At 73.6% G+C, this 56892-nt stretch carries 49 protein-coding genes (2 of these 49 running past the window's edge); 23 read left to right on the top strand and 26 right to left on the bottom strand.

Going from position 1 to position 56892, the window contains the following annotated elements:
• Positions 1–266, bottom strand: the 5' portion of a protein-coding gene (locus RIU97_RS31325; RefSeq protein ID WP_404960926.1) for an acyl-CoA dehydrogenase family protein. It extends 886 nt beyond the left edge of the window; 266 of the gene's 1152 nt are visible here — the first part of the coding sequence; the start codon lies at positions 264–266; the stop codon falls past the left edge of the window.
• A 79-nt stretch (positions 267–345) separates the two neighbouring features.
• On the opposite strand from RIU97_RS31325, the gene RIU97_RS31320 reads away from it, so the two are divergent.
• Together RIU97_RS31320 and RIU97_RS31315 are read left to right on the top strand one after the other, a co-directional pair.
• A complete protein-coding gene (locus RIU97_RS31320; protein WP_404960925.1) occupies positions 346–987 on the top strand; it encodes a TetR/AcrR family transcriptional regulator in 642 nt (213 codons plus the stop codon).
• A complete protein-coding gene (locus RIU97_RS31315; protein ID WP_404960924.1) occupies positions 984–2279 on the top strand; it encodes an ankyrin repeat domain-containing protein in 1296 nt (431 codons plus the stop codon). The genes RIU97_RS31320 and RIU97_RS31315 overlap by 4 nt, the downstream gene beginning before the upstream one ends.
• Positions 2280–2370: 91 nt before the next feature.
• Here the strand turns inward: RIU97_RS31315 and RIU97_RS31310 are convergent, their stop codons facing one another.
• The 8 genes from RIU97_RS31310 to RIU97_RS31275 form a co-directional block, all read right to left on the bottom strand.
• Complete coding sequence (locus RIU97_RS31310) at positions 2371–3450, bottom strand: Zn-dependent alcohol dehydrogenase (RefSeq protein WP_404960923.1); 1080 nt, start codon at positions 3448–3450, stop codon at positions 2371–2373.
• Between the two features lie 110 nt (positions 3451–3560).
• The gene (locus RIU97_RS31305; protein WP_404960922.1) at positions 3561–4973 is read right to left on the bottom strand and encodes an aldehyde dehydrogenase family protein; all 1413 of its coding nucleotides are present in this window, start codon (positions 4971–4973) and stop codon (positions 3561–3563) included.
• A gap of 98 nt (positions 4974–5071) precedes the next feature.
• Positions 5072–6604, bottom strand: a complete 1533-nt coding sequence (locus RIU97_RS31300) for a CitMHS family transporter (protein WP_404960921.1) — start codon at positions 6602–6604, stop codon at positions 5072–5074.
• Positions 6605–6677: 73 nt separating this feature from the next.
• The gene (locus RIU97_RS31295) at positions 6678–8909 is read right to left on the bottom strand and encodes a molybdopterin-dependent oxidoreductase (protein ID WP_404960920.1); all 2232 of its coding nucleotides are present in this window, start codon (positions 8907–8909) and stop codon (positions 6678–6680) included.
• A gap of 127 nt (positions 8910–9036) precedes the next feature.
• On the bottom strand, positions 9037–9657 hold the full coding sequence (locus tag RIU97_RS31290; RefSeq protein WP_404963017.1) for a TetR family transcriptional regulator: 621 nt from the start codon (positions 9655–9657) through the stop codon (positions 9037–9039).
• Positions 9658–9692: 35 nt separating this feature from the next.
• On the bottom strand, positions 9693–10994 hold the full coding sequence (locus RIU97_RS31285; protein ID WP_404960919.1) for a hypothetical protein: 1302 nt from the start codon (positions 10992–10994) through the stop codon (positions 9693–9695).
• 427 nt (positions 10995–11421) lie between these two features.
• Positions 11422–12237, bottom strand: a complete 816-nt coding sequence (locus RIU97_RS31280; protein WP_404963016.1) for a hypothetical protein — start codon at positions 12235–12237, stop codon at positions 11422–11424.
• Positions 12238–12583: 346 nt separating this feature from the next.
• Complete coding sequence (locus RIU97_RS31275) at positions 12584–14722, bottom strand: right-handed parallel beta-helix repeat-containing protein (RefSeq protein ID WP_404960918.1); 2139 nt, start codon at positions 14720–14722, stop codon at positions 12584–12586.
• A gap of 218 nt (positions 14723–14940) precedes the next feature.
• Here RIU97_RS31275 and hmgA point away from each other — a divergent pair, with 218 nt between their 5' ends.
• Positions 14941–16266 (top strand): homogentisate 1,2-dioxygenase, encoded by a 1326-nt coding sequence (gene hmgA, locus RIU97_RS31270; RefSeq protein WP_404960917.1) that lies wholly within the window; start codon positions 14941–14943, stop codon positions 16264–16266.
• A gap of 64 nt (positions 16267–16330) precedes the next feature.
• Positions 16331–17080: a GntR family transcriptional regulator gene (locus RIU97_RS31265; protein ID WP_404960916.1), complete on the top strand. Its 750-nt coding sequence runs from the start codon at positions 16331–16333 to the stop codon at positions 17078–17080.
• A gap of 95 nt (positions 17081–17175) precedes the next feature.
• Here the strand turns inward: RIU97_RS31265 and RIU97_RS31260 are convergent, their stop codons facing one another.
• Positions 17176–17340 (bottom strand): hypothetical protein, encoded by a 165-nt coding sequence (locus RIU97_RS31260; protein WP_404960915.1) that lies wholly within the window; start codon positions 17338–17340, stop codon positions 17176–17178.
• A 147-nt stretch (positions 17341–17487) separates the two neighbouring features.
• Between RIU97_RS31260 and RIU97_RS31255 the strand changes: the two genes are divergently transcribed.
• Positions 17488–18612: a type ISP restriction/modification enzyme gene (locus RIU97_RS31255; protein ID WP_404963015.1), complete on the top strand. Its 1125-nt coding sequence runs from the start codon at positions 17488–17490 to the stop codon at positions 18610–18612.
• 99 nt (positions 18613–18711) lie between these two features.
• Here RIU97_RS31255 and RIU97_RS31250 read toward each other — a convergent pair whose 3' ends face one another.
• On the bottom strand, positions 18712–19437 hold the full coding sequence (locus tag RIU97_RS31250) for a TetR/AcrR family transcriptional regulator (RefSeq protein WP_404960914.1): 726 nt from the start codon (positions 19435–19437) through the stop codon (positions 18712–18714).
• A gap of 74 nt (positions 19438–19511) precedes the next feature.
• Between RIU97_RS31250 and RIU97_RS31245 the strand changes: the two genes are divergently transcribed.
• From RIU97_RS31245 to RIU97_RS31235, 3 genes are read left to right on the top strand one after another with little or no spacing between them, the layout of a single operon-like run.
• Entirely contained in the window at positions 19512–20474 is a 963-nt protein-coding gene (locus tag RIU97_RS31245) for an ATP-binding cassette domain-containing protein (RefSeq protein ID WP_404960913.1), read from the top strand.
• Positions 20471–21268, top strand: a complete 798-nt coding sequence (locus tag RIU97_RS31240) for an ABC transporter permease (RefSeq protein ID WP_404960912.1) — start codon at positions 20471–20473, stop codon at positions 21266–21268. Before RIU97_RS31245 ends, RIU97_RS31240 begins: the two co-directional genes overlap by 4 nt.
• Before the next feature lie 56 nt (positions 21269–21324).
• Positions 21325–22545, top strand: coding sequence for a CaiB/BaiF CoA transferase family protein (locus RIU97_RS31235; protein WP_404960911.1), 1221 nt, complete (start codon positions 21325–21327; stop codon positions 22543–22545).
• A gap of 49 nt (positions 22546–22594) precedes the next feature.
• On the opposite strand, the gene RIU97_RS31230 is transcribed toward RIU97_RS31235, so the two are convergent.
• The gene (locus RIU97_RS31230) at positions 22595–22864 is read right to left on the bottom strand and encodes a hypothetical protein (protein WP_383573354.1); all 270 of its coding nucleotides are present in this window, start codon (positions 22862–22864) and stop codon (positions 22595–22597) included.
• 279 nt (positions 22865–23143) lie between these two features.
• Here RIU97_RS31230 and RIU97_RS31225 point away from each other — a divergent pair, with 279 nt between their 5' ends.
• Entirely contained in the window at positions 23144–24853 is a 1710-nt protein-coding gene (locus RIU97_RS31225) for a serine/threonine-protein kinase (protein WP_404960910.1), read from the top strand.
• Here RIU97_RS31225 and RIU97_RS31220 read toward each other — a convergent pair.
• Entirely contained in the window at positions 24823–25623 is an 801-nt protein-coding gene (locus RIU97_RS31220; protein ID WP_404963014.1) for an SGNH/GDSL hydrolase family protein, read from the bottom strand. The two genes, RIU97_RS31225 and RIU97_RS31220, sit on opposite strands and share 31 nt — an antisense overlap.
• Before the next feature lie 206 nt (positions 25624–25829).
• Between RIU97_RS31220 and RIU97_RS31215 the strand changes: the two genes are divergently transcribed.
• Positions 25830–26927, top strand: a complete 1098-nt coding sequence (locus RIU97_RS31215) for a DUF5925 domain-containing protein (protein WP_404960909.1) — start codon at positions 25830–25832, stop codon at positions 26925–26927.
• 95 nt (positions 26928–27022) lie between these two features.
• Here the strand turns inward: RIU97_RS31215 and RIU97_RS31210 are convergent, their stop codons facing one another.
• The gene (locus RIU97_RS31210) at positions 27023–27412 is read right to left on the bottom strand and encodes a GntR family transcriptional regulator (protein ID WP_404960908.1); all 390 of its coding nucleotides are present in this window, start codon (positions 27410–27412) and stop codon (positions 27023–27025) included.
• Between the two features lie 71 nt (positions 27413–27483).
• Between RIU97_RS31210 and RIU97_RS31205 the strand changes: the two genes are divergently transcribed.
• A complete protein-coding gene (locus RIU97_RS31205) occupies positions 27484–28449 on the top strand; it encodes a GNAT family N-acetyltransferase (protein ID WP_404960907.1) in 966 nt (321 codons plus the stop codon).
• Positions 28446–28928: a DUF402 domain-containing protein gene (locus tag RIU97_RS31200; protein WP_404960906.1), complete on the top strand. Its 483-nt coding sequence runs from the start codon at positions 28446–28448 to the stop codon at positions 28926–28928. The genes RIU97_RS31205 and RIU97_RS31200 overlap by 4 nt, the downstream gene beginning before the upstream one ends.
• Before the next feature lie 80 nt (positions 28929–29008).
• Here the strand turns inward: RIU97_RS31200 and RIU97_RS31195 are convergent, their stop codons facing one another.
• Complete coding sequence (locus tag RIU97_RS31195; protein WP_404960905.1) at positions 29009–29371, bottom strand: hypothetical protein; 363 nt, start codon at positions 29369–29371, stop codon at positions 29009–29011.
• Positions 29372–29627: 256 nt separating this feature from the next.
• Here RIU97_RS31195 and RIU97_RS31190 point away from each other — a divergent pair, with 256 nt between their 5' ends.
• Complete coding sequence (locus RIU97_RS31190) at positions 29628–30689, top strand: lytic polysaccharide monooxygenase (protein ID WP_404960904.1); 1062 nt, start codon at positions 29628–29630, stop codon at positions 30687–30689.
• 29 nt (positions 30690–30718) lie between these two features.
• On the opposite strand, the gene RIU97_RS31185 is transcribed toward RIU97_RS31190, so the two are convergent.
• The 3 genes from RIU97_RS31185 to RIU97_RS31175 form a co-directional block, all read right to left on the bottom strand.
• Positions 30719–31579: an esterase/lipase family protein gene (locus tag RIU97_RS31185; RefSeq protein WP_404960903.1), complete on the bottom strand. Its 861-nt coding sequence runs from the start codon at positions 31577–31579 to the stop codon at positions 30719–30721.
• Between the two features lie 157 nt (positions 31580–31736).
• Entirely contained in the window at positions 31737–32795 is a 1059-nt protein-coding gene (locus tag RIU97_RS31180) for a hypothetical protein (protein ID WP_404960902.1), read from the bottom strand.
• A complete protein-coding gene (locus RIU97_RS31175) occupies positions 32792–36385 on the bottom strand; it encodes a DNA polymerase III subunit alpha (RefSeq protein ID WP_404960901.1) in 3594 nt (1197 codons plus the stop codon). The genes RIU97_RS31180 and RIU97_RS31175 overlap by 4 nt, the downstream gene beginning before the upstream one ends.
• Before the next feature lie 165 nt (positions 36386–36550).
• Between RIU97_RS31175 and RIU97_RS31170 the strand changes: the two genes are divergently transcribed.
• Both RIU97_RS31170 and RIU97_RS31165 read left to right on the top strand, forming a co-directional pair.
• Positions 36551–37606, top strand: coding sequence for a DUF3533 domain-containing protein (locus tag RIU97_RS31170; RefSeq protein ID WP_404960900.1), 1056 nt, complete (start codon positions 36551–36553; stop codon positions 37604–37606).
• Between the two features lie 421 nt (positions 37607–38027).
• A complete protein-coding gene (locus tag RIU97_RS31165; RefSeq protein WP_404960899.1) occupies positions 38028–39212 on the top strand; it encodes an AAA family ATPase in 1185 nt (394 codons plus the stop codon).
• Between the two features lie 175 nt (positions 39213–39387).
• Here the strand turns inward: RIU97_RS31165 and RIU97_RS31160 are convergent, their stop codons facing one another.
• Positions 39388–41046: an amidohydrolase gene (locus RIU97_RS31160; RefSeq protein WP_404960898.1), complete on the bottom strand. Its 1659-nt coding sequence runs from the start codon at positions 41044–41046 to the stop codon at positions 39388–39390.
• A gap of 152 nt (positions 41047–41198) precedes the next feature.
• Complete coding sequence (locus RIU97_RS31155; protein WP_404960897.1) at positions 41199–41747, bottom strand: cytosine permease; 549 nt, start codon at positions 41745–41747, stop codon at positions 41199–41201.
• Between RIU97_RS31155 and RIU97_RS31150 the strand changes: the two genes are divergently transcribed.
• Together RIU97_RS31150 and RIU97_RS31145 are read left to right on the top strand one after the other, a co-directional pair.
• Entirely contained in the window at positions 41722–41994 is a 273-nt protein-coding gene (locus tag RIU97_RS31150; RefSeq protein WP_404960896.1) for a TetR family transcriptional regulator C-terminal domain-containing protein, read from the top strand. The genes RIU97_RS31155 and RIU97_RS31150 overlap by 26 nt on opposite strands.
• A 331-nt stretch (positions 41995–42325) precedes the next feature.
• Positions 42326–43228 carry an alpha/beta fold hydrolase gene (locus tag RIU97_RS31145; RefSeq protein WP_404960895.1) on the top strand — a complete coding sequence of 301 codons (903 nt, stop codon included), beginning with the start codon at positions 42326–42328 and terminating at the stop codon, positions 43226–43228.
• Here the strand turns inward: RIU97_RS31145 and RIU97_RS31140 are convergent.
• Positions 43225–43803 carry an NADPH-dependent FMN reductase gene (locus RIU97_RS31140; protein ID WP_404960894.1) on the bottom strand — a complete coding sequence of 193 codons (579 nt, stop codon included), beginning with the start codon at positions 43801–43803 and terminating at the stop codon, positions 43225–43227. The two genes, RIU97_RS31145 and RIU97_RS31140, sit on opposite strands and share 4 nt — an antisense overlap.
• A 314-nt stretch (positions 43804–44117) precedes the next feature.
• Here RIU97_RS31140 and fxsA point away from each other — a divergent pair, with 314 nt between their 5' ends.
• The 6 genes from fxsA to RIU97_RS31110 all read left to right on the top strand — a co-directional run bounded on the left by fxsA (position 44118) and on the right by RIU97_RS31110 (position 53829).
• The gene (fxsA, locus tag RIU97_RS31135) at positions 44118–44282 is read left to right on the top strand and encodes an FxSxx-COOH cyclophane-containing RiPP peptide (RefSeq protein ID WP_404960893.1); all 165 of its coding nucleotides are present in this window, start codon (positions 44118–44120) and stop codon (positions 44280–44282) included.
• Positions 44283–44311: 29 nt separating this feature from the next.
• Positions 44312–46564, top strand: a complete 2253-nt coding sequence (fxsBH, locus tag RIU97_RS31130; protein WP_404960892.1) for a radical SAM/SPASM protein FxsBH, inactivated beta-hydroxylase extension form — start codon at positions 44312–44314, stop codon at positions 46562–46564.
• Complete coding sequence (locus RIU97_RS31125) at positions 46561–47403, top strand: aminoglycoside N(3)-acetyltransferase (protein WP_404960891.1); 843 nt, start codon at positions 46561–46563, stop codon at positions 47401–47403. The genes fxsBH and RIU97_RS31125 overlap by 4 nt, the downstream gene beginning before the upstream one ends.
• Before the next feature lie 77 nt (positions 47404–47480).
• Positions 47481–48872, top strand: coding sequence for a TIR-like protein FxsC (locus tag RIU97_RS31120; protein WP_404960890.1), 1392 nt, complete (start codon positions 47481–47483; stop codon positions 48870–48872).
• Positions 48856–52848, top strand: a complete 3993-nt coding sequence (gene fxsT / locus RIU97_RS31115) for an FxSxx-COOH system tetratricopeptide repeat protein (RefSeq protein ID WP_404960889.1) — start codon at positions 48856–48858, stop codon at positions 52846–52848. Before RIU97_RS31120 ends, fxsT begins: the two co-directional genes overlap by 17 nt.
• Before the next feature lie 84 nt (positions 52849–52932).
• Positions 52933–53829, top strand: a complete 897-nt coding sequence (locus tag RIU97_RS31110) for a DUF4231 domain-containing protein (RefSeq protein WP_404960888.1) — start codon at positions 52933–52935, stop codon at positions 53827–53829.
• A 19-nt stretch (positions 53830–53848) separates the two neighbouring features.
• Here RIU97_RS31110 and RIU97_RS31105 read toward each other — a convergent pair whose 3' ends face one another.
• From RIU97_RS31105 to RIU97_RS31085, 5 genes are all read right to left on the bottom strand, one after another.
• Entirely contained in the window at positions 53849–54328 is a 480-nt protein-coding gene (locus tag RIU97_RS31105) for a hypothetical protein (RefSeq protein WP_404960887.1), read from the bottom strand.
• Between the two features lie 97 nt (positions 54329–54425).
• Positions 54426–55313: a S1 family peptidase gene (locus tag RIU97_RS31100; RefSeq protein ID WP_404960886.1), complete on the bottom strand. Its 888-nt coding sequence runs from the start codon at positions 55311–55313 to the stop codon at positions 54426–54428.
• A 135-nt stretch (positions 55314–55448) separates the two neighbouring features.
• A complete protein-coding gene (locus RIU97_RS31095) occupies positions 55449–55979 on the bottom strand; it encodes a DUF1684 domain-containing protein (RefSeq protein WP_404960885.1) in 531 nt (176 codons plus the stop codon).
• Positions 55973–56311 (bottom strand): hypothetical protein, encoded by a 339-nt coding sequence (locus RIU97_RS31090; RefSeq protein ID WP_404960884.1) that lies wholly within the window; start codon positions 56309–56311, stop codon positions 55973–55975. Before RIU97_RS31090 ends, RIU97_RS31095 begins: the two co-directional genes overlap by 7 nt.
• A gap of 77 nt (positions 56312–56388) precedes the next feature.
• Positions 56389–56892: the final stretch of a DUF5685 family protein gene (locus tag RIU97_RS31085; RefSeq protein ID WP_404960883.1), read on the bottom strand. Its footprint extends 798 nt past the window's final position; the window shows 504 of its 1302 coding nt (coding positions 799–1302); the start codon falls outside the window, past its right edge; it ends in the stop codon at positions 56389–56391.

The following is a 56892-nucleotide window of genomic DNA, read 5'->3' as shown; positions in this document are numbered from 1 at the left end:
ACGGAGACGATCCCGCGCACGGCGGAGTCGCCGCGTCCGAGCTCCTCGGTGACCAGGACGTAGGCGAGGTGGTCTCCGCCGGAGCCGCCGTACTCCTCGGGGACGGTCAGGCCGAGGAAGCCGAGCGCGCCCAGCTTCTTCACGATGGCCCGGTCCACGCTCTCGGCCCGGTCCCACGCGGCGGCGTACGGGACGACCTCGCGCTCGGTGAACTCGCGGGCGAGCCGGCGTACGGCGCTCTGTTCCTCGCTCAGCTCCAGATTCACCGGGCACCTCGGGGCGTCTCGTCCGGAGCCTTTAACTAGCACCGGTAGTTTATGGCGGCCAGGCCCTACTATGTGGCGCATGGCCAGACCGCGCAAGCCCCTCCTCAGCCGGGACCGCATCGTCGAGGCGGCCGGCGCGCTGGTGGACGCGGAGGGGCTGGAGGCGGTGTCGACGCGGCGGCTCGCGGCCGCGCTCGGCGTCAGCGGACCCTCGCTCTACAACCACTTCCGCACCAAGGACGAGATCCTGGACGCGGTGGCGGACTCGGTCAGCGCACGGGTCGACTTGTCGATGTTCGATGGCGGCCGGGACTGGCGGGCGGCCCTGCACGCGTGGGCGCACTCGTACCGTGACGCCCTGGCGGACCACCCGAACATCGTGCCGGTGCTGGCCCGCGGGCCGGGGCGCCGCCCGGCCGGACTGCGGCTGGCGGACGCGGTGTTCGGTGCGATGACGGCGGAGGGCTGGCCGCCGGCGCAGGCGACCCGGATCGGCGCGCTGATGCGGTACTTCATCCTGGGCTCGGCGGTGGCCTCCTTCGCCCGGGGTTTCGTGGACGACCGCGCGGCATACGACCCGGCGGACTATCCCCACCTGGGCCAGGCCCACCTGCTGGCGGAGCGGGGGCGCGAGGTGGACGAGGGCGCCTTCGAGACCGGTTTGACGGCGCTGCTGGACGGGCTGGCCGTCCAGTACGAGGCGTTGAAGGAGACCGCGTGACGCACGGGGACACCCCCTTGATCGCCGCGGCGCGGGCCGACGACGCGGTGCGCGTGCGGGCCCTGCTGGAGGCGGATCCCGACCTGGAGGCCCTCGGCGCGGACGGCCTGACGGCGTTGGAGATCGCCGCCGCCCGTGGTGCGTACCCGGTGGTCGACGCCCTGCGCGGCCACGGGGCGAGGCTCGACCGCCAGGGCCCCGACGGGCGGACCCCGCTGCTGCGCGCGGTCGACGCCGGGGCCTGCGCGGTCGCCTCGCTGCTCCTGAACTCCTCGGTGCCGACCTGGCCGGCGGGCCCCGATGGGCGGACGGCCCTGGAACTGGCCCGCCACTGGCACGAGACGGGCGCCGAGCAGGAGCTGCGCCGCCGGACGGGGGCCACGGGACCGGCGGAGCTCAGCCGCATCCCGGACGAGGAGTACCTCTTCACCGGCCTGCTGCGGCTGGGCGGCGCTGACGCGCAGGTGCGCACCGGGCACACGGCGATCCTGTGCGAGCTGGAGGCGGCCTACGGGATACGGACCCCCTTCGCGGAGCTCCTCGCACGCGCCGAAGCGGAGGCCGATCTCGAGGGCGTGACGCGCTGGGCCGCCGTGTCCGTGCTGTACGGCCGGGCCGACCGCGAGACCTGGGAGGAGGCGGCGGCGCTGCGCGGCCATCCGCTGTCCTCCGTACGGCACTTCGGCGCCGAGGTGGCGCGCTGCATGGCCCTCTTCGACGAGTGCAACGAGGGCGGGACCTGTGTCGAGGGGCCCGCGTGCGTGCAGGTGCTGACGTGGGACCTCTTCCTCGCGTGGGCGGCCGACGAGCCGGCGCCCGATGTTCTCGCCGTGCTGCTCAACGGCCTCCCGGACTGCTCCCCCGTGGGGTCGGGCGCTGCTGTCGCCGACGCCCTGCTCCCCCACGCGCGCCATCCGTCCGCTGCGGTCCGGCGGGCGGTCGCCGGGGCGTTCATCGGCTGCGCGGGCGAGGAGCGGGTGCGCCCGGCGCTGCTCGGATTTCTCCGGGACGCCGACGCCGTGGTGCGCAGCCAGGGCTGCCGCGCGGTGGCGGAACGCGGGGACCGGTCCGCCGACCTGCGCAAAGCGCTGCTGCCGCTGCTGGGCGATCCGTCGGTCGAGATCCAGGTCGAGGCGGTACGGGCGCTCGTGCTGCTCGACGACCCGCGGGGCGAGGAGGTGTTGGACTGGGTCGGCTCCGGGTTCCAGGAGGACTGGCCCGGGTACTGGTCGCTGTTCGACGCACACCGGCACCTGCGGCGGCGGGAGGCTGCGGCCGGCGCGGCCGACTGAGATCGCCCCGCGCCGGTGGGCGCGGGGCGACGGGGCCGGGCGGGGCGACGGGGCCGGGCGGGGCCGGGGCGGGGCCGGGGCGGCGCTGCGGCTAGAAGACGACCAGGGAGCGGCCGCCCTTGCCCGCCAGCATGGCGTCGAACGCGGCCGGGATGCCGTCGAGGGTGATGCGGTCGGTGACCAGGGCGCCGAGGTCGAGGCGGCCCGCGCGGACGTGATCGGCGATCACCGGGAGGTCACGGGCGGGGTCGCTGTTGCCGTAGACGCAGCCGGTGAGGGTGCGGGCGAAGTGGAAGATCTCCAGGGAGTGGAAGGTGACCTGCTGCTCCTTGCCGCCGATGCCGACGACCGTGGTGCGGCCGCCCCGGCGGGTGGACTCCCAGGCACCGCGGATGGTCTGCGCCCGGCCGACGCATTCGACGGCGACGTCCGCTCCCTGGCCTGCGGTGAGCTCGCGGATCTGCTGGGCGGTGGTGTCGGAGGCGAGCACGAACTCGGTGGCCCCGGCCGCACGGGCCAGCTCCTCCTTGGCCGGGGACACGTCGACGGCGATGATCGGGCCCGCCTGCGCGATCCGGGCGGCCTGCAGCGCGGCCAGTCCGACCCCGCCGACGCCGAAGACGGCCACCGACTCGCCCGGGCGGACCTGGGCGCTGTGGTGGACGGCCCCGTAGCCGGTGAGGACGGCGCAGCCGAGCAGGGCGGCCTCGGCCAGCGGGATCCCGGCGGGCGCGGGCAGCACGCAGTTGGCCGCGACGACGGTCTCCTCGGCGAAGGCGGCCACGTTCAGCCCGGGGTGCAGCTCGGTGCCCTGCGCGTCGTGCGCGTAGACCGCCCCGACCCCGGTGAGCGCCTTGGCGCAGAGCCAGACCTCGCCGATCGTGCAGTGGTGACATTCCCCGCAGGACGGAGCCCAGTTGAGCACCACGCCGTCGCCGGGCGCGACGTGCGTGACGCCCTCCCCGACGGCGAGGACCGTGCCCGCGCCCTCGTGGCCGAGGACGGCGGGTACGGGGATCCGCATGGTGCCGTTGGTGAGGGAGAGGTCGGAGTGGCAGACCCCGGCTGCGGCGAGCCGCACCCGGACCTGCCCGGGGCCGGGATCGGGCAGCACGATCTCCCGTATCTCCAGCGGGGCTCCGACGGCGGGCAGGATGGCGGCGCGGACCATGGTCGTCGTCTCGTCTTTCCGGTGCTGGGGAGGGCGGAGGGAGCTGTGGGTGCGGAGCTGCGGGTGCGGAGGTGCGGGTGCGGAGCTGCGGGTGCGGAGGTGTCGCGGGATCAGAACTGCAGGGACTTGGTCTGGAGGTACTCCGCCAGGCCGTGGGGGCCCAGCTCGCGGCCGACGCCCGACTGCTTGTAGCCGCCGAAGGGCGCGAGGATGTTGTAGCGGCCGCCGTTGATGTCCACCTGCCCGGTGTCCATGCGGCGGGCGAACGCCGCGGCCGTCTCCTCGTCCGCGGCCCAGACGGCGCCGCCGAGGCCGTAGACGGTGCCGTTGGCGATGCGCAGAGCCTCCTCCTCGTCCTCGTAGGCGAGGATCGACAGCACGGGGCCGAAGATCTCCTCCTGGGCGATGGTCATGTCGGGCGTGACGTCGGCGAACACGGTGGGGGCCACGAAGTAGCCCTGCTCGTGCGGTGCGTCGGGCCCGCCCGCGACGAGGCGCGCGCCTTCCTCCACGCCCTTGGCGATGAAGCCGCGGACGCGTTCGTGCTGCTTCGCGTTGACGACCGGGCCGATGCGGGTGCCCGTCTCGCGGGGGTCGCCGGTGGGGTATTCGGCGACGGCGGCGGCCGCGAGCGAGACGGCCTCCTCGTACTGGTCCCGGTGCACGAGCATCCGGGTGAGCGCGTTGCAGCTCTGGCCGGTGTTGTTCATGACGTGGCCGACGCCTGCCGCGACAGCCGTGGCCAGGTCAGCCCCGGGCAGGATGACATTGGCCGATTTGCCGCCGAGTTCGAGGGCGACGCGCTTGACGGCCGCGCCGGCCGTGGCGCCGATCTTCCTGCCGACAGCGGTCGAGCCGGTGAAGGAGACGAAGTCGACTCCTTCGTGCGCGGCCAGCGCCTGCCCGGCGACCGGACCGGTACCGGTCACCAGGTTGAAGACTCCGGCCGGGATCCCCGCGTCGTGCACGGCCTCGGCGAAGAGCTGTGCGGTCAGCGGGGTGTCCTCGGCCGGCTTGAGGACGAGGGTGCAGCCGGCGGCGAGAGCGGGTGCCACCTTTGCAACGACTTGGTACAGCGGATAGTTCCAGGGCGTGATGGCCCCGACCACGCCGACCGGCTCCAGCAGGACGGTGGAGTTCCCGATGCGCTCCTCGAAGGCGTACGAGGCGGCCATCTCGGCGAAGGAGGAGGTGACGGCGATCGACCCTCCGACGTGGACCGCCTTCGCGAAGGGGAGCGGGGCGCCGAGTTCGGCGGTGACGGTCTCGGTCAACTCGCCCTTGCGGGCCTGCAGTGCGTCACGGAGCGCGCCGATCAGGGCGGCCCGCTCGGCCGGAGGCGTGGCCGCCCAGCCGGGCAGGGCCGCACGGGCCGCGCGTACGGCCGCGTCCACGTCCTCTTCGGTGCCGGCCGGGACCTCGGCGATGACCTGGCCGTCGGCCGGATTGACGACCTCGATCCGGTCGGCTCCGACGGCGGGCCGCCACGCGCCGTCGATGTACATCCCGTCGTGGGCCTTCATGACATTCCTCCCGATTACGCATCTGCGCGTGGATCCGACCTCTCCGACACCCTACAAACTAGCGCCGGTAGTTTTTATCGGCCAGGGGTCGCCCGGGTTCAGATGATGCCGAAAAGCATCCCTGCCGCGAGGACGACGAGAGAGGTCAGAGCCGCCCATTTCACGGTGAAACGGGTGTGGTCGCCGAACTCGACCTTGGCCATGCCGACGAGGACGTAGACGGCCGGAACCAGCGGGCTGGACATGTGCAGCGCCTGCCCGACGAGGGAGGCGCGGGCGATCTCCAGCGGGGAGACCCCGTGGGCGGCGCCGGCCTCGGCGAGGACGGGCAGGACGCCGAAGTAGAAGCCGTCGTTGGACATGAAGTAGGTGAGCGGCAGGCTGAGCAGCCCGGTGACCAGCGCCATGTGCGGGCCCATGCCCTCGGGGATGGCGCCGACGAGCCAGTCGGCCATGTGCTTGACCATGCCGGTGCCGGTGAGGACCCCGGTGAAGACTGCGGCGGCGAAGACCATGCCGGCGACGTTCAGGACGTTGTCGGCGTGGGCGGCGATCCGGGCCTTCTGGTCGGGCATGTGCGGGAAGTTGACGGTGAGGGCGAGGGCGGCGCCGAGCAGGAACAGCACCGGGATGGGCAGCAGCTCCATGATCATGGCGGTGAGCAGCGCGACGGTGAGGCCGGCGTTGAACCAGTAGAGGCGGGGGCGCAGGGTGGAGCGCTGCGGGTCGAGGCCCTGGAAGCCGTCCCCCTCGCCGGGCGGGGTGGCGCAGGCGTGGCCGCCGGCGGCCACGGCGGACCCGGGGACAGCCGCGGACCCGGAACCGGACTCCGAACCGGCACCGGCACCGGACTCCGGGCCGGAGCCGGGGACGCCGCCGGTGCGCAGGCCCGAGCCGGCCACGACGAGGGAGGCGGACTCCGGCTCCGGCTCCGGCTCCGGCTCCAGATCCAGCTCCGACTGCAGCTGCGACTTCGACTCCGACTTCGGCTCCGCCTCCTCGCCGGGAAGGGCGAGGAGGCCGACCCGGCGGCGCTCCTTGACGCCGAGGACGTACGCCAGGACGAACACGAAGAGCAGGCCCGCCGCGAGGGCCGGGATCATCGGGACGAAGATGTCGGCGGCGTCGAGCTTGAGGGCGGTGGCGGCACGCGCCGTGGGGCCGCCCCACGGCAGGGTGTTCATGACGCCGTTGGCGGTGGCCGCGACGCCCGTCATGACCACCAGGCTCATGCCGAGTCGCTTGTAGAGCGGGTACATGGCCGAAACGGTGATCATGAAGGTGGTCGATCCGTCGCCGTCGAGCGAGACGATCGCGGCGAGGACGGCGGTGCCGACCACCACCCGCATCGGGTCCGCCTTGCAGAAGCGGAGGATGCCGCGAACGATCGGATCGAAGAGGCCGACGTCGATCATCACGCCGAAGTAGACGATGGCGAACATCAGCATGGCGGCGGTCGGCGCGAGCTTGCCGACGCCATCGATGACGTAGTCGCCGAGGTGCGCGCCCTTGCCTGCGAACACGCAGAAGAGTGCGGGGATGAGGACGAGCGCCGCGATGGGCGACATTTTCTTCATCATGATCAGGACCAGGAAGGTCGCGATCATGGCGAAGCCGAGGAAGGTCAGCATGGGGGGAAGGTAGGTGCCGCCTCCTGGGGCCAACAAGACGTCTGCGCGTGAGCAATACGAGCAAAACCCCAGCTCAGGGCAGGGGTGTGAGCTCGACGGGGAAGCCGTTGAGCACGGCCGTGCCGGACAGCCGGTCGAGTCGGGTGCCGTTGAGCAGCTGGTTGACGTTGGCACCGGGCGCGGCGGAGGCCACCGCGAGCCGGGCGCCCGCACGGTCGTGGCCCCAGCCGTGCGGGAGGCTCACCACGCCGGTGCGGACGGCATCGGTGACCTCCACCGGCACCTCCAGGCTCCCGCCTTCAGCGGTGATCCTGGCCCGGCCGCCGTCGGTGAGGCCCAGGCGGCCGGCGTCCTGCGGGTGGATCTGCAGGGTGCAGCGGTTGGAACCTCCGGTGAGGGCCGGAACGTTGTGCAACCAGCTGTTGTTGGACCGCAGGTGGCGGCGGCCCACGAGCACCAGGGTGGCGGGGCGGTCGGCGAGCGCCGCCGCCAGCCTGGGGAGCTCGGCCGCGATCGGGTCCGGGAGCAGCTCGATCCTGCCGCTGCGGGTCCTCAGCACGCCCGGGAGCCTGGGCCGCAGCGGGCCCAGGTCAATGCCGTGCGGGTGCGCGAGCAGCCGCTCCAGGCTGAGCTCTCCCTCGGCCGCCGCGCCGAACCTGTCTCCGTACGGCCCGAGTCGGAGCATCAGGTCGAGCCGGCGCTCGGGGCCGCTCTCGCCGGTGAGGAGGCCGGCGAGGCGAGCCGGGTCCTCCCCGTGGAGGGGAGAGAGCGGGTCGGCGGTCTCCTTGGCGAGGGCGCTTTGGACGGCGAGCTCGTCGACGGCCTCGGGGCGGGCCGAGCCGTGCATGCCGGAGACGGCCAGGACGAGGCGTGCGTGGATCTCGCACTCGTCGAGGCGGCCCGCTTCGAGGGGGACGGCGGCGCGCGTGTATCGGACCTGGTTGCGGACGGCGAAGCCGTTGAAGGCGAAGTCGTGGTGTGCGCTTTGCGAGGGCGGCGGCGGGGGCAGGACGACGTGGGCGTGGCGTGAGGTCTCGTTCAGGTACGGGTCGACCGAGACCATGAAGTCGAGGCCGGCCAGCGCCCGGTCGAGCCGGTCGCCGTCGGGTGCGGACAGGACGGGGTTCGCGGCGATGGCGATCAGGGCACGGATCCGCCCCTCCCCCGGCGTCTCGATCTCCTCGGCCAGAGCGGCGGTGGGCAGTTCGCTCTTGACCTCGGGGTGACCGCTGACCCGGCTGTGCCAGCGGCCGACCACGAACCCCTTGCCGGGCCCGGCGGGGCGGGGCCGCGGGCCGGCGGCCGGAAGCGGGAAGAGGGCTCCGCCCGGCCGGTCGAGGTTGCCGGTGAGGATGTTCAGTACGTCGACCAGCCAGCTGGCCGGCGTGCCGTGCTCGACGGTGCAGCTGCCGATCCGTCCGTAGACGGCGGCGGTGGGCGCGGCCGCGAGCTCGCGGGCGAGGGTGCGGATCTCGTCGGCCGGGAGGTCGCAGGCGGGGGCCACGGCCTCAGGAGTGAAACTCCGGAGCGCGGCGGGGAGTTCCCCGAGGCCCTCGGTCCACTCTTCGAGCGCGCCGGGGGCGGCGAGCTTCTCGGCGAGCAGCGTGTGCGCGAGGGCGGCGAGCAGCAGTGCGTCGCTGCCGGGGCGCGGCGCGAGGTGGCGGTCGGCGAGCGCGGCGGTACGCGTGCGGCGCGGGTCGACGACGACCAGGGTGCCGCCGCGGGCGCGCAGCGCCTTGAGCTTGCCGGGGAAGTCGGGGGCGGTGCACAGGGAGCCGTTGGACTCGACCGGGTTGGCGCCCAGGAGCAGCAGGAAGTCGGTCCGGTCGAGGTCGGGCACCGGGATGGCGAAGGGGTCGCCGAAGAGCAGCCCGCTGGAGACGTGCTTGGGCATCTGGTCGAGGGTGCTGGCGGTGAAGAGGTTGCGGGTGCCCAGGGCCTTGAGGAGCAGCGGCGGGTAAAGGGCGCCCGCCATGGTGTGGACGTTCGGGTTGCCGAGGACCACGCCGACCGACTGGGGCCCGTGCTCCCGGACGAGTGCGGGAACGGCGGCGGCGATGGCGTCGTAGGCCTCCTCCCAGGTGGCCTCCTGCAGTCGGCCGTCGCGGCGGACGAGAGGAGTGCGCAGCCGGTCGGGGTCGGCGTCGAGCTGTCCGAAGGCGGCGCCCTTGGGGCAGATGAACCCCTTGCTGAACACGTCGTCGCGGTCACCGCGGGCGCCGGTGACGGAGGCGCCTTCGATCGTCAGGGTGAGGCCGCAGGTGGCTTCGCAGAGGGGGCAGATGCGTAGGGCGGTGCGGGGCATGGGCCCTCCAGGGGCGGCAGGCTGCGGCACGGGCGCGCGGGAAGACCGAGCATACCGACCGGTAGGGACGGAGGGGAGGGGCCTGCGGGACCGAGTGCGGGGCGGGGAGGGGTCGGAGGGGGAGGGATCAGTCCAGTACGCGCGCCAGGTAGGCGTGCATCATCGCGCGGGTCTCGGCGACGATGCCGGGATCCCCGGCCGGGTCGGTCCGGAAGGCCAGCTGGATGAGGGCGTCAGTGGCCTCGACGGCGACGAGGACCGACCGTTCCAGGGTGGCGTCGGGGGTCAGGCCGAGGTGCGTGGAGAGCAGTTCGGTCAGGCGGACGGCGACCTGGTGGTTGGGGTCGGCCTCCGGGCCCTCGGGCGGCGGCGCGGGGACTCCGAAGTCGACGAGCGCGAATCCGGGGACGCTGCGCTTCATCGACAGGTACTCGTCGAGTACGGCGTCCACGACCGGCCGCCAGTCGGTGGCCGGGAGGCCGGCGAGCCGGTCCGCGATGCCGTCGGCGTAGCGGTCCAGGTTGCGGTGGGCGAGGGCGATCGCCATGGCCCGCTTGTTGCCGAAGAAGCGGTAGACGGAGCCGATCGGCACTCCGGCGCGCAGGGCTACGGTGCGGGTGCTGAGGTTCTCGTACCCGGTCTCGTCCAGCAGCTCGGCGCAGGCGTCGAGGATCCGGGCGAGCCGGTCGGCGCTGCGTTGCTGGACGGGCGTGCGGCGCAGTGAGTGGGCGGGAGACACGGGGTCCATCATGCCGCTCCTCGCTTCCGGGGTCGGCGCGGGCCTCAGTTCAGCAGGAGGCTGAGGCCGCCGACGGTGTACGTGATCATCAGGGCGAGCAGTGGCAGTTGTCCAGCCACCGCCTTGGCGGGCGGGAAGAGACGTACGGAGCGGTCGTGGGCGGCGACCACGCCGAGCACGTGGCCGGTGACGACGGCGATGACCTGGAGGGCGGCGAGGGCCCCGGGACCCAGTGGTGGGGCGGGTTCGGAGGCGTTGTCAGTGCCCAGTGCCATGCTTACTGTGCGTGGTCCTTCGACTACCAGGAGGGAGAAGTAATGGGCGATGAGATAGCCGAGTGCGATCGGCACGAGTGAGTGGGCGAAGGCGGTCAGCGGGCCTGGGTGCGGGCCGCTGACGAGGCGGGTGGCCGCCGCGCACAGGCAGTACAGGGTGGCGACCAGGGCGATGGAGGCGAGCAGTCCGAGCGTGGCCGCGGGGGTGCGGCCGAGGGGGGAGGTCTGTAGGGCGTTGATCCAGGAGGGGTTGTCGGAGAAGCCGTCGTAGGCGGTGGAGCCGAGCAGAACGCAGACGGTGGCGACGAGTCCGGGCCGCTCGGGCGTCGCGTCGAGTCCGTGGAAGGGGTTGCGGAGGACGAGGCGGCCGTCGCCGCGACGGCCGAGGGGGGAGAGCCGGGCCAGGAGGGCGGAGTACACCTCGAAGGCGTCTCCGTCGTCGAACCAGCGCTCGCCGAAGCGGGCGGCGAGCAGTAGCTGGGCGGATGCGTAGGTGGCGAGGGCGATCAGGAGGGTGGTGGTGGATGCGGGATCGGGAGCGACGAGTTCGAGCCAGGTGAAGCCGAACAGGCCGACCGCGGCCGGCCATTGCCCCAGCCGGGCGGGGAGCGGATGGCCGGGGCCGGGGCGGCGCAGGGCGCGGGAGAGCACGCGGTGCAGGGTGCGGAGCGGATTGAGCAGCCGCCAGACGGGGCCGAGGAGGAGGGAGGCGGGCACGAGTCCGACCCAGAGAAGGACGTAGACGGCGCCGGGAGCGGGGTTGTGCGCGGGGTCGTCGGGACCGAGGAGGAGGTGGAGCAGGACGGCGAGTGCGGCGGCGAGTCCCAGTCCGCGCAGGGTGGTTCGGGTGGCCGGCGCGTCGGCCACCCGCTGGAGGGCGGCGGGCAGGGCGAGGCCTGAGCGTGCGCCGCGGAAGCGGGAGGTGGACCAGAGGAGGCCGAGCGCGAGGAAGGAGACGAACAGTGCGGCGAAGGCACCGGCGAAGGCGTAGAAGGGAGAGATCGGCAGATCGTGCTGGGAGCCGATCCCGTGCGCGAGTGCGGTGAGCGGATCGGTCGGGTGAAGGACCACGCCCTGACCGGCCCCGCCACCGACGGCGCCCGGGGCGGGGCCCGGCCCGACGGGGCTCACCACCGGCCGGCCAGGGGCGGCGTCCCGCCGCGGGCATGCCCTGAGTTGCCCGGCGTCCCGGACTCGGGCCCGAGTCCGGGGAGGTGGGCGAGGCTGCCGCGGGGTGGATCCGGTCGGACCGCTCCCCCGCCGGGGGCGGCCGGAGCGACGGCGGGCTCGCGGTCGGCGCCTCGGCCGCGCCGGGCGCGGGGACGGGCTCCGGCTCCCTGGGCGAAGTGGGCGAAGTGGGCGGGAGGCTCGGCGCTTCGGCCCCGGTGGCCCTGGCTCTGGCTCTGGTAACCCTGGCCCCGGTGGCCCCCGCCGCCCGTCCGGGGCGGCGCGGCGAGCAGTGGCGCGGCGGGCGGCGACGCGGCGCGCAGTGGCGGTTTCATCGGACGAGGAGTTGGGTCAGGACGAGGCTGGACTCGTGGGTTTCGACCTCGAAGAGGCCCGTGCGGTCGGCGTTCAGGATCAGGGTGGCTTCCTGGCCTGCCGGCAGGGCGAGTTCCTTGTCGTAGCCGTGGACGTGCAGGGTGTCCGCCCGGTCGCTCGTCACCCGCAGGGCGACGCGCTCCCCGCGCCGCAGCTCGGTGCGGGCGGGGGCGGGGCTGACCTTGCCGTCCCGGACGGTGATGGTGACCGTCCGGTCGGCCTGCTGCTGGTCCGGTGGCTTCGGCGCGGCCTCGGTCTCCCCGTGGCCGTGGCCCGTGGAGGAGCCCGGGGCGGCGGCGGTGAGCTGGGTCGTGGCCTGCACCGGCTTGCCGGACACCGCCCAGGCGGTGTGGTCGTCCGCGTAGAGGCGGACGGTCAGCGTGTGCGCGCCCTCGGGGACCTGTGTGGCGGGCAGGTGGAACCACGGGCCGTACAGCCGGGCCAGCTTGCGTCCGTCGAGCTCGAGGTGGGCGTGGCCGGCGCCCGGGAGGGCGGCGCCGCCGGTGCTGTCCGGGGTGAAGCGGTAGTTCTTCACCGCCAGTTGGAGGTTCCAGCCGTCCTCGGAGTCCGGGCGGACCGTCACCTGGACCTCCGGTGCGCCCTGCGCCGGGACCTCGCGGAGCCGGTGGCCGGCGCCGTCGTCCGCGGTGAGCAGGGTGCCCACGCTGCCGGAGGCCTGCTCGTGGCTGGTGCCGGGCTTGTGGTGGGTGGTGGCCCGCCCCCCGCAGCCCGTCGCCGCGCCGCACGCCAGGAGCAGGGCGAGGGCGAGCAGGGCCGCGCTGCGGGCGGCTCGGCGGGGCCTGCGGGCGGCGCGGGGCGGCGTACGGCAGGCGTCGCACCGGATGTCGTCGTCGGGGCGGCCGGTCACGGCTGGCCTCCTGTGGTCTGGGCGCTCGTCAAGGCCGGGGCGGCGGTCACGGGGCCGGGGCCGGGTCGGAGCCGCCTGGGGTTCGGCGTGCGCCGCGGCGAAGGGCGGGCTCCCGGAGTCGTAGCCCCGGAGGCGTCCGGCGTCGCGGTCACGGGGCCGGGGCCGGGGCCGAGCCGCCTGGGGTTCGGCGTGCGCCGCGGCGAAGGGCGGGCTCCCGGAGTCGTGGTCCGCGGGGCGTCCGGGGCGGCGGTCACGGGGCCGGGTCCGGGGTTGCCGGGGGTTCGGGGGCTGCCGCGTGGAGGGCCGGGGCAGGGCCGGCGGGGACCGGGGCGCGGTCGCCCGCGGGGTCGCCGCCCGGGCCCGAGGGGCGGGCCGGGGCGCCCGGGCGGGCCGAGGCCACGACCGCCCACAGGACCCAGACGACGGCCACCAGGGCCCGTACCCAGGCGGGGCTCAGGGGGGTCCAGGGGATCATCAGGACGGCCTTGTCGAAGGCGTCCAGCAGGGTGAGCCCGGCCAGCAGCAGGGTCAGGCGGGCCAGCCAGGGGCGGCTGGGGCGCAGCGCCAGGCCGGCGCCCGTCCACCACAGGCCGAGCAGGAGGAGGGCCAGGGCCGGGACGAAGGTGGCGGTCAGCCCGGTCGTGGAGCCGGCCACGTCCAGGGCCAGGCCCGCCAGGCCGAGGAGTGAGGCGGCCGTGCCCAGCCGGGAGCCGCGCAGGCGGCGGCCCCACAGGACCCCGCCGACCAGCAGCAGGACGGCCGCGACGGCGAGCGCGAGCTGGGTCTCCACCCGCTCCAGGCCGCGCGCGCCGTACCAGTCGCAGCCGGCCGGGAGTTTGCGTGCCTGGACGTTGTAGTCGGCGCAGACGAGGAGTTGGACGAGCTTGACCGGTTCGCCGACCAGCCGGGCCGACGCCCCCGAGACGGCGCCCCGGCGGTCACCGCACTGCGGGACCGTGCCGGGGGTGGAGCCGTCGGGGCCGTCCTGCCAGCAGTTGCCTCGGCCCTGCCCGTCCCACCACACGTCCATGCCGTTGGGGCGGGCGGCGCCGGACTTGTCCTTGCCCATGACGTTCCCGGCGTACCGGTTGTGGTGGGAGGTGTCCGTCTGCTTCGACCACGCCTCCTCGCCCCGGATGAAGGCGGGGACCGCGCTGAGGAAGAAGCCCGCGCGCCGGTGCCCGTACACCCAGTTGTCCTCGTAGAGGTTCCAGTTGCCGCCCGCGGTGATGATGCCGGTGCCGGGGGGCATGGAGATCTGCGGGCAGACGACGCCGCGTTCGTAGCCGCGCTCGATCGGCGGCTTGGCGCAGGTGCCGTCGGCGACGTGGTGGTAGTAGTCCTGATTGTTGTCGTGGATCAGGTTCCGCTCGAACTTGGCGTGGTTCTGCGGGAGCCCGGGGTGGCCGGGGAAGGCGCTGTCCATCGAGGCGCCGCCCATGTTCTGGTCGAACTCGTTGTCGTGGACCCAGACCGAGTCGCCGGCGGTTCCGGAGTAGCCGACCATGTTGTGGTGGCTGCGGCAGCCGGTGATCTCGATGGAGTAGCGGGGGACGTCGTAGCCGCGGCCGTCGTTGATGTCGGAGGCGCTGCCGGGGTAGATGCCGGAGTCGCCGTTCCCGTACGACTCGCAGTTCTTGTAGAGCCCGTGGTCGCTGGCGAAGGTCAGGAAGCCGTACTCGTCGTTCCAGCGGGTCAGCACGTCGTCGATGACGAAGCCGTCGCCCGCGAGCACGTAGAGCGAGTTGAAGGTGGTGCGCTGGGCGGTGAAGTTGCGGAAGTAGATGCCGTTGGACTTGTCGGCGCGGATGGCGTTCAGCTTCTGGTACTTGGCGTCGACGACCACGTCCAGCCGGGTCGCGCCCGTGCCCTCGATCTGCAGGTTCGTCTTGCCGAGGATCGCGACGAGGTTCTGGTTGTGCCGGCACTGGACCTGCTGCTCGTACGACAGGATCTGGTAGCCGAGTGAGGACTCGGGGGCCTGCAGTGCGGCGCACTCCCCCGTCGGCTTCGGGAGCGAGGGCTCCTCCTCGTACAGGCCGGGGAGGATCGCGATGTTCATCCCGGGCCGGTCGACGGCGTCGACGGCCTCCTGGAGGTGGCGGTAGCCGCTCTTCTCGCACCGCTCGTACAGGGCGAGGTTGCGCCGGCGGAGCTCTTCCGGGAAGGCGGATATCCGGCGTTCGAAGGCGGGCCGGTCGGTCTTGCAGACGACCAGGTCGGGCTCCGCCTCGCGGTATTCCGGTACGGATCCGGAGCCGTCCGGGAGGGTGACCGGGCGTTCCTCGTGCGCGCGGGCGGCGGGCGCGGCGGCGAAGAGGGTCAGGAGGGCAAGGAGGGCGGCGAGGAGCGCCGCCGGCACGGCAGGGAACCTGCGGGTCCACGACATGCGCGTGAGAGTAGAGCAATGTTCATCTTTTGGGATCCCCCTCTGCGCGAATCCGTTCCAGGTCTGCGCAAATCCGTCCCGGGTCTTCGTGAATCCGCCCCGGGCCGGGCGCTCCGACCCCCCACGAACCCCCCATGGCCCCAAAGACCCCGTTGACGCGCGGGCCGCGGAATCCTACTGTCAACCATAGGATTCCTTCGACGGAGCGGGAGCAGCACATGAGCGAGCAGGCCGGCAGCGAGCAGGCCCGGAAGACGGCGGAGGCACTGGAGTACCTCACCGGCTTCGGCAACGAGCACAGCTCGGAGGCCGTCCCCGGCGCCCTCCCGCTCGGCCGGAACTCGCCCCAGCGCGCACCCCTCGGCCTCTACGCCGAGCAGCTCAGCGGCAGTGCCTTCACCGAGCCGCGCACCCACAACCGCCGCTCGTGGCTCTACCGGATCCGCCCCTCGGCCGCGCACCCGCCGTTCACCCGGGTCGACAACGGGGCCCTGCGCACCGCGCCCTTCACCGAGGCGGCGGACCCGAACCGGCTCCGCTGGAACCCGCTGCCCGACCCGGCCCCCGGCACCGACTTCCTGTCCGGCCTGTGGACCCTCGGCGGCAACGGCGACGCGGCCCAGCGCGCCGGCATGGCCATCCACCTCTACTCCGCCAACTCCTCCATGACGGACCGGGTGTTCAGCGACTCCGACGGCGAACTGCTGATCGTCCCCGAGCGCGGCGGCCTGCTCCTGCGCACCGAGCTCGGCCTGCTCGCCGCCCGGCCGGGCGACGTGGCCCTCATCCCGCGCGGGGTCCGCTTCCGCGTCGAGCTGCTGGACGCCGACGCCCGCGGCTACGTCTGCGAGAACTACGGCCAGCCCTTCGAGCTGCCGAACCTGGGCCCGATCGGCGCCAACGGCCTCGCCGCCGCACGGGACTTCCAGGCCCCGGTGGCGGCGTACGAGGACGTCGAGCGCCCGACCGAGGTGATCAACAAGTTCTGCGGAAACCTCTGGTCGGCCACCTACGACCACTCCCCGCTCGACGTGGTCGCCTGGCACGGCAGCCACGTCCCGTACGTCTACGACCTGCACCGCTTCAACGTCCTGGGCTCGATCAGCTACGACCACCCCGACCCGTCGATCTTCACGGTCCTGACCTCGCCCTCCGACACCCCGGGCCTGGCGGGCGTGGACTTCGTGGTCTTCGCGCCGCGCTGGCTGGTCGGCGAGGACACCTTCCGCCCGCCCTACTTCCACCGCAACGTGATGAGCGAGTACATGGGCCTCATCGAGGGCGCCTACGACGCCAAGGCCGAGGGCTTCGTCCCCGGCGGCGGCTCGCTCCACAACATGATGTCCGCGCACGGCCCCGACCGGGAGACCTTCGACCGGGCGAGCGCCGCCGAGCTGAAGCCGCAGAAGATCGACGACGGCCTGGCCTTCATGTTCGAGACCCGCTGGCCGATCACCGCCACCGCCCAGGCGTCCGGCGCCGATCACCTCCAGCGCGGCTACGACGACGTGTGGCAGGGTCTGCAGCGCCACTTCCGCGCCTGACCTGCACTGCATACGCTGCAGGCGCCGCACGTCACCCCCTGTCCAGCCGTTCGGAGATCCACCCGTGACCGCCTTCGCCCCCGACTCGCTGGTGCTGAACCGGAAGCTGCCGCTCTGGTATCAGGTGTCGCAGTCACTGCGCGCCTCGATACTGGGGCGCACTCCGGACGCCTCGCTGCGCCTGCCCACCGAGGAGCAGCTCGCCGAGCACTACGGGGTGAGCGTGCTGACCATGCGGCAGGCCCTCAAGGAGCTGGAGGGCGAGGGCCTGATCAGCCGGCACCGGCGCCGCGGCACCTTCATCGAGCCGGGAGCACTGCGGAGCACCCCGGTCCGGCTGCTGGGCTCGGTCGACGCGATCGTGGCCCAGCAGTCCGGTGACCGCACGACGATCCTCGGCCACGGGCGCACACCCGTGGCCGGGGAGCTGCTGGAGCACTTCCCGGCCACGCCCGAGGTGGTCACGTACCGAAGGCTGCGCCGTGACCGCGAGAGCGGCGAGCCGACCAACTGGGCCGAGAACGCGGTGCTTCCGGAGTTCGCCGAGGCGGTGGACCTCGCCGATCTGGAGCGCTGGCCGATGACCAAGGTGCTGCGGGACGTCGTGGGCGTCCGCATCAGCCGCATCACGGACACGGTGCAGGCCCGGCTGGCCGACCCGGAGACGGCCGAGCTGCTCCAGGTCCCGCTGCTCAGCCCGATCCTGCACTACACGGGCGTGACGTACGACGAGGACGGCCGGGTGGTGGACGTGGCGCGGATCCGCTACCGCGGCGACCGCTTCTCCTTCACCGTGACGGTCGACGCGCACTGACACGTCTACGCGCACGGACACGTCGACGCGCACTCATATACGTCGACGTGCACTGATACGACGCCCACGGACGAGGCCCGTCACACCGACCGCCGTCACCTCTTCTCGTCGGACTCCGTGGTGCGCTCACCCTCCGCCTGGGACGGTGTGGTCCGCTTGGTCTGGGGGTGCCGCTCCTTGCGCTGCTTCTCGTCCATGTCCTCGTCGAGGCGCTCGCCCTCGGCCTGCGACGGAGTCGAGTATTCGTCGTACTGGCTCATGACCGTCTCCTCGGTCGATCCCGTACGTAGGTGTCACTTATGCGTACATAAGGAGCGTAACGCTTCGGCCTGGACGCAGCCCGGCCATCGGATCCCGTCGCTACCATCGGCGGCGTGAGCGAAGACGTACCGCTGCTGCACGATCTGATGCCCTGGGCCGTGGGCGGCCTGCGCCTGGGCCGGGACTGGGTGGCCGCACCCGATCCGGCGGCCCTGCGCGCCCGCTGGGCCACCCTGACCGGCTCCGAAGGGGCCGAGCGGGAGCGGCTGTTCCGCCCGAGCCGCGTCCGCACGCCCGCCGCCGGGGCGGCCGCGCTGCCGGGCCAGCGCTCGGCGGCCACGGCCCGGTTCGCCGACGCGCCCGGCCCCTGCCCCGACCCCGTACGGGTGCTCCGCGAGCCCTTCGACGAGCAGTGGCTCCTGCCCGACCAGCGGCTGATCGACACGGCCCGGCCGGAGCTCTGGCGGGTCCGGGACGAGCACCAGGTGTTCCTCATAGAGACCCCCGACCCGCTGGTCACCGCACACCTCCCGGCCGGCCGGCTCGGCCGGATCCGCCCGCTGCACCGGCGCCCCGGCGGCGCCGAGCCCAATCTCGCCCCCGGCCTGCTGCCCCTGCTGGGCGAGCGCTACGGCGGCTGGGTCGCCCCCGAGGACTTCCTGTGCTGGGTGCTCGCCGCGGGCCGCCCGGGGCCGCGCGGCCACGAGGTCCCGCTCGCCGCCGACCCCGCACGCTGGCGGGCCGGGCTGGAGCTGGGGCACCGGCTGCTCACCGTCCAGCTGCGCGGGGCGCGGGGCGGTGAGCCGCCGCGGCTGCCGGGCGGGCGGCGCCCGTACGTCCGCTCGGCGGTCGGGGCGTGGCCGCAGGGGCTCGCGTACGACGCCGACAGCGAGACGCTGGGTCTCGGGGGCGGGACGGTCTCCCCCGTGCCGGCCGGGGCCTGGGAGTACGAGGCGCAGGGCGTGCGGGTGCTGGAGGCCTGGTTCGCCGCGCGCACCGCGCACCGCGGTCCGGACGCCGACGGGCTGGAGGCGCTGGGGCCCGCCGAGTGGCCGCAGAGCTGGACCTCTGAGCTGCTCGCCCTGGTGACCACCCTGGCGCTGCTGGCCGATCTGGCGCCGGAGCGGGCCGCGTTCGAGCCGGGGCCGGGCCTGGCGGCCGGGGAGCTGCGCGCGGCCGGGGTGCTGCCGCCGCCGGGCTGGGCCCGGCGCCCGGCCTCGGTGCTGGACCACCACGAGGAGGGCCCGGGCGGGCAGTTCGCGCTCCTCTGAGCGACGGCGCGGGGGCGGGGCCGCCGCGAAACCGACGGGCCCGCGCCCCTATGCACGCAGGCCCCCCGCGCCCCTGCGTACCGCAGGCCCCCGGCGCCCTTACGTACCCCAGGCCCCCAGCAGCCGTGACACGGAGCGGTCGAACACCGCGGCCATGTCCAGCCCGGCGCCGGGGACCGGGCCGCCGCCCGTGAGGGCCGCCGCCAGCCGCGGGTACTCCCCGGTGGCCAGGCGGGAGCCGAGCCAGGCCGACCGTACGCCCTGCTCCTCCGCCTCGCTCCACGGCAGCGCCCGGGCCCGCTCGGCCAGCGCCAGTTCGCCCGCCACATAGGTCGCGACGGTGCCGTTGACCGCGGCGACGAGCTCCAGCTTCTCGGCGTCCGGCGCGTCCAGCGGCGCCAGGCAGTCCAGGCTGTACTCCAGGTAGCGCAGGGCGTTCGGGCCGAAGCCGTAGACGGGGCTCAGCAGGCGCGGCAGCCAGGGGTGGCGGTGCATCAGCGCGCGCGTCTGCCGGGCCAGCGCCAGCTGGTCGGCCCGCCAGTCGCCGGTCGGCGGGGGGAGCTCGTACTCCCCGCTGACCGTGTCGACCATCAGCTCGTACAGGTCCTCCTTGCGCGGCACGTAGTTGTAGAGGGACATCGTCCCCGCGCCGATCCCGGCGGCCACGCGCCGCATCGAGACGGCCTCGATGCCCTCCGCGTCGGCGATCCGCACCGCCTCGGCCGCGATGGAGTCGCGGCTGTGCGCGGGCCTGGGGCCGCGGCCGGCCCGCTGGGGCCTGGACCAGATCACTTCGGGTTCAGCGGGTCGCCCGCCGGCTGTCATCGCTCAGATCACCTCGTCGTCTCGACCACCATCTTAGTTACGTACGCCGTACGTAGTGAGGTACGGTGTCGCACATGACAACTACGTACGCTGTACTTAGTGAAGGTCTGGAGAAGAGCTACGGGGAGGTCCATGCCCTGCGCGGCCTCGATCTCGCCGTTGCCGAGGGCACGGTCTGCGGCCTCCTCGGACCCAACGGCGCGGGCAAGACCACCGCCGTCCGGATCCTCACCACCCTCACCGCACCCACCGCCGGCCGCGCCCTCGTCGCCGGCCACGACGTCACCCGCGAGCCCGCGGCCGTCCGCCGCGCCATCGGGGTCACCGGCCAGTACGCCTCCGTCGACGGGGATCTGACGGGCCGCGAGAACCTCCGGCTCTTCGCCCGGCTGGCCGGACTGCGCGGCTCCGCGGGCCGCGCCCGCGCCGACGAGCTGCTGGAACGGTTCGGGCTCGCCGAGGCCGCCGACCGGGTGGCCGCCACCTGGTCCGGCGGCATGAAGCGGCGCCTGGACCTGGCCGCCGGGCTGGTCACCCGCCCCCGGGTGCTGTTCCTCGACGAGCCCACCACCGGCCTGGATCCGGCGGCCCGCGAGCAGATCTGGAGCGCGGTGCGCGAACTCGCGGAGGAGGGCACCACGGTGCTGCTCACCACCCAGTACCTGGAGGAGGCCGACCGGCTCGCCGACGACATCGTGGTCGTCGACCGCGGCCGGGTGGCCGCCACGGGCACCCCCGCCGGACTCAAGGCCCGCATCGGCGCCTACGCGGAGGTCACCGTCGCCGCCCGCGGGGCCCTGTCCGCCGCCGCCGGCGTACTCGACCAGCTCACCGGGGGGCGGCCCGTGCTCGACGAGGAGCGGCTGACCGTGGGCGTGACCGTCCTCGACGCCGGGCTCACGCTGCCGCGGATCATCCGGGAACTCGACACCGCCGGCGTCCCGGTCACGGACGCCGGCCTGCGCCCGCCCACCCTCGACGAGGTGTTCCTGCGCCTCACCCAGCCCCGTTCCGCCGATCAGGAGTACGCCGCATGAGCACCCTGCTGTCCGACGGCGGAGCCGTCTTCACCCGCCAGCTCCAGAAGGCCCGGCACGCGCCGGCGCTCCTGGTCCTCACCCAGACCATGCCGATCACCATGCTGCTGTTCTTCGGGTACGTCTTCGGCAGCGCCCTCGCCATGCCGGGAGCCGAGTACCGGGAGTTCCTGGTGCCCGGGCTGCTCGCCGCCACCGCCGCGAACGGCCTGATGACCGGCATGTTCACGGCGGCACAGGACGCCCACCGCGGCGTGATGGACCGGTTCCGCACCCTGCCGATGAGCCGCACCGCCGTCCCGCTGGGGCAGACGGCGGCCGATCTGCTCACCACGGGCGTGTCGATGGTGCCGCTGATGCTGGTGGGGCTGGCGATGGGCTGGCGGATCGAGAACGGCCTGCCCGGCGCGCTGGGCGCCCTGGGCGTGCTGCTGCTGTTCCGCTTCGCCACCGCGTGGGTGGGCACGTACCTCGGCCTGCTGAGCAGGAGCGAGGAGGCGGCGGGCCAGCTCGGCAGCGCCACCTTCGTCCTGCCGATGCTGTCCAGCGCGTACCTGCCGACCGCAGGGCTGCCCGGGTGGCTGCGCGCGGTCGCCGAGTGGAACCCGATCAGCGCCGTCGCCACCGCCGTGCGCGAACTGTGCGGGAACGCCGGGGCCGAGGCGGCGGCCGGGGCCGCCTGGCCCGCGGCGCATCCCGTGGCCGGGGCGCTGCTCTGGTCGGTGCTGCTCCTCGCGCTGTTCGTGCCCCTGGCCACGCGCAGGTTCGCCCGCGGGGAGGCGGCGCGCGGATGACACATGTCACCGCCCCGCGTGGTGACAGTTCCCGTCCGACCCGGTAGGCAGGGCCCATGGCTACCGAAACGGCTCCCGCACCTGCCCCCGAACCGCTCCCGCTGGACGGCATCACCGTCGTCGCCGTCGAACAGGCCGTCTCGGCCCCCTTCGCCACCCGCCAGCTCGCCGACCTCGGCGCCAGGGTGATCAAGGTCGAGCGTCCCGACGGCGGCGACTTCGCCCGCGCGTACGACACCGCCGCGCACGGCCTCGCCTCGCACTTCGTCTGGGCCAACCGGGGCAAGGAGTCGATCGCGCTCGACCTGAAGGACCCGCGCGGCCGGGAGGTCCTGCACGGCCTGCTGGCCGGCGCCGACGTCTTCGTGCAGAACCTCGCGCAGGGCGCCGCCGCCCGGCTCGGGCTCGACTCGGCCGCGCTGTGCGCGCGTTACCCGCGACTGGTCGCCGTGGACGTCTCCGGCTACGGCCCCGAGGGCCCTTACGCCCACAAGCGCGCCTACGACATGCTCGTACAGTGCGAGGCGGGCCTGGTCTCGGTGACCGGCACCCCGGAGCAGCCCGTCAAGGCGGGGATCCCGGCGGCGGACATCGCGGCGGCCATGTACGCCTTCTCGGGGGTCCTGGCCGCCCTGCTGCGCCGCGGGGTCACCGGGCGCGGCGGCAGGGTGGAGGTGTCCATGCTGGACGCGCTGGCCGAATGGATGGGGCATCCGCTGCACCACACGATGCACGGTGGGGAGCAGCCCGTACGCACCGGACTCGCGCACGCGGTGATCGCACCCTACGACGCCTACCCGACGGCCGACGGGGACCGGGTGCTGCTGTCGGTGCAGAACGACCGTGAGTGGCGTCGGCTCGCCCAACAGGTGCTGGAACAGCCGGAGTTGGCCGAGGATCCGGCGTACGCGACGAACGCGGCGCGCACCGGGAACCGGGAGAAGACCGACGCGGTGGTGGCGGAGGTCCTGGGCCGGCTGGGCGCTGACGAGGCGATCGGGCGGCTGGAGGCGGCGGGCATCGCCTGCGCGCGGCTGAACTCGGTGGCCCAGCTGGCCGGGCATCCGCAGCTGGCGGCCCGGGACCGATGGCGGGAGGTGGGATCACCGGCCGGTCCGCTGCGGGCCCTGCTGCCGCCGATCGGGCTGCCGGGCGGCGCGGCACCGCACATGGGTGCGGTGCCCGCGCTGGGCGAACACACCGAAGCCCTGCTGCGCGCCCTGGGGATGGCGGACGCACAGATCTCGGAACTGCGCCGGGACGGTGTGATCGGGTAGGGCCGGGAAGCCGCAGGCCCGAGGGCGAACGGCTGCGGTGCGGGGACGGTTACGAACGGCGGCTGCCGAAGAGCGTGCGACGCAGACGGCGCAGCGGCGCGAAGAGCGAGACGCGCGCGCTCCGGCTCCGCAGGCGGTGCGTGTGGTCGCGGGAGGTGAGCTCGCGCATCAGCAGCGTCGCCTCGGCGGTCTCCCGGTGCGGGAGGGCGGGCCCGCCCAGCACGGCGAGATGGCGGTCGAGGCGCGAACTGCTCGCACCGCTGCCGCAGGTGATGGCAGGCACGCGAGGCGGCCTGCTGCGCATAGCTATCTGTTCCATGTTCTCTCCCCACCCGTACGAGGGCACCCGGCCCGGGCAGGTTAACCCTATCGCCCCCGCGTCGCCCCCGGGTATCCCGGTGGTGTGAATTACCCCTATGGGGACGGGTAGTTGACGGTTACTCAACGGAGTCGACCGTTACTCTCCGCACAGAGGTGACGCTGTGGAGGGTCACGACGCGAGTCCCGTCACGACAGGGGCCGCTTGCCGCGCACTGCGCTAACTTGGAGTGACCGCCCGATGACACGGGGGCGCAGGGGAACGCACTCGGGGGGCCGCGTGAGTGAGCAATCGAACTCCGGTCGTGTCGTTTCGGGCCGCTACCGGCTGCTGGAACCGATCGGCCGCGGCGGCATGGGCGTGGTGTGGCGGGCCCGGGACGAGGTGCTGGCCCGCGACGTGGCCGTCAAGGAGGTACGGGCGCCCGCCGGACTCGATCCCGCCGAACTGCAGCGCATGTACCGGCGGCTGGAGCGGGAGGCCTGGGCCGCGGCCCGGGTCTCGCACCGCGGGGTCGTCACCGTCTACGACGTGGCGTCCGAGGACGGGCGGCCCTGGATCGTGATGGAGCTGGTGCGCGGGCTCTCGCTGGCCGACGTACTGGAGGCGGAGGGGCCGATGACCCCGCAGCGCGCCGCCCACATCGGGGAACAGGTGCTGGCCGCACTGCGCTCCGCGCACGACGCGGGGGTGCTGCACCGGGACGTGAAGCCGGGCAACGTGCTGATCGCCAACGACGGCCGGGTGGTGCTCAGCGACTTCGGGATCGCGAGCCTGGAGGGCTCCTCCGCGATCACCATGACGGGCGAGGTGGTCGGCTCCCCCGAATTCCTGGCGCCCGAACGGGCGTTGGGGCGCGATCCGGGACCCGCCTCGGACCTGTGGTCGCTCGGGGTCATGCTCTACGCCGCCGTCGAGGGGGTCACGCCGTTCCGGCAGGCCACCCCGCTGGACACCCTGCGGGCCGTGGTGGACGAGGAGTTGCCGCCGCCGCGCCGGGCCGGGCCGCTGGAGCCCGTACTGGAGGGGCTGCTGCGCAAGGATCCGGCCGAGCGGCTGCCCGCCGCGGAGGCGGCCCGGATGCTGCGGGTGGTGGGCGCGGGCGGGTCCGTACGGGCCTCCGGCGGGCCGGTGTCGGGCCCGGGCTCGCCGACGGCCACCGCGCACCACGGGCACGAGGCGCGGGGCGGCGGGGCACGGGCGGGCCAGGGAGGCTCCGGCGCGCCGGCGGGACCGTACGGGCAGCCCACGCCGCCGGTGCCCGTACCGGGACCGGGGCCCGGACCGGTGGAACGCGAGGGCCGGGCCGGACTGGTGCTGGCGGCCGGCATCGCGATCCTGGCGCTCGCCCTGCTCGCGCTGGGGTGGGTGCTGCTGAAGGACCGCGGGGACTCGGACGGCCGCGGAGGCGGTGCGGGCGCTCCGACGGGCGCGGCGACCACCGCCCAGACCGTCACCACGAGCCCCTCGGCCCCCGCGTCCGCCTCGCCGTCGGCCTCGGCCTCCGTCTCGGCCACCGCGGGGCAGTACGTCTCGGTGTACGTCGACGTCGTGCGCTCCACCTACACCGGAAGCTGTCCGCCGCCCGGGGAACACGCGCCCGCCTTCACCGCCACCGTCGAGGTGGAGCGGATCCCGGTGGTGCTGGAGTACCGCTGGGCCACGCGGAGCGGGCGGACCTCCGGTCCCGGCTGGCAGTCCGTCACGTACGAGGCGGCCGGGCCGCGGAGCCGGCGGCTGGAGCACTTCGAGCTCACGCACGTCCCGGGCGCGACCTTCGAGGACGCGGTCCGGCTGGAGGTGCGGGGGCCGGCGGAGGTGACCACCCAGTGGGTGGCCACCTCCGTGACGTGCAGGAAGGAGACCCCGACGGCCGGGGCCTCCTCCCCTGCGGCGAGTGCGTCACCGCACTCGCCGACGGCGAGTGCCGCGGCGAGCCCCGCGGCCGGCCGGGCGGATCAGGCCGCGCTGGCGAAGACGGGCAGGTAGCCGCCGGACTGTCCGGCGGCGGTCGGGTGGTACGACTCGCCGATGTTCAGCCAGTTGACGCTGTGCAGCCACGCGTTGCCGGAGCAGATCTCGTGGCCCGTGAAGGCTCCGGCGACCGAGGCGAAGGTGAAGCCGTGGTCGGCGGCGCGTTTGGCGATGGCGGCGTTGAGGTGGTCGGCGGCGCCGTTGATGGCGGCGCGTTCGCCCTCGGTGAGGCCGGTGGTGCAGGTGCCGTTCAGCTTGTAGAAGCGGGGATAGCCGAGGACGACGACACGGGCGGCGGGTGACCGGCTGTCGATGGCGTTGTAGACCTGGTCGAGCTGGCCGGGGAGGGTGGAGTTCACGTAGGCCTTGGCCTGGTTCACGCGGTTGACGCAGGTGGATTCGGACTGGAGCACACAGGTCGTCATCACGTCGGAGAATCCGGCGTCGTTGCCGCCGATGGTGATGCTGACCAGGTCGGTGCCGGAGTTGAGCGGGGCGAGCTGGTTGGCGAGGACATCACCCGTACGAGCGCCCGAGCAGGCGGTGAAGGAGAAGGTCTGGGGGGAATGGGCGGCGGCCCACAGGGCCGGGTAGGCGCGGGAGGTGCGCTTGCAGTTGCCGCTCGCGCTGTCGTAGTTGCCGGCGCCGACGCCGGAGGAGTACGAGTCGCCGAGGGCGACGTAGCCGAAGTCGGCGGCGGCGGCGGCCTGGGAGGCGCCGAACAGGGCGGCGCCCGCGGCGAGTAAGAGGGAGGAGGTGAGGGCAGCGAAGCGCGACAGTCTCATGCTCATGTGTGCGGCTCCTTGTGGGGGTTACTCCTGAGTCCGTGGTACAAGCAGCCGGGGCTCGCTGGAAGTGTCCATGCCAAGAATGTTCGGGGCGGAGTTGCGGCCCGAATCTTCACTCCGAATGCGTTTGAAGAGGGAACTCGGGCACCCGATCCGGCGAAACACGGGTGCACGAGGGCACGGTGTGCCGGATCATGGGCGCCATGCCAGCCAACCCGCATGACGCGTTGCCGATCCGGCTCAACGTCGACGACAGCGACTCGCCGTCGGACGTCGTCGACGCGCTGTTCCTCGGCCGGTTCGCCACCGGTGAGCAGCCGTACTCGCACAGCGTGTCGATCGAGCGGGTCAAGGCGGACGCGACCCTCCTGCCGCCGGAGGCCACGGTGTTGCGCTCGGCTCGCGACAGCGACCGCAGCGCCACCCTCGCCGAGGGCGAGGGCTGGACCATGCTCGTCTCCCGCTGGAGCCGGGGCGCGGACGTCACCGTGACGGCGGTCAGCGACGAACTCGCGGAAAGGGTGCTCGGCGAGGCCACGGAGGGGGTGCAGGACGAACCCGAACCGCAGCCGGAGAACGTCACGATGGGCTTCTGGTACGTCTCCCCCCGCCGCGGCCCCTACCGGACGACCCGCCAGATCGCGGCCGGGACCTGGGCGGAGGTGCGCCCGAACTACACCGCGCCGGTGGCCGGGGCGATGGACCGCCTGATGAAGGTGACCCCCGACGACATCGCGGGGCGGCTGCTCCTGCTGCACGGTCCTCCGGGCACGGGCAAGACCTCCGCCCTGCGCACACTGGCCCGGTCCTGGCGGGACTGGTGCCAGGTGGACTGCGTGCTGGACCCGGAGCGGCTGTTCAACGACGTGGGCTACCTGATGGACATCGCGATCGGTGAGGACGAGGGCACGTCGAAGGGCCGCTGGCGGCTGCTGCTCCTGGAGGACTGCGACGAGCTGATCCGCGGCGAGGCCCGCCACACCGCGGGGCAGGCGCTGTCACGGCTGCTGAACCTGACGGACGGACTGCTGGGGCAGGGCCGCAACGTGCTGGTCGGCGTGACCACCAACGAGGACCTGGAACGGCTCCACCCGGCGGTGGTCCGGCCGGGGCGCTGCCTGGCCCGCATCGAGGTCGGCCGGCTGACCCACCGGGAGGCGGTGGACTGGCTGGGCACGGACGAGGGCGTCTCCCGCGAGGGCGCCAGCCTGGCGGAGCTCTTCGCCCTGCGGCGCGGCTCGGGCCCGGCGGCGATCCTGCCGCCCCAGCCGCACACGTCGGAGGCGGGGCTGTACCTGTAGCTGCGCTGAAGTCCAGCCCCGCCGGCGTTCGAGGCGCGGGCGCGGAGCGCCGTAGGGGGCCTGGGGCAGAGCCCCCGACAACGGCACCGCGAGGGCTACTTGGCGGCGGCGTACCGCGCCCGGAGGGCTTCGGTGGCGGCCTCGACCGCCTCGGCCTGCGTCAGGCCGAGGCGATGGGCCCGTTCCGCATAGGCCTGCGCAGCAGAGGCGGCCTCGCGGGACGCACCCTCCGCCGCCGCGACGAAGGTCCCGTTCCGGCCCCGCGTCTCGATCACCCCGTCCGCCTCCAGCGCCCGGTACGCCTTCGCAACGGTGTTCGCGGCCAGCCCCAGCTCCTCCGCCAGCCCCCGTACCGTCGGCAGTTTGAAGCCCGCCGGCAGCTTCCCCGACCGGGCCCGGTCCGCGATCTGGGCGCGCAGCTGTTCGTACGGGGCGGCCGACCCGGCCGAGCCGTCGATGGCGATCTTCAGGTTTGTCGAGGTCACGCGGGTGATTGTCCCCCATCGCCGGTAAATTGGGAGGCGCCCGGCGCGAGAGCGCCCGTAGCGTCTGCCGCATGACCGCATCGATCCGCGACCTCCGCCCGGGTGACCTCTCGGCCGTGGAGTCCGTCGTGCGCGTCCGTCGCGCGGCCCTGCCGTTCATGATCAGCACCGTCGAGGGCGTGGCCTTCGAGCTGTCCTGCGCCCACCCCGCGAGCCACCACCGCATCCTCGTCGCCGAGACCCCGGGCGGCGAGGTCGTCGGCACGGCCGAGACCGGCATCGCCCACGACAGCCCGCAGCCCGGCCAGGGGTACGTCAACGCGTACGTCGACCCGGCCCGCCGGGGTCTGGGCGCCGGCCTGCTGCTGCTCCGCGCGGCCGAGGAGCACCTCGCCGCACGGGGCGCGGTGGACGCGTACGCCTGGGTCCTCGACGAGCCCGCGCACCGCGCCTTCGCCGAGCGGCGCGGCTACCGCCCCGGCCGGTCCGCGCACTTCCTCCGCCTGGACCTGGCGGCGGCCGCGCCGCCCGCGCTCCCGCAGCCGCTCCCGGCCGGGGTCGAACTGCGTCCCGGCTCGGCCTTCGCCGCCGACCCCCGGCCGCTCTTCGAGGCCGACGCCGGGACGACGGCCGACGAACCGGGTGATGTGGCGGCCGCGTTCGACGACTACGAGGACTGGCTCGCGCACAGGTGGAACAGCCCTTGCCTCGACAAGGAGCTCACCACCGTCGTGCTGGTCGACGGGGAGGTGGCCGCCTTCACGCTCGCCCGGACCGACGGCGCCACCCGCTACGCCTCGGGGATGACCGGCACCCTGCGCGCCTTCCGCGGGCGGGGGCTGGCCAGGCTCGCCAAGACGGCGTCCCTGCACCGGGCCCGCGCGGCCGGGTACACCGAGGCCTTCACCGGCAACGATGCCGGCAACGCCCCGATGCTCGCCGTCAACAAGTGGCTGGGGTACGAGATCTGCGCGACAGAGACGCGCTACACGAAGAAGCTCACGAAGCGACGTACGAAGGAACTGGAGACAGCGTGACCGAGCAGCTGACCGTCGTCCTGACCAAGGCCGGACGCACCAAGATCCGCTACCCGGCGGCGCAGGTCGCCGACGACGGCGACCGGATCTCCGTACGCGCGCCCTGGGCGGCCGAGGGCGTACGGGACTTCGGCTTCGTCCGCTTCGAGCCGGGCGACGTGTTCGTCGAGCACTTCTGGCGCACCCGCTGGTACGCGGTCAAGGAAGTGTGGACCGGTGACGGCGTCCTCAAGGGCTGGTACTGCGACGTGACGCGCCCGGCCCTGGTGCAGGCCGGGGAGATCCTCGTGGAGGACCTGGACCTCGACCTGTGGGTCTCGGCGGACGGGACCTCCGTACTGCGCCTGGACGAGGACGAGTTCGCCGAGAGCGGGCTCGCCACGAGCGACCCGGAGGCGGCCGCCCAGGCCGTCCGGGCCCTCGACGCCCTGGACGACCAGGCCCGCTCGGCGGCCGGCCTGCGCGCCCTCCTCGCGTAGGGGCGGCCGGGCGAGGCAGGCCCCGGCCCCGCCTCGCCGGCCGGTCCGTCTCTCCGTCGCGCTCTCCGTCCCTCTCTCCGCTACGCGCCCTCGTCGAAGAACCCGGCCTCCACCTCGAGGGCGAGCCTCTGCAGGACCTCGATCGCGGAGACGTCCGTCTGACCGTCGTCGTGCACGATGGCGAGACTCGTGAAGGCCAGGCTGAACCCGGCGACCATGGTCTGCAGGGCAGGACCGAGCGCCTGCGCGACCAGGCGGGCCACCTGCTCGGGGGACGAGTCCGCCGGCACGCTGATCGAGGGCAGCATCTCGTTCAGCAGGTTGGTGACCACCCCGGTCTCCGCGGCCGGGCCGTCGTCCTCGCCCGCCTCCGCCGCCCGGCGGATCTCCTGGGCCTCCGTGAGGATGCCGATGACTCGTTTGAGAACCTCTGCTCGCCTCATCCCCGGAGCGTAGCCCCCACGCACGGACGGAAACCCTCCCGAAGCCCGCTTCCTGAGGTCGTCCTTACTCCTTCCTTAACAGGACCGTAAGGATCCGCTCCAGGGGGCCGGAGCAGGCGAAAGGCGTGGTGCGGGGGGCTAGCTTGGCCGGGCCAGGACAGGAAGGGCCGTGTGGCGCCGCCGGGGGGCGGCGCCGCTGGACCCGATTCCGATTCCGCTGGCGCGCCCCTGCCTTGTGCCCGAAGGAGATCCACCCATGTCCGCACGCCGCCGTTCCGTGACGCTGACCCGTATCGCCTCCGCCGGTATCGCCCCGCTGGCGCTGGCCGCGTACGCCGCCGCTCCCGCGGTCGCGCACGGCTCGATGACGGACCCGGTCAGCCGGGTCGCGGCGTGCTACGCGGAGGGCCCGGAGGCGCCGAAGTCGGCGGCCTGCAAGGCGGCCGTGTCGTCCAGCGGGGCGCAGGCGTTCTACGACTGGAACGCGGTGAACATCGCCAACGCGGCCGGGAACCACCGGGCGCTGATCCCGAACGGCCAGCTGTGCTCCGCCGGCAACGACAAGTACCAGGGGCTGGACCTGGCCCGGGCCGACTGGCCGGCCAGCCCGATGACCGCCGGTGCGCACACCTTCCGCTACAAGGGCACCGCCCCGCACAAGGGTTCCTTCGAGCTGTACGTGACGAAGGACGGGTACGACCCGACGAAGCCCCTGAAGTGGTCCGACCTGGAGTCCGCGCCGTTCGCGAAGGCCACCGACCCCGGCATGCAGAACGGCGACTACGTCTTCTCGGGGACCGTCCCGAACAAGTCCGGCCGCCACCTGATCTACAGCATCTGGCAGCGCTCCGACAGCCCGGAGGCCTTCTACACCTGCTCGGACGTGGTCTTCGGCAAGGACAACGGGGGCGGCGGCAACGGGGGCGGCGGCAGCACGCCGAGCACCGAGCCCAGCACGGCGGCGTCTGCGCCGGCGAGTGCCAAGCCCGACACGGGCACCGGCACCGGCACCGGCACCAAGCCGTCCGACAAGCCCTCGGCCCCGACGGACCAGCAGATCGCCGCGGGTGCGGACAAGTCCACCGTCGAGCACAACGGTCACGGCGACAACGATCCGAAGACGAACGGCAGCACCGACACCGCCGCCGTCCCGGTGCCCTCCCAGTCCCCGGCCGGGCGCAACCTCGCGGAGACGGGCGGCAACGGCGCCACCCCGGCGATCGCGATCGCCGGGGCCGGCGCCCTGGCCGTCGGCGCGGCCGTGCTGTTCGGGCTGGCCCGCCGCCGTGCGACGACCGCGAGCCGCCACGGCCGCTAGTTCATGCCGCGGGCCGCCCGCGCCACCCGTCAGTCGAAGACGGAGGCGCAGGTGGTCCGTTCGGCGTGGGCCGGGTCGAGGGCGTTGAGCGCCTCGTGCCAGGCGATCCGGTCGGTGAGCCCGATGGCGACGTGCTCCGAGAGGTCCAGCACGCACAGGTCCTGGAGCACGACGTTCCGCACGTTCGGCCCGTCGAGGAACGCGCTCCGGTACGGCGTCACCACCTCGTCGTACTTGGTGGCGATCACCGTGTACTTCACCCCGGGGACGGTGTCCCCGCCCGCGTTCAGCTTCTGCTGGAAGGCGGACCCGGCGATCTGGTCGGCGAGGCCCGGGGTCGCGGTGCTGATCAGGTCCTCGGCCCCGGGGAAGTAGGGGAGGAGCTTGGTGAAGCCCAGCAGGGTGGTGCCGTGGTTGTCGGGGGCGAGCCCGACCAGTGCGTTGACCTTCTCGGCGCCGCCGAGGAACTTCAGGTAGTAGCGCGGCATCATGCCGCCCTGCGAGTGCCCGATGATGTCGGTCTTGGCGGAGCCGGTGGCGGCGAGGACCTTGTCGACGAAGACGTCGAGCTGGCCGGCGGACTTGTCGATGGGGCCGAGCCCGTTGAAGAAGGGCACGCCGGGGAGTTGGCCGTAGTCGAGGGAGTAGACGCAGTACCCGCGGTGCACGAGGTACGGCGCGAGGCCGAGCCAGTTGTCGACGGAGTTGCCGAAGGTGCCGTGTACGAGGACGACGGGGCGCGGGTGCGCGGCGGACGGCTTGCAGGACCAGTTGTTCCAGCCGGTGCTGGGGGCGGACGCGGCCTGCGCTGCGCCGGTGGGGGCGACGAGTGCGGCGGCGGTGAGGGTGAGGACGGCCAGCGGGCGGAGCAGGCGTCTCCAGGGCAGCATCGTGTGATCTCCTTGCGTTCGACTCAAGGGGATGGGGCGTGGGGGTTCGTCCCGTGATCCGGATCACAAAGGGGCGCTGCTGCCGCTAAATTACGGGTGAGTAGCAACACAGGGAAGTTACGCGTCGGTAAAAACTCGCGTGTCGCCCGATCGTCCGTCAGGCGGCGAGCGAGCCACGGGCGATGGCCTGCGGGCCGAAGCGTGCGCGGACCCGGTCCGTGACGGCTTCCAGCCGGCGGGCCTTCTCGTCCTCGGGGTCGAAACTGAGCTGCCGCACGGCCCGTTCGGCCGGGGTCAGGCCCTCGGCCCGCAGGGACAGCGCGCGGACCCGGGCCCGCTGCAGGCCGAGGCTCTCGTAGAGGGCGTAGGCCGCGGCGGTCAGGGACGCCGAGTGCGCGGTGGGTTCGGCCAGGGTGCGGGTGCGGGTGAGCGTGGTGCGGTCGGCGCAGCGGACGGTGAGCGAGAGGGCCCGGCAGACCTGTCCCCGGCCCGGTCCTTGTGTACGAAGCTTCGCGCCGAGCTCCTCCGTCAGCGAGAGCAGGGCCCGCCGGTGCCGTACGGGGTCCAGCTCGTCCCGGTCGAAGAGCCGCTCGGCGGCGATGGTGCGGGCGGCAGCGCCCGGCCGGACGGGGGTCCGGTCGATGCCGAGGGCGCGTTCGTGCACCTCGCGGCCGAGCCGGGCGCCGAGGATCCGCCGCAGGGCGGCGGGCGGGGCCTCGGCGACCCGGCCGACGGAGTCGAGGCCGTAGGAGCACAGGGTGCGGGCCGCCCTGGGGCCGATCCCGTCGAGCACGGTGACGGGCTTGCCCGCCAGGAACTCCCGTACGGCGGCGGGCTCGTCGGGGATCACCAGGGTCGCCCCGGGCCGGGCCTCGCGGGCCGCCGCCCGGGCCAGCATGGGGTTGCCGGCCACGCCGACGGCGGCGTCCACGCCGTACAGGGCGAGGGCCCGGACCCGGATCACGGCGGCCAGCCGGCGGGCGTCGCAGCCGAAGTAGCGCAGCGCGCCCCGGACATCGGCGAGGGCGGTGTCGGGCGCCAGGGCCTGCACGGCCGGGGTGATCCCGCCGAGCAGCGCGAGCACCCCGGCGTACGCCCCGGCCCCGAGCGGACCGCCGCCTGCGGGGTGCATCCGCAGACAGACCACAACCGCCCCGCCGCCCGATCCCGCGGCCGGACCGGAGGCCGCACCCGCAGCCCAGCCCGCCGCGTTCATCCCGCGCTCCCCGGGCTGGAGTGCCACAGCTTGCGGCCGGTGGCGGGGCCGGTGCCCGGGGGCTGGAGGTCGGCCCAGGGGTTCATCTCGTACCCGGTGGACATGTGGATCCGGCGTCCGGGATCCGCCGGAGCGGCAGCCGGGCCCGCCGGGCCCGCCGGGGAATCGACATCCGCCGCCCCGCCGGAGGCGAGCCGTGCCGCCACCGCGTCCAGGCCGCCCGCCGCCCGCAGTTCCGCCAGCTCCGCCAGGTTCCAGGCCGCCGCCCCGACCACGCTCAGGCTCTGCGGGCCCCGCCGCTGCACGACCCCCCGTACCAGCAGCAGGAAGGAGTGGAAGACGGTGTGCGCGCACCGCTCGTGGCTGTCGTCGAAGAAGGCCAGGTCGACCAGGCCCGTCCCGTCGTCCAGCGTGGTGAAGATGACCCGCTTCCCGGACCGGATCGGCGGGGTCTGGGTGGCCGCCTTGGCCCCCGCGACCAGTACGGTCTGCCCGTGCGCGGTGTCCCGCAGCCGGCTCGCCGGGACCACCCCCAGCTCGGCCAGGAAGGCGTGGTGGTCCCCCATCAGGTGCCGCGAGGCGTCCATGCCGAGGACGCCCAGCTCGGCGCTGAGCCGTTCCGCCTCGGTGAGGTCGGGCAGTCCGACGGAGGCCGTGGACCGGCCGCCCTCCAGCGGGAGTTGGGGTCCGCGGACCCCGGCCGCCCGCTGCGCGCCGTGCAGTTCGGTCAAGTGCAGCAGGAGGTCACGCCGGTTGGCGCCGAAGGCGTCCAACGCCCCTACCTGTGCCAGCCGTTCGGCGACCGGGCGCCCCGGGTGCGCCCGGTCCCAGAAGTCGCGCAGGGAGGCGTACGGCTGCCCGCCCTCGATCCGGTCCGCCTCGGCCCCGCTGATGCCATGGACGTCGGACAGCCCGAGCCGCAGCCCCCACGCCCCCCCGACATCGGACACCAGTTCGATACGATGGGCGGCCGCCGACCGGTTCACGTCCAGCGGCAGCACCGGTACGCCCCGCCTCCGCGCGTCCGCCAGCAGCAGCCGCTTCGGGTACATCCCCGGATCGTGGGTCAGCAGCCCGGCGTAGAAGGCCGCCGGGTGGTGCGCCTTCAGCCACGCCGACTGGTACGTGGGCACCGCGAAGGCCACCGCGTGCGCCTTGCAGAAGCCGTAGCTGCCGAAGGCCTCGACGATCTCCCAGGTCCGCGCGATCACCTCCACCGGATAGCCGCGCCCGCCCGCCTTCGCCGCGAACCAGACCTTGATCCGCGCCTGCGACTGCGGGTCGGACAGGCCGCGCCGCACGCGGTCCGCCTCGTCCCGCCCGCAGCCGGTCATGACGTGCACGATCTCGATGATCTGCTCGTGGAAGACCACCACCCCGTACGTCTCGCGCAGCGCGTCCGCCAGGTCCGGGTGCGGGAAGCGGACCGGCGCCCGCCCGTGCCGGGCCTCGATGAAGGGCCGCACCATGTCGGCGGCCACCGGCCCCGGCCGGAAGAGGGAGATGTCGACGACCAGGTCGTGGAAGGTCGACGGCTGCAGCCGCCCCACCAGGTCGCGCTGGCCCGGCGATTCGATCTGGAAACAGCCCAGCGTCTCGGCCGAGCGGATCAGCTCGTACGTGGCCCGGTCCCCCGGCGGCACCTGCGCCGGGTCGTCCAGGTCGAGCTCCTCCCCCGTGCCGCGCCGGATCTCCGCGACGGCGTGCGCCATCGCGGACTGCATCCGTACGCCCAGCACGTCCAGTTTGAGCAGCCCGAGCTCCTCCACGTCGTCCTTGTCGAACTGGGACATGGGGAAGCCCTCGCCGCTGGTGGGCACCACGGGTGTACGGGCGAGCAGGGAGGCGTCGGAGAGCAGCACCCCGCACGGGTGCATGGCGATCCCGCGCGGCAGCGCGTCGAGCGATTCGACGAGCTCCCACAGCCTCCCGTGCGACTCCCCCCGTACGTCGCGCAGTTCGGGGAGTTCCGCCAGCGCGGCGCGGGCGTCGCGGGCCCGGATGTGCGGAAAGGCCTTGGCGAGCCGGTCGATGACGGTCGGGTCCATGGACAGGGCGGCGCCGACGTCGCGGACGGCGTGCCGGACCCGGTAGGTCTCGGGCATGGAGACGGTGGCCACGCGCTCGGTGCCGAACCGGTCGATGATGCGCCGGTAGACCTCCAGCCGGCGGGCGGACTCCACGTCGATGTCGATGTCGGGCAGGACGCGCCGGCGCTTGGACAGGAAGCGTTCCATCAGCAGCCCGTGCGCGACGGGGTCGGCGTGCGCGATGCCGAGCAGGTGGTTGACGAGGGAGCCGGCGCCGGAGCCGCGGGCGGCCACCCGGATCCCCATTTCCCGTACGTCGTCGACTACTTGGGCGACCGTCAGGAAGTACGAGGCGAAACCGTGGTAGGCGATGATGTCGAGCTCGCGGTGCATCCGATCCCAGTACGCGCGGTCGTCCGCGTACCCGCGCAGCACCATGCCCGCCGAGGCCCGGGAGGCGAGGACACGCTGGGCGCTGCGGTGGGCGGCGCCGACGAGCCGGGCCTCGGGGAAGTGCACGGAGCCCATGCCGAGGTCGTCCTCGGGGTCCACGGCGCAGGCCTCGGCGGTACGGGAGGTCTCCGCGAGCAGGCGTCTGGCGTCGGCGGGGCGCAGGCCGGCGGCCTGGGCGATGCGGTCGGCGGCCTCGGCCATGGCGGCCGGGGCCTTGAGCCAGCGTTCGCCGCTGTCGAGGGGCCCGCGGGGGTCGATGGGGACCAGGCGGCGGGCCGCGTCGAGGATGTCGGCGACCGGGCCCTGGCCGGGGTCGGCGTAGCGGACGGCGTTCGTGAGCACGGCCCGGACGCCCTGTTCGGCGGCGAAGCCGACGGTACGGGCGGCCAGCCGCAGCGAGCCGGGCCCGGTGCCGGTGCGGCCGTGGTGGACGGCCTCCAGGCGCAGGGAGTCGCCGTAGACCTCCCGCCAGGGCGCGAGCAGCCGGGCGGCCCGGTCGGGGCGTCCCGCGGCGAGCGCCCGCCCCACCTCGGAGCCGGGCCCGAGGAGGACGAAGACGCCCTCTCCGCGCAGGGCCGACCAGGGCAGCACCGGCTGCTCGCCGGCCACCCGCGGGGTTGCGGCACCGTCGGGTCCGGTGCGGCAGGGCTCGCCGGCACCGGCGTGGGCGGCGGTGACCATCCGGCACAGCTCGGCCCATCCGGCGGCCCCGTCCCGGGCCAGGAAGACGGCCCGCGCGGCGGACTCGTCGACGAAGGCCCCGCCCTTGACGGGGGTGCGACGGCGGTACGAGGCCTCGGCGGAGCCCGCCCGGCCGCCGGATCCGCCCGTACCGTCCGCGCCGCCTCCGGCGGAGCCGGCCGAGCCCCCCGACCCGGCCGACCCCACCGGAGGCGACACGGCCAGGTCCACTCCGAACAGCGGCCGGATCCCCGCCTTCGCGCACGCCTTCGCGAACCGCACCGTGCCCGCGAGGGTGTCGCGGTCGCTCAGGGCGAGGGCGTCCATGCCCCGCTCGGCGGCACGTTCCGCCAGCCGTTCGGGGTGCGAGCCTCCGTAGCGCATGGAGAACCCCGAAACGGTGTGCAGATGCGTAAAACCAGGCACCCGCGGCCTCCTGCTTCGCTCGTTGAACACCTCCTCCCCCACCCCCACCATAGAGCAATTCGAATATCCGTGCGAAACACCTGTTCGATCCTCTGAGGCCGTCCAGGTCATCCGTTCGGCCCTCCCCTGCTGCGCCCCGCCCCCGGTACGCCGAGCGTGTGGAACATGACCCAGCCCACCGAGAGCACCGACGCAGGGCCGTCCACCACAGGCTTCCTCGCCGAGGTCAAGGACGCCGTGACCACCCGGGCAGCCCTGCTGGTCCTGGGGGTGCTGGCCCTCCAGCTCGCCTTCATCACCTCGTACATCGGGGCCTTCCACCATCCGAAGCCCAGCGAGATCCCGATCGCCGTGGCCGCTCCCCTCGCCCCGGTGGCCCAGCAGACCGCGAAGCAGCTCGGCGCCCTGCCCGGCGAACCGCTCGACCCCCGCGTGGTCAAGGACGAGGCCGCGGCGCTCGACCAGGTCAGGCACCGGGACGTCGACGCCGCGCTGATCGTCGACCCGGCCGGCAAGACCGACCGGCTACTGGTCGCCTCCGGCGCCGGCGCCTCGCTGTCCCAGGCCGTGGAAGAGATCGTCGGCTTCGTCGAGAAGACCCAGGGCCGGACCCTGCGGGTCACCGACGTGGCCCCGGCCGGCAAGGGCGACAGCCGCGGCCTGAGCTCCTTCTACCTGGTGATCGGCTGGTGCGTGGGCGGCTACCTGTGCGCCGCGATCCTCGCGATCAGCGCCGGCGCCCGGCCCGCGAACGGACACCGCGCCGTCATCCGGCTCGGCGCGCTGCTCTTGTACGCGATCGCCGCCGGGCTGCTCGGCACGGTCATCGCGGGCCCGATCCTTGGCGCGCTGCCCGGCAGCATCATGGGCCTGTGGGGGCTGGGCACCCTGGTCGTCTTCGCGGTCGGCGCGATCACCCTCGCCTTCCAGGGGGTGGCGGGCGTGATCGGCATCGGCCTCGCGATCCTGCTGGTCGTGGTGCTCGGCAACCCGAGTGCCGGCGGCGCCTACCCCTACCCGCTGCTGCCGCCGTTCTGGAGCGCCATCGGCCCGGCCCTGCCGCCGGGTGCCGGCACGTACGCGGCGCGCTCCATCACGTACTTCAAGGGGAACGGCGCGGGCGGGCCGATGCTGGTGCTGGCCGCCTGGGCGGTGGTCGGTTCGGCGGTCACCCTGGCCTGCGCGGTGTGGCGCAAGGGCCGGCCCGGGGTCCCCGACTGACCCCTGCGGGGTGCTCCGCGGTGCCCGCGCGCTGCCCGGACCCACGCCGGCGAGGCTGTCGTTCCGGGGACACCGAGCACTGCCGGAGCCCGGCCGTGGGGTGGGGACACGCAGGAGGGTCCCCGCAGGACGAGCGCGCAACCCAGGCCGTCTGGCAGAACCGCGGCCGCAGGCGCGAGCCGAGGAGATCCTCGTGCGGGGCACCGGCCCACCCCCCGCCGAGCACCCCGCAGGGGACACGGCACGGGCCCACCCCACGCCGCCTCGCAGGGACACGGCACCGGCCCACCCCACACCGAGCACCCCGCAGGGGACACGGCACCGGCCCACCCCGAACACGCCGAGCACCCCCCAGAGGACACGGCACGGGCCGAGCCGTAACACCGCCGAGCACCCCGCAGGGACACGGCATGATCGTCACGTGATCACCACGCTCGCCGTCGAGAACTACCGCTCCCTGCGCAAACTGATCGTCCCTCTGGGCCGGCTCACCGTCGTGACGGGGGCCAACGGCACGGGCAAGTCCAGCCTCTACCGATCGCTGCGCCTGCTCGCCGACTCCGCACGCGGCGGGGCGGTCGCGGCGCTGGCCCGGGAGGGCGGACTGCCCTCCACCCTGTGGGCCGGTCCGGAAAAGCCGGCCCGGGCCGTGCGCGAGGGACAGCACCCGCTCCAGGGCACGGTCCGCAGCGAGCCGGTCAGCCTCCGCCTGGGCTTCGCGGGCGACGAGTTCGGCTACGCGGTGGACTTCGGGCACCCGGCCCCGGTCCCCGACTCCCTCTTCGCCCTCGATCCGGAGATCAAGCGCGAGTGCACGTGGGCGGGCCCGGTCCTGCGCCCCGCCGCGCTCCTCTCGGACCGTGCGGGGCCGGCAGTACGCACGCGCACCGCGGACGGAGGCTGGCACCGTACGCAGAACGCCCTGCGCCCGTACGACTCCATGCTCAGCGAGCTCGCGGACCCCCAGCTGGCCCCGGACCTCCTCGCCCTGCGCGACCTGATCCGGTCCTGGCGGTTCTACGACCACGTCCGCACGGACGCCGGGGCACCCGCCCGGACCCCGCGGGTCGGCACCCGTACGCCCGTGCTCAGCGCCGACGGCTCGGACCTGCCCGCCGCGCTCCAGACGATCCGCGAGATCGGGGACCACGCCGCGCTGGACGAGGCGGTCTCGGCGGCCTTCCCCGGCAGCCGGGTCTCCGTCACCGACCGCGACGGCCGCTTCGAGCTGGAACTCCACCAGCACGGCCTGCTGCGCCCGCTGGGCGCGGCCGAGCTCTCCGACGGCACCCTGCGCTACCTGCTGTGGACGGCGGCCCTGCTGACTCCTCGGCCGCCCGCCCTGATGGTGCTCAACGAGCCGGAGACCAGCCTCCACCCGGACCTGCTGGCCCCGCTCGCCGACCTGATCCTCACGGTGAGCCGGGACACCCAGACGGTGGTGGTCACCCACGCGGCCCCGCTGGCGGAGGCCCTGGCGGCCGGCACCCGGCGGCACCGGGTGGACCTGCAGACCATCACCCTGGTCAAGGAGTTCGGCCGGACCGAGGTAGCGGGCCGCGAGGGCCCCCTCGACGAACCCCTCTGGTACTGGCCCCAGCGCTAGCCCCGGCCGGGGGCTCCGTCGGGGTGGGGCGGGGTCGGAGGGGTGGGGCCGGGCGCGCGCCGGGGCGTCTCCTCGGGCGCCGAACGTGACGGGGGGTCGGCGGGCCGGGCCACCTTGCGTTCGACGCCCTGCGGGGAGCACCCCGACACAGCCTAGGCACACCGGCCGCCGGAACTCAGGCCGTCCGGTGGACGACCTCGCCCGCCACCACCACCGTTTCGGCCACCGTGCCCGGGATCTCGTCGGCCGGGACGGCGAGGATGTCGCGGGAGAGGACCACGAAGTCCGCCGCCTTGCCCACCGTGAGCGAACCGCGTTCCCGGTCCAGGAAGTTGGCGTGGGCGGAGCCCATCGTGTAGCCGTGCACCGCCGTGGCCACGTCCACCGTCTCGGCCGGCTGCCAGGCCGGGCCCTCGCCGGACAGGGGGCGGCGCGTCACCGCCGTGTAGATGCCGACCATCGGGTCCATCTCCGCCACGTTCCAGTCGCTGGAGAACGCCAGCACCGCCCCGCCCTCGTGCAGGCTGCGCATCGGCCACGCCTTGTGCCAGCGGCCCTCGCCGACGTTCTCCGCCCAGTCCTGGCCGGGTCCCGCGATCTCCGGTGCGCAGTGCCTGGGCTGCATGCACGCGACCACGCCGAGCTCCGCGAAGCGCGGTACGTCCGCCGGGTCCAGGCACTCCACGTGGACCACCTGGTGGCGGGCGTCGCGCGGGCCGTTGGCCGCCCGGGCGTGCTCCACCGCGTCCAGGACGGTCCGGATGCCCCGGTCGCCGGTGGCGTGGACGAAGCACTGGAAGCCGCGCGCGTCCAGCTTCGCCAGCAGCTCCGCGAACTCCTCGGCCGGGTAGAAGGTCTCGCCCCGGTGGTGGCCGCAGCCCGCGTACGGCTCCAGCAGCGCGGCCGTGCGCGGCTCCACCACGTCGTCGATGTAGAGCTTGAGCGGGCCGACCCGCAGCCGCTCCCCCGCGTACGCGCGGGCGGCCGCCGCGAAGGCGTCGAGCTCCTCCTCGGTCGTGCCCCGCGGGTGGAACAGGGCGGCGACGATCCGCGAGCACAGCCGGCCCTCCGCACGGGCCCGCTCGTAGAGGGCGAGGTCGTCGAGGGAGTTCTGCGGCTCGACCACCGTGGTGATGCCGAAGCCGATCGCGTCGTCGAGGCTCTTGGCGAGCCGCCCGTACTGCCGGTCCGGCGAGGCCCACGGGACGCCCAGGTCGCGCAGCGCCCGGTGGCCGTCGCGCGAGAGCCCCTTGACGGCGAAGTCCTTGACGAATCCGCTGGGTTCGCCGGTCAGCGGGTCCACCGCCGCCGTGCCGAAGGGGAGGTCCGTGCGGTCCCGCGAGACTCCCAGCCGCCGCATGGCCGCCGTGTTCAGCCAGGCCGTGTGCACGTCGTACGAGAGCACGATCGCGGGGATGTCCCCGGTGACGGGGTCCAGGTCGGCGGCGCACGGCATCCGGCCGTCCGGGATCGCGGAGTAGTCGAAGGCCTCGGCCTCGATCCACTGCGCGTCCGGGTTGGCCTCCCGCCAGGCCAGGATCCGCTCGTGGATGCCCTCCAGGGTCCGTACCCCGGCGAGCTGCACGCAGGCGTCGTCCGAGCCGAGCCGGACGTGGTTGTGGGCGTCGATGAAGCCGGGGAGCACCAGCTTGCCGTCCGCGTCGATCCGCTCGGTGTCCGGGCCGTCCCAGGCGGCGGCCTCGTGGTCCGGGCCGAGCCAGACGATCCGGCCGTCGTGCACGGCGAGGGCCTCGGCCTCGGGCAGGTCCGGGTCCACGGTGTGGATGCGGGCTCCGGTGAGCAGCAGGTCGGCGGGGAAGGGATGGCGTGCCATGTGAGGGTGCTCCATTGCGTGTGACGTGTCGTGCGGGTGGCCGGGCGGGGCGGGTCCCGCGGCCGGTCAGGCCGGTCAGGCGGCCGGGGCGGTCAGGCGGCCGGGGCGGTCAGGCGGCCGGGGCGGTCAGGCCGGTCAGGCGGCCGGGGCGGTCAGGCGGCCGGGGCGGTCAGGCCGGTCAGGCGGCCGGGGCGTACGCCGGCGGCCGGGGCGTACGCCGGTACCCGGCGCCGGGCGAGGGCCCAGTAGGCGAGTCCGGAGACGACCGACCCGAGGAGGGTGAGGTCGGCGCCGCCGAGCGGGGCCACCAGCGGTCCGGTCCACAGTTCGGAGTCGCAGGTCAGGGCGGCGAAGGCCATGCCGGCGAGCAGGGCGGCCATGCCCGCCGGGTGGTAGCCGGAGCGGTACCAGTAGGCGCCGGCACTGCCCGCGTGCAGCGCGTCGGAGTCGTAGCGGCAGCGGCGCAGCAGCATGTCGGCGAGGAAGACCCCGCCCCAGGGGGCGAAGACGATGATCAGGAGGGAGAGGAAGGAGAGCAGGGAGGTGGTGAAGTCGGTGAGGAAGAGGGCGGCCAGCGAGCCGACGGCGGTGACGGCGGCGCTGATGACGATGGCCCGGGCGCGGCTCCACGGGATGCCGAGGACCTGGAGGTTCAGGCTGGAGGAGTAGAGCGTGATGATCAGGGCCCGTACCGCCTCCAACGAGCCGCTGAAGGCCGCCCAGGAGGAGATCGACGAGAGCTGGCAGCGGGACCTGGAGGCACTCCTCGCCAAGGGCGTGGACCAGGGCCGCTTCGCACCCATGGACGTACCCGGACGCGCCTCGGAGCTGCTCGCCCTGCTGGACGGCCTGAGCACCCGGGTCGTCCTGGGCCAGCGCGGCGCGGACCGGGCCCGGGCCCTGCGCCAGGCCCGCTCGGCGGCCGCCCTGCTGATCCCCGCGCCGTAGCGGGCCCGGCGCATCCGACTCCTTCATTTCGAAACGGACCGACCGCGACCGGCTTTTTCCCTGACGCCTCAGCCCGATGTCGCAATTCGACGAGCAAAAGCGGAAGCGTACGTGCCGAAAAAGCCCTTTCCGGGCGGACCGAAGGACCCTTACGCCCGTTCACGCCCCCAAGGCCCCTGACTTGACCTGGGCATATACCAGAGGACCAAAGGCGTCCGCGCGCTCGTGAAAGCCTTCACAAGAATTGCGCACGAAGTGCGCCCTACCGCGCTCCTCCGCCAGCGAGCACAATCTCGGTGACGACTCGCACCGATCGTGAAGGAGGGAGCGCGTGCGCAATCAGGTGCGCACAGCGGACGGACGCTCTCTGACCGTGGAGCGCTGGGGCGATCCCGACGGCAAGCCCGTCTTCCTGCTCCACGGCATGCCCGGCAGCCGCCTGGGCCCGGCCCCCCGGGGCATGGTCCTCTACCAACGCCGCATGCAGCTCATCGCCTACGACAGACCCGGCTACGGCGGCTCCGACCGCCACCCGGGCCGCACCGTCGCCGACGTGGCCCAGGACGTGGCCGCCATCGCCGACGCCCTCGGCCTGGACACCTTCGCGGTGGCCGGCCGCTCCGGCGGCGCCGCCGGAGCCCTCGCCTGCGCCGCCCTGCTCCCGGACCGGGTCACCCGGACCGCGGCCATGGTCGGCCTGGCTCCCCGGGACGCGGAGGACCTGGACTGGTTCGCCGGGATGGCCGCGTCGAACGTCAAGGAGTACACCACCGCCACCGCCGACCCCGAGGAGCTGGCGGCCCGGCTGATCCCGCGCGCCGACGGCATCCGCAAGGATCCCGGCCGGCTGCTGGACGAGTTGCGCCGGGAGCTGACCGACAACGACCGCATGATCGTCTCGGATGCGGGCCTGCGGTCGATGCTGCTGCGGAACTACCGTGAGGGGCTGCGCCATTCGGCGTACGGATGGATCGACGACGTCCTCGCCTTCAGCCGCCCCTGGGGCTTCGACCCCGCCGGCATCCGCTGCCCGGTGCTGATCTGGCACGGGGAGCTCGACGTGTTCTCCCCCGTGGGCCATTCCCGCTGGCTGGCCCGCCGCATCCCGGGGGCCACGACCGCCATCGAGCCGGCCGCCGCGCACTTCGCGGCCCTGCGCGCACTGCCCGACGTACTCAACTGGCTGCTGCGCGACCTGCCCATCCCGCCCCTCAGCGAACAGCAGCCCGCCTAGGGTGCGCCCTGGCCGTCCGGGCGGTCCCGGCGGTCCCGGCCGGCCAGTACGCCGAGCACCTCGCCGATGCGCGCCCGGACCTCCGGGTCGGCGATCGTCCCGTCCTGGCCGGACATCCCCCCGTTCACCGGGATCCGTACGCAGGCCTCCTCCACGACCGCGGCGCCGGTGTAGCCGAGGACCGCGCGCAGCGTGGCCTCCGCGCCCAGGCCGCGGCCCGGGGCGGCCGCGTTCACCCAGGCCACGGGCTTGTCGCTGATCTCGGTACCGCCGACCGTCCAGTCCAGGAGGTTCTTGAACGATCCCGGCAGGGTGCCCGCGTACTCCGGGGTGCAGACCAGGATCGCGTCCGCCGCGGCGATCGCCGCGCGCAGCCCGGCCACCGGAGCGGGCAACTGGTCCGTGTCGTCATCGGGGTTGAAGTGCGGCAGCGTCCCCAGCCCGTCGTACAGGACGGTGCGCACGTGGGCGGGCGTCCCGGCGGCGACCGCCTGCGCGGTGCGCAGCACCGCCTCGTTGGAGGAACCGGCGCGCAGACTTCCGGACAGCAGCAGGATCAGGGGCGGCGTGGTCATGCGCCCAACCTACCGAGACGGGTCGGGCCAGGTCAGCGCCGGGTCGCCGCGCCCGCGCACCCCGGTCGGACCCGGGTGCGGCCCCCGCCGGCTCCCGGTCCGGGTCCGCCGCCGGAAGAAAAGGATCTTGCCGTCCGGCGAACGGCCGAATAAGCCACGTCGAGAAATACGCCGAGCTTGCTATAGAACGGTTGACCAGGCGTCATGTCTCGGTTGCCAATGGGGTGTGGCCGAGTAAAGTCCACGCTTGACGGCAGCGCGTCGCTGTTGTCATTCGCATGCCCATTCCACATGGCTTCCCCAAGGACGGCGTCGTGAACACTTCCGCAACCCCCGCGACCAGCACGGTCAAGGCCCGCCGGGTCCCGCTCGCCAAGATCGACGTCCACACCGCCTCCGCGGCGGCGACGCTCGGGCGCGTACTGCCGACTGAATCCGGTCGTCCGGTTCAGGCACCGATCTTCAACTCCGCGCTCTGACACCGAAGTAGGCGCTCTAGACTGGTGGAATGAGCGGCCTGATCGCATTTCGCGAGATCGTCCTGAAAGTTCACAGCAGATGCGATCTTGCTTGTGATCATTGCTATGTCTACGAACACGCAGATCAGAGCTGGCGAGCCCGGCCGAAAGTGATCTCCCCCGAGGTAATCTCGCATACCGCGTCGCGGCTCGCCGAACATGCCCGTGACCATGCACTCCCCTCCGTCACGGTGATTCTTCACGGAGGGGAACCCCTGTTGGCGGGCACCGCCCGGCTCCGCCTCGTGTGCGAGGAATTCAGCCGGGCGCTCACCGGAACCGCCGCCCTCGACCTGCGGATCCACACCAACGGCCTGCAGCTCAGCACCCGTCACCTCGACCTCTTCGACGAGTTCGACGTCCGGGTCGGCATCTCCCTGGACGGGGACCGCGCCGCCAACGACCGCCACCGCCGCTTCGCGGACGGCCGTACGAGCCACCCGCTGGTCCTGGCCGCCGTCGCGCTGCTCCGCTCGGAGCCCTACCGCCACCTCTACCAGGGTCTGCTCTGCACCGTGGACGTGGCCAACGATCCCGTGGCCGTCCTGGACGCGCTCGTCGAACTCGAGCCGCCACGCGTGGACTTCCTCCTCCCCCACGCCACCTGGGAGACCCCTCCGGTCCGACCGGACGACGCCCCCGACGCGTACGCGCGCTGGCTCCTGCGGATCTTCGACCACTGGGAACGCCTCGGCCGCCCGGTGCCCGTACGGCTCTTCGAGTCCCTGCTCTCCACCCTGCGCGGCGGCCCCAGCCTCACCGAGTCGCTCGGCCTCGCGCCCACGGACCTCGTCGTCGTCGAGACCGACGGGACCCTGGAGCAGGTGGACTCCCTCAAGAGCGCCTTCGAGGGGGCCGCCGCCACCGGGTTCAACGTCTTCGACCATGCGTTTGACCAGGTCGCGGCCCATCCCGGGGTACGCGCCCGGCAGCTGGGCCTCGCGGGCGTCAGCGACTCGTGCCGCCGCTGCCCCGTCGTACGTTCGTGCGGCGGCGGGCTCTACACCCACCGCTACCGCGACCGCAACGGCTTCGACAACCCCTCCGTCTACTGCACCGACCTGCGCGAGCTCGTGGACGGGGTCGAGGGCCGCACGGCCCTGCGGGAGACCGCACCGCAGCTCTCCGACCCGGCCGAACTCGCCCGTTCCCAGGAGGAGCTGACCCGGATCCTGCTGGCCCGGCTCCACGCGGACCTCGGCGCCGAGCCCGGCTGGGCGCGCGCCTGGGAGCTGCTGGCCGCCGTGGAACAGGCCGGGGAGGCGGGCGCGGACGCGCTGGACGCCGTACTGGACCATCCGTTCACCCGTACCTGGGTGCTGGCGGCCCTGGACGGCGCCCGGGAGGGCCGGCAGGACGGGCCGGAGGCGGCGCGCAGGCTGACCGCGCTGGCCGTCGCGGCCGTCCTGCGCGGCGGGCTGGACCTGCCGGCCGAGGTGGCCTACCGGGACGGCGAGGTGTACCTGCCGACGCTGGGACTGCTGCGGCTCGGGGAGCCCGGCACGGAGGGCCGGGCCGCGCTGCACGTCACCGACGAGGGGTACGCCGTACGGGACGGGCGCACCGAGCACCGCTTCGGGCCCGCGGCGGGGGACGCGCGCTGGCAGCCCGTACGCACCTGGTCGCCCGGGCCGGACGCGGCCCCGGTGGCGCTGGAGGACCTCGACCCGTACCGCAACTGCTTCCCCCGCCCGCCCAGGCTCCGGCTCGGCACCGGCGAGGCCGAGGAGTGGCGGGGCAGGCTGGACCGGGCGTGGGCGCTGCTGCACGAGGCGGTGCCGGAGTTCGCCCGGGCGGCGGCCGCCGGGCTGACCACCCTGACCCCGCTGGCGGGCGGCCCGCGGGCCGGCGGCTGGGGCGAGGCGGGCCGGCACGGTCCGGGGGCGCTCGGGGTGCCGTACGCGGCGGGGGTGCGGGAGACCGCGCTCGCGCTGCTGACCGGGCGGCGGCGGACCCGGTTGCGGGCCCTGACCGAGGTGGCCGACCTGTACGCGCTGGACGGGGCGTGGCAGCACCCCTCGCCGTGGCGGGAGCGCCCGGTCCCGGTGTCGCGGCTGCTGGCCGACGTGCACGAGCGGGTGGCGGTGGAGGCGTACCGGCGGGCCACCGCGGCGCCCGAGCCGGGTGGCTCGGACCGCATCCACCGGGCGCTGGACCGCCTCTCGGAGGCGGCCGAGCTGACCACCACCGGCAAGCGCCTCGTCGCCGAGCTCCGCTACGAACTGAAGGCGGTCGGCGCGTGACCGCCCCGCCCCGGCCACCGGCCCCCTCCCCCGTCGGCCCGGGCCGGGCCGACGGCACCCTCCAGCTGGCCGTGCAGCTGCGGCTGCTGGGCGTCCGCCCCGGGATGCGGCTCATGGTGCACGCCGCCCTCGGCGGGACCGGCCTGCGCGCCGAGCAGCTGCGCGACGCCCTCACGGGGGTCCTCGGTCCGCGCGGCACGCTGGTGGTGCCCGCGTTCACTCCGGAGAACTCCAAGACCTCCAGCGTCCATCTGGAGCGGATCGCCGGCCTGGACGGGTCCGGGGTGCGGGCCTTCCGCGAGCGGATGCCCGCCTTCGACCCGGCGAGCACCCCGAGCCAGGGCATGGGCTCCCTCGCCGAGGCCGTCCGCACCACGCCGGGCGCCGCGCGCAGCTCCCACCCGCAGACCTCTTTCGCCGCCCTCGGCGCGGACGCGGAGCGGCTCTGCGCCGGGCACCGCATCGAAAGCCACCTGGGTGAGGAGTCACCGCTGGGGAAGTTGTGCTGGGAGGGCGGTCAGGTACTCATGATCAATGTGGGGTTTTCGGTCTGCACGGCTTTCCATCTCGCGGAGTATCGAATTCCGAAGCCCCCCTTGCGCATGTACGAGTGTGTGGTGAAGGTGAACCTTCCGGGGCGGCAAGGGAGCCGGCGGGAAGGGGCGTGGACCGCCTACGAGGACGTCGCACTGGACGACGGCGATTTCGCGGAGATCGGCAGGACGTTCCCGGATTCCCGGGTGCGCAGGGGGCGGGTGGGAGGGGCGGCGACCATGCTCTTCTCCCTCCCGGATGCCGTTGACCACGCCCTCGGGTGGATGACCGAAAACAGACGCTGATTGACTGAACGATGAGGGGATGTGGCGAAGCAGCTCCGGAATGATGTTTCTTCGCTCGCAGCTTCGGGACGGGGGGCGTGTTGCCCGCATCAGTGCAGCCATATTTTTTTCTCAGTTATGCGCATACACCGAGATTCGGGGCCGGGGGGCCCGACCCTGACATGTGGGTGGAGCGCCTCTTCCGCGATCTCTGCGGCCATGTCATGGCGCTGACGGACCTGCCCGCCGGCGCCGAAGCCGGGTTCATGGACCGGGAGATACGCAGCGGCGAGGGCTGGTCGGAACGGCTCGGGGCGGCGCTCGCCACCTGCCGGGTCTTCGTGCCCCTGTTCTCGCCGCGGTACTTCGCCAGCGAGATGTGCGGGAAGGAATGGTTCGCCTTCGCGCACCGCGCGATCCAGCACGGCGCGGCGAGCAACGAGCGCGCCGAGGCCATCGTGCCCGCGTTATGGGTGCCGGTTCCCCCTTCCCAGCTGCCCGGCCCCGCCGAGCGGTTGCAGTTCAACCACAACACCTTCGGCGAGCGCTACGTCACCGACGGGCTGTACGGGCTGATCAAACTGCGCGGGTACGCCGAGCAGTACGAACGGGCCGTCTACGAACTGGCCCGGCGCATCGTCCGGGTCGCCGAGACCGTCCGTCTCGATCCCGTCCGCCCCGTGGACTACCGGGTGGTGCCCAGCGCCTTCGGCCCCTCCGGCAGCGCCGGCGGCGCCGGCAGCGCCGGCAGCGGCCCCGCCCGCACCCTCCACGTGACCGTGGCGGCCGGCTCCCGGCACGACCTGCCGGAGGGCCGGAGCCCGGAGTACTACGGGGAGAGCGCCCTGGACTGGAATCCCTACCATCCGGTGTCCCAGCGGCCGATCGCGTACGTCGCCGAGGACGTGATCAAGAACCTCAACTACCAGACCACCATGTCCTCCTTCGACGACGAGGCCGGACACTTCGACAGCAAGCAGCCGCCGACCCGGCCGGAGATCCTGATCGTCGACCGCTGGATCGTGGAGGACGAGCACCGCCGCCAGCGCCTGGCCGCCTTCGACCAGGAGGCCCGCCCGTGGATCAACGTGGTCGTGCCGTGGAACCGCTACGACCACCAGAGCCGCGCGAAGGAGGCCGAGCTGGCACGGCGGCTGGAGGAGACCCTGCCCGTCAAGATGGGCCAGGGCCGGGCCGCCTGCCGGGCCGCCGCCAACGGCGTGGCCAACATGGAGACCCTCGGACAGATCCTGCCCCAGGTGGTCGAGGCCGCCGCCCAGCAGTTCCTCAGACACGCCCAGGTCTACCTGCCGGCCGGCAACACCCACACCGAACGCCCGCGACTGCTCGGGCCGATGGGGATGAGCGAGCCGCCCGCACGGCCCGCGGCTCCCTTCCCGCCCGACGCCTGCAACGCGTACGACGCCCACATCGACGGCAACGACAGCAACGACACCGACCGGGGGGACGCGGATGACAGCGAGTCGTGACAGCAGGGACAGCCGTGACGGACGCATCGTCACCTTCTACTCGTACAAGGGCGGCACGGGCCGCACCATGGCGCTGGCCAACACCGCCTGGATCCTGGCGGCCAACGGCAAGCGGGTCCTCGCCGTGGACTGGGACCTGGAGGCCCCGGGCCTGCACCGCTTCTTCCACCCCTTCCTGGACCCCTCCACGCTCGGGGCCACCACCGGGGTCATCGACCTGATCAGCGAGTACGCCTGGGCCGCGACCAGTCCGGTGCAGCGCGCCGAGGACTGGCACAAGGACTACGCGCGGATACAGCCGCACGCCGTCTCGCTGACCCCGGAGACCCTCGGCTGGGAGTTCCCGGACGGCGGCACCCTGGACTTCGTCTCCGCGGGCCGGCAGAACCGCGAGTACTCCGCGACCGTCTCCACCTTCGACTGGGACAACTTCTACGACCGCCTCGGCGGCGGCCTCTTCTTCGACGCGTTACGCGCCGACATGAAGAGGAACTACGACTACGTCCTGATCGACAGCCGCACCGGACTGTCCGACATCGCGGACATCTGCACCGTGCACCTCCCGGACGTCCTGGTCGACTGCTTCACCCTGTCCGACCAGTCCATCGACGGCGCCGCGTCCGTGGCCCGCCAGATCGACGAGCGGTTCAACGACCGCGGCATCAAGATCTACCCCGTCCCCATGCGCATCGACGAGGGCGAGAAGGAGAAGGCCGACGCGGGCCGGGCACTGGCCCGCATCAAGTTCGACCGCTTCCCCAATGGTCTGGTCGGGGACGAGCTCACTTCGTACTGGGGCGCGGTGGAGATCCCGTACCGGCCCTACTACGCCTACGAGGAGACCCTGGCCACCTTCGGCGACGAGGCCGGTCTCACCAACTCCCTGCTCTCCGCCTTCGAACGGCTCACCACGGTGGTCACCGAGGGCGAGATCACCTCCATGCCGGTCATCGGCGAGGAGGTCCGCCTGCGGATCAGGGACGCCTTCACCCGGCGCCGCCCGGCCCTGCCCGCCGACCTGTTCCTCTCCTACGTCGCCGAGAACCGGATGTGGGCCGACTGGATCGAGTCGGTGCTCACCCGCGCCGGCTTCCGGGTCGTCCCCAAGGACGTCTCCGCGGAGCGGGTCCCGGTGACCGCCGCCTCCGGGGACACCCTCGGCGGCGGGACGGGCATCAGCATCGACACCGCCGCCAGGACCGTGGTGCTGCTCTCCACGGCCTACCTGAAGTCCGCCCGGGCCGTGGACGTGTGGGAGCGGGCCGCGGCCGAGGACCCGACCGGGGGCCGACGCCAGCTGGTGCCGCTGAGGGTGGGCGACGTACGGCTCTCCACGCCCTACATCGACCGCAACCCGGTGGACCTCTTCCGGCTCGACGAGGTGCACGCCACGGCCGCCCTGCTGCGCGCGGTGGAGCGGCCGATGGCGCTGCCCGACAGCGTCGCCAGCGCCTCCCAGCCCGGTCCCCGCTTCCCGGGAACCGTCCCGAAGATCTGGAACGCGCCGCCCCGCAATCCCGGGTTCACCGGGCGCAGCATCGTGCTGGAGCGGATGCGCGACCAGCTCGGCGGCGGCATGGCCGTGGTGCTGCCGCAGCCGCAGACCCTGTTCGGGCTCGGCGGCGTCGGCAAGACCCAGGTGGCGCTGGAGTACGTGCACCGGTTCATGGCCGACTACGACCTGGTGTGGTGGATCTCCTCGGAGCAGACCGACGACGTGGTCGCGGCCCTCGCCGAGCTGGCCGTACGCCTGGGTGCGCAGACCGGCGAGGACATGGCGGCCGCCTCCCAGGAGGCGATCGACCTGCTGCGGCGCGGGGTGCCCTCCGCGCGCTGGCTGCTGGTCTTCGACAACGCGGACGATCCCGAGACGCTGAAGCGGTTCTTCCCGCCGGGCGGCCCGGGCCACGTGCTGGTGACCTCCCGCAACCAGTCCTGGTCGCAGTACGGGGACGCGCTCCCGGTGGACGTGTTCCTGCGCGAGGAGTCCATCGAGCACCTCCAGCGCCGGGCCCCCGGGCTCAGCAAGGACGACGCCGAGCAGGTGGCGGTGGCGGTGGGCGACCTGCCGCTGGCCGTCGAGCAGGCGGGGGCCTGGATCGCGGAGACCGCGACCCCGGTGGCCGCGTACATCGAGCAGCTGGCCCAGCAGGCTGCGAGCGTCCTGGCGCTGAACCAGCCGCCCGGCTATCCGGAGCCGGTGGCCGCCACCTGGAACATCTCCATAGAACGGCTGCAGTCCCGCTCCCCGGCCGCGGTCCGGCTGCTCCAGCTGTGCGCCTTCCTCGCGCCCGAGCCGATCTCCGCGAACCTGCTCTACAGCAAGGAGATGATCGACGCCCTCAAGCCCTACGACTCCTCCCTGCAGGAGAAGCTGGTGCTCGGCCGGGTGATCCGGGAGATCGGCCGGTTCGCGCTGGCCAAGGTCGACCAGGTCAGCAACAGCATCCAGGTGCACCGGCTGGTCCAGGCGGTGATCCGGGCCCAGCTGACCGAGGAGGAGCAGCGGGAGGCCCGGCACGCCGTCCACCGGATCCTGGCCGGCGCCCGGCCGGACGACGACGAGCCGATCGACAACCCGGAGACCTGGCCGCGGTTCAACACCATCTGGTCGCACCTGACCCCGTCCGAGGCCCGGTACTGCAAGGAGCCGGAGACCCGCCGGCTGCTGATCGACCGCGTCCGCTACCTGTGGAAGCGCGGTGACTTCAAGGCCGCGTACTCGCTCGGCGAGGAGCTGCGCGAGGCCTGGAAGGAGATGCTGGGCAACGACGACCTGCAGTACCTGTACCTGCGCTTCCACCTGTCGAACATCCTGCGTTCGCAGGGGCGGTTCGTGGAGGCGAAGGAGCTGGACGAGGTCACCCTGGAGCGCCAGCGGGCCGTGCTGGGCCCCTCGCACCCGCACACGTACATGACCATGAGCGGTCTCGCCAACACGCTGGGCGCGCTCGGCCAGTACGCGGAGGCGATGGAGCTGGCGACCGACGCCCACGAGGGCTTCAGCCAGATCTTCCACGAGGCGCACCCGCGCACGCTGGCCGCCGCGAACAACCTGGCGCTGAACCTGCGGCTGGTGGGCCAGTACACCAGAGCCCGTGAGATCGACCAGGAGGTGCACGACCTGCGCACGGAGGTGCTCGGACCGGAGCACCCGTACACCCTGTCCTCCGCGCAGAACCTCGCCCGCGACCTGCGCGAGGTGGGCCGGTACGAGGACTCGGTGCAACTGCTCAGCCGGACCTACGAGACCTACAAGCGGACGCTGGGGCGGGCCTTCCCCGGCACCCTGTCGGCCGCGAAGAACCTGGCGGTGTCGCTGCGCCGGGCGGGCCAGCTGGAGGACGCGCTCCGGCTGACCACGGCCACCCGGGCCCGCTACCGGGCCAAGTACACCTCCGTCAACCCGGACCTGCTGTCCTGCGAGCTGAACCTGGCCTCGGACCTCTTCGCGACCGGGGACCCGGGCGGGGCGCGGGACCTGGCGCAGGAGGTGGTGGACGAGTACATGAAGGTGCCGGGCGAGCGGCACCCGTACACCCTGGCGGCCGTCAACAACCTGGCGGTCTTCCACTGGGGCACGGGCGCGGCGGAGACGGCGGAGACGATGCTGCGGCAGACGATACGGGGCATGCGGGACGTGCTCGGCGACAACCACCCGCACACGGTCTTCGCCCATCTCAACCTGGCCAACACCCGGGCCGATCTGGGCGATCCGGAAGGCGCCCTGGAGCTGGAGCGGCTCGCCGTGATGCGGCTGCGCGAGGCTCTCGGGGGGCACCATCCCGAGACCCTGGCGGCCGGCTCCAACATGGCGGTCAGCCTGGACTCGCTGGGCCGCAAGGAAGAGGCGGCCCGGCTGCGGGCGGAGGCGGTGTCCGAGCTGAGCCGGCTCCTCGGCGAGGACCACAGCCTGACCCGGTACGCCCGTGACGAGCGGCGGATCCACCGCGATCTGGAGCCTCTCGCCGTGTGATTCCACGGAGGGCGGCGGGGCCCCGCGACCGCGGTCCGCCCGCCGCCCGCCACCCGACAGCAGGGGGGCGCTGTGACCGACAGCATGACTTTCCGAAACGAGGACCTGCCGGCCCTCTTCCACCACACCGACCAGGCGGCGATCTCCCGGCAGCGGGAGTCCACCCAGGCCACGCGCGCCCAGCTGATGCTGCTCGTGGCCGCCGCGGGGGCCGCGGCACTGCCCGCGGGGCCCAAGCTGGGCTCGTCGTACCTCTTCGGGCTGCTGAGCGTGCTCGCGTACGCGGGAGTGCTGGGCGTGGGCATGCGGGCGACCAGGCGCCGGGCGCGCCCGCAGTGGCAGCTCAACCGCAGCGCGGCGGAGTTCATCAAGTCCCTGGCCTGGCGGTACGCCGTGCACGGGGCGCCGTTCGGCAGCGAGGTCGGCGCGCCCGAGGCGACGTACCGGACCCGGCTGGAGGCGGGCCTGGCCGAGCTGCGGAAGATGGGCTGGGACGATCCGCGTGCCGCCGGGACGGTACCCGAGGGCGGGGAGATCACCGGCGCGATGCAGCGGCTGCGCGGGACGGACTACCAGGTGCGGCGGGAGACGTACGTCCGGGACCGGCTGATCGAGCAGCGCAACTGGTACCGGCGGAAGACGGAGGTGTCCCGGCGGGCGACGAACCTGTGGTCGTGGACGATCGTGCTGCTGACCTGCCTGGCCCTGCTGTTCGCGCTGCTGGGGTCGTTCGGGTCGGGGCCGGGGCCGAGGCTGACCGCGCTGCTGAGCGCGGCGGCGGCGGCCGGCATCGCCTGGAACGAGGTGCGCCGCCATCATCCGCTGATCGAGGCGCACACCCTGATCGAGCAGGACCTGGCGGCGATGATGGTCGTGATGCAGACGACCATCACCGAGTCGCAGTGGCCTTCGTCGGTGTACGAGACCGAACGGTACGTCTCCCCGCAGCACACCGACTGGCTGGCCCGGCACAGCAGTTGAGACCGGTGGGGGGCGTGGCTCAGTCCCTGGCCACGCCCTCGCACCAGATGACGGTGACCGGCTTGCCGAGCGCCCGCGCGTAGGCGACGATCTCGCCGGTGCCGCCGTGCCCGCGGGCGGGCTGCCCGTCCCAGACGGCGACGAGGCGGTCGCAGGAGTCGGCGATGTAGGTGCCGGCGGCGTAGTAGGCCTCGTCCGTGGAGCGGGCGAAGTCCATCCGGATCTCCTGCGTGGCACGGCGCTTGAGCCGCCGGTAGCGGGCCAGGGCCTCGGCGCCCTCGAAGCCGTCCTCGTAGTCCCCGCTGGGGATCACCACGGTCAGTCCCGCGCCGCATTCGAGCGCGATGGCGGCGAACAGCTGGTCCGCCCCCTCGGCGAGACTGGAGAACGCCTCCAACGGCCCTTCGTGGCCGCCCAGTACGGCGCGCAGGCCGTTCTCCACATGGCCGAGCACCGCCTCCGGAATGGACCGGTGTCCGGTCACGCCGATTCGTTTCATGCAGAAACCTGCCTCCCCCGGCGGACACGCACCCCTGGACATCCTCCCAGAAGGCGGGAGGACGTCCAGGGGTGCGACGGGGGCGCGTGAGGCACCGTCAGTAGACGCTGACCCCGTAGGCGTTGAGGGCCTCCACCACGGGCTGGAAGAAGGTCGTGCCGCCCGAGGAGCAGTTCCCGCTGCCGCCGGAGGTGAGGCCGACGGCGCGGGTGCCCGAGTAGAGCGGGCCGCCGCTGTCGCCGGGCTCGGCGCAGACGTTGGTGCGGATCATGCCGTAGACGATGTCGCCGCCGCCGTAGTTCACGGTGGCGTTGAGGCCGGTGACCCGGCCGCTGTGGATGCCGGTGGTGGAGCCGCGACGGGTCACGGACATGTTGACCGTGGCGTTCACGGCGCTGGTGATGTCCTGGCTGCCGACGGTCCCCGGAGGTACCGGCGTGTTGCTCGCGTACTTGATCAGGCCGTAGTCGTTGGTCGGGAAGCTGGAGCCGGTGGTGGTGCCGAGCACGGTGGTGCGGGCGGAGTTGGTCCACCAGGTGCCCGCGCCGTCGGTGCAGTGACCGGCGGTCAGGGCGTAGTAGTTGGCGCCGCTGCGCACGTTGAAGCCGAGCGAGCAGCGCCAGCTGTTCGCGTAGATCGCGTCGCCGCCGGAGGCCAGTTTGGTGAGCTTGCCGGGGGTGCGCTCGATGCGCAGCGCGCCGGCGTCCGCTCCGGCCTCGCGCTTGATTCTGTCGATGGCGGCGGCGGAGACGGTGGAGTCGGCGGTGATCACGAGGGTTCCGGTGGCGGGGTCGGTGTGCCAGGCGGTGCCTCCGACGTTGGCGCGCAGCACGGATGCGCTGGCCGACGCGAGCCGGTCGGCGCTGAATCCGCCGCCGTCCTGGGGGTCCGCGCTCGCCGCGGTGGGGACGGCGAACGCTGCGGCGGCGGCCAGGCCGGTGGCCGCCGCGAGCAGCCTGGTACGGGTCATGCGCTTGATCCTCACTTCTCGTCCTCCTGGAGAGGGTCGGGGGCCCGGCGGATGTGGGGGTGCCTGAGCCCGTGAGGCGCAGCCGGGGGCACGGCGGGCGCATGAACTTTGGCCGTGCCCCTGACAAGCGCTGTCGGGAGTGTCCTGTCGTCAGATACCGGTCGCAAGAGCGGCTTTCAGCCTCCGCTCGCCCGCCGCCACCCCCGAAGGACAGCGTGTTCCCGGGCGGCGGAAACGGACGGATGAAGTGGTCCGCGAAAGCGCAGGGGGCAGCAGCGACCGGCTGAAGTCCACGGTGATCTCCCCGCCTGCGTCCGGTATGCCGGGCTTCAGGAAGCGGAAGTAGCCGGACCGCCCGGCGGTGGCATCGCCGAACACGGCCCAGAGGCTGCCGTCGTCCTCGTCCTCGTCCTCGTCCTCGTCCTCGTCGACGGCGACCTGGAGGGTGTGCTCGGCGCCCTGGAAGGGGAAGGTCGGCTCCCCGCCGGGGCCGAGTCCGCGGGCCCGGCCGTCTGCGGTCTCCACCTGGACCCTTCGGTCCCCGGGGTACGGCCGGAAACGCCCGCGCGGCACGAAGGCGGGGTCGTACGGGGTGGCCTCGACGCCGGCGAAGGCCCGGCGGGCCTCGGAGGCGGGGTCGAAGACGCGTACCGCCCGCTCCCCTTCGCGGCGGATCACCACGATCCGCACCTCCCCGGCGGAGAGCCGGGAGTGGGCGGCGGGGCCTGGTCGGCGGCGCGTACGGCGTCACCGGTGAAGGGCTCGCCGTCGAGGCGCAGGGCGTCTTCGGCGGTGGCGGTGAGCGCCACACCGCCGCCGGTCGTGCGCCAGAGCCCCGAGACGGCCGGAATTCGACCTTCCGGGTAGTCGGCGAGCCTGGGGGTCCCCCCGGACGGAGTCTGGGGGAGGGCGCCCGTCAGCACGAGGGGGCCGTAGGGGGCGGACACGGCAGCGGCCCTGCCCTCGCGCCAGGTCCGCCGGGCGGCCCGCGGATCGTCTGCGTCGTCGCTCATCCCGCTCACCCCTTCCACAGGGGTCCGGACGGGAATCCCCCCGTACGCCGTCCGGACCTGTCGAACCTGAAGGGGCCTCAGCAGTCGCAGCCGCAGCAGTCACAGCTGCAGCAGCCGTCGCCACCGCCGCCACCGCCCCCGCTCCCGCCGCTGGAGCCATGGGTGCCGTTGCAGCAGTCGCAGCAGTCACAGGCGTCGCACCACGGGTCCCGCTTCTTCCGGGACCACGGGCCCTCGTGCTCGGTGCAGCACATCTGGCAGGTGCAGAACAGCCCGAGGGCGACCGCGCAGCCGGCGAGCAGCCCGCGGCGGGGCCGCTGCGGCGGCGGGGCACCGCCGAATCCGCCCGGGCCCGTGGGCGGCATCCCGGGGCCGCCGGCTCCGCCGCCGTACGGTGCGCCGCCGTACGGAGCCCCGCCGTACGGGTTCTGGCCGTACGGGTTCCCGCCCTGGCCGCCGTACGGCTGGCCCCCGTAGGGGTTGCCGCCCTGCCCGGCGGAGGCGGTCGCCGTGTGGGCGCAGCTGCCGGTCCCGAAGGCCCGGTCCACCGAGGTGCGCAGCTCGTGCACGAGCAGCCGGTG

Origin of the sequence: Streptomyces sp. 147326 (assembly GCF_045000215.1) — a bacterium.
Classification (GTDB): Bacteria; Actinomycetota; Actinomycetes; order Streptomycetales; family Streptomycetaceae; genus Streptomyces.
Note: the sequence above shows the minus strand (reverse complement) of the source record. Positions and strands in the feature narration are given on the sequence as shown.

Excerpts from the sequence above, each read along its gene's own strand:
- RIU97_RS31320 (WP_404960925.1), top strand. The coding sequence starts at position 346 with ATGGCCAGACCGCGCAAGCCCCTCCTCAGCCGGGACCGCATCGTCGAG.
- RIU97_RS31310 (WP_404960923.1), bottom strand. The coding sequence starts at position 3,450 with ATGGTCCGCGCCGCCATCCTGCCCGCCGTCGGAGCCCCGCTGGAGATA.
- RIU97_RS31305 (WP_404960922.1), bottom strand. The coding sequence starts at position 4,973 with ATGAAGGCCCACGACGGGATGTACATCGACGGCGCGTGGCGGCCCGCC.
- RIU97_RS31300 (WP_404960921.1), bottom strand. The coding sequence starts at position 6,604 with ATGCTGACCTTCCTCGGCTTCGCCATGATCGCGACCTTCCTGGTCCTG.
- RIU97_RS31295 (WP_404960920.1), bottom strand. The coding sequence starts at position 8,909 with ATGCCCCGCACCGCCCTACGCATCTGCCCCCTCTGCGAAGCCACCTGC.
- RIU97_RS31290 (WP_404963017.1), bottom strand. The coding sequence starts at position 9,657 with ATGGACCCCGTGTCTCCCGCCCACTCACTGCGCCGCACGCCCGTCCAG.
- RIU97_RS31275 (WP_404960918.1), bottom strand. The coding sequence starts at position 14,722 with ATGTCGTGGACCCGCAGGTTCCCTGCCGTGCCGGCGGCGCTCCTCGCC.
- hmgA (WP_404960917.1), top strand. The coding sequence starts at position 14,941 with ATGAGCGAGCAGGCCGGCAGCGAGCAGGCCCGGAAGACGGCGGAGGCA.
- RIU97_RS31260 (WP_404960915.1), bottom strand. The coding sequence starts at position 17,340 with ATGAGCCAGTACGACGAATACTCGACTCCGTCGCAGGCCGAGGGCGAG.
- RIU97_RS31255 (WP_404963015.1), top strand. The coding sequence starts at position 17,488 with ATGCCCTGGGCCGTGGGCGGCCTGCGCCTGGGCCGGGACTGGGTGGCC.
- RIU97_RS31250 (WP_404960914.1), bottom strand. The coding sequence starts at position 19,437 with ATGACAGCCGGCGGGCGACCCGCTGAACCCGAAGTGATCTGGTCCAGG.
- RIU97_RS31245 (WP_404960913.1), top strand. The coding sequence starts at position 19,512 with ATGACAACTACGTACGCTGTACTTAGTGAAGGTCTGGAGAAGAGCTAC.
- RIU97_RS31240 (WP_404960912.1), top strand. The coding sequence starts at position 20,471 with ATGAGCACCCTGCTGTCCGACGGCGGAGCCGTCTTCACCCGCCAGCTC.
- RIU97_RS31235 (WP_404960911.1), top strand. The coding sequence starts at position 21,325 with ATGGCTACCGAAACGGCTCCCGCACCTGCCCCCGAACCGCTCCCGCTG.
- RIU97_RS31230 (WP_383573354.1), bottom strand. The coding sequence starts at position 22,864 with ATGGAACAGATAGCTATGCGCAGCAGGCCGCCTCGCGTGCCTGCCATC.
- RIU97_RS31220 (WP_404963014.1), bottom strand. The coding sequence starts at position 25,623 with ATGAGACTGTCGCGCTTCGCTGCCCTCACCTCCTCCCTCTTACTCGCC.
- RIU97_RS31215 (WP_404960909.1), top strand. The coding sequence starts at position 25,830 with ATGCCAGCCAACCCGCATGACGCGTTGCCGATCCGGCTCAACGTCGAC.
- RIU97_RS31205 (WP_404960907.1), top strand. The coding sequence starts at position 27,484 with ATGACCGCATCGATCCGCGACCTCCGCCCGGGTGACCTCTCGGCCGTG.
- RIU97_RS31195 (WP_404960905.1), bottom strand. The coding sequence starts at position 29,371 with ATGAGGCGAGCAGAGGTTCTCAAACGAGTCATCGGCATCCTCACGGAG.
- RIU97_RS31190 (WP_404960904.1), top strand. The coding sequence starts at position 29,628 with ATGTCCGCACGCCGCCGTTCCGTGACGCTGACCCGTATCGCCTCCGCC.
- RIU97_RS31185 (WP_404960903.1), bottom strand. The coding sequence starts at position 31,579 with ATGCTGCCCTGGAGACGCCTGCTCCGCCCGCTGGCCGTCCTCACCCTC.
- RIU97_RS31180 (WP_404960902.1), bottom strand. The coding sequence starts at position 32,795 with ATGAACGCGGCGGGCTGGGCTGCGGGTGCGGCCTCCGGTCCGGCCGCG.
- RIU97_RS31170 (WP_404960900.1), top strand. The coding sequence starts at position 36,551 with ATGACCCAGCCCACCGAGAGCACCGACGCAGGGCCGTCCACCACAGGC.
- RIU97_RS31160 (WP_404960898.1), bottom strand. The coding sequence starts at position 41,046 with ATGGCACGCCATCCCTTCCCCGCCGACCTGCTGCTCACCGGAGCCCGC.
- RIU97_RS31150 (WP_404960896.1), top strand. The coding sequence starts at position 41,722 with ATGATCAGGGCCCGTACCGCCTCCAACGAGCCGCTGAAGGCCGCCCAG.
- RIU97_RS31140 (WP_404960894.1), bottom strand. The coding sequence starts at position 43,803 with ATGACCACGCCGCCCCTGATCCTGCTGCTGTCCGGAAGTCTGCGCGCC.
- fxsBH (WP_404960892.1), top strand. The coding sequence starts at position 44,312 with ATGAGCGGCCTGATCGCATTTCGCGAGATCGTCCTGAAAGTTCACAGC.
- fxsT (WP_404960889.1), top strand. The coding sequence starts at position 48,856 with ATGACAGCGAGTCGTGACAGCAGGGACAGCCGTGACGGACGCATCGTC.
- RIU97_RS31110 (WP_404960888.1), top strand. The coding sequence starts at position 52,933 with ATGACTTTCCGAAACGAGGACCTGCCGGCCCTCTTCCACCACACCGAC.
- RIU97_RS31105 (WP_404960887.1), bottom strand. The coding sequence starts at position 54,328 with ATGAAACGAATCGGCGTGACCGGACACCGGTCCATTCCGGAGGCGGTG.
- RIU97_RS31090 (WP_404960884.1), bottom strand. The coding sequence starts at position 56,311 with ATGAGCGACGACGCAGACGATCCGCGGGCCGCCCGGCGGACCTGGCGC.